Source organism: Methylophilus sp. 5 (assembly GCF_000515275.1).
GTDB lineage: Bacteria > Pseudomonadota > Gammaproteobacteria > Burkholderiales > Methylophilaceae > Methylophilus.
In genome coordinates this window covers 1,262,457-1,320,127 of record NZ_KI911560.1, presented here as the reverse complement: position 1 = coordinate 1,320,127, position 57,671 = coordinate 1,262,457, and the positions used below count along the sequence as shown (strand labels likewise).

The window sequence follows — 57,671 nt, the reverse complement described above, 5'->3', positions numbered from 1 at the left end:
CAGCAGTAGCGGCTGCGCATGCTATGATGACTTTTTAATATTCACTTTTACTCCACTCATTGTTATGACCTATTGTGTCGGTATTTTGCTGGAACAAGGCTTGGTGTTAGCGTCTGACACCCGCACCAATGCAGGTGTTGACCAGGTAGCGATTGCGCCCAAGATGCATGTATTTGAAGTGCCTGGCGAACGCATGATTGTGCTGCTCACGGCGGGCAATCTGGCCATTACGCAGTCTGTGGTCAACCTGTGCCGCGAACAGCTTAAATCGCCTGAGCCACATGCGCACCTGCACAATGTGCAATCGCTGTTTGAAGCCGCCAGCGTGGTGGGAGCCGCCATGCGCGCCGTGCATCAGCGCGATGGCAAAGCGCTCAAAGAACACAACATAGATTTTAGTGCCAGCATTCTGGTCACCGGGCAAATCAAGGGCGAAAAACCCCGCTTGTTTAATGTGTATGCCGCCGGTAATTTTATTGAGGCCACCGCAGATACGCCTTACCTGCAAATTGGCGAGACCAAATACGGCAAGCCAATTATTGATCGTGTCATCAAACATCAAACCAATGTCACAGATGCGGTAAAATGCGTGCTGATTTCATTTGACTCCACCATCCGCAGCAATGTTTCTGTGGCCTTACCGATTGATTTGATGATATACCGCACTGACACCTTTAGCGCCGATTGTCGGCAACGACTGACGGAAGATGACCCGTATTACGCCCATGTCCGCAAGGGCTGGAGCGAAGGGCTGAAATCCGTATTTTCTTCACTGCCTAACCCTGAATGGTGTGCCTCATGAGCCATGGCCATTTATTTGTAATTTCTGCCGCCTCTGGTGCCGGCAAAACCAGCCTGGTACGTGCCATGCTGGCGCAAGACCCGCTATTAAAGTTATCGGTCTCGCATACCACGCGCACGCCGCGCCCGGGTGAAGAAGATGGCATCCACTATCACTTTGTGCCTGAGCCGGAGTTTATGGCTATGTTGAATAGCGGCGGCTTTCTCGAAAGCGCGCATGTACACAGTGCGCGCTATGGCACTGCGCAAAGTGAGGTCGAGAATGCCTTGGCCGCCGGGCGTGATGTCATTCTCGAAATCGACTGGCAAGGGGCACAACAGATTCGTACCCTTTTTCCCAAAGTCACCTCCATTTTTATTTTGCCGCCCTCAATTGACGCATTGGCACACCGCCTGAATAATCGTGGCCAGGACAGCGAAGCGGTCATTACGCAACGGCTGGCCGCCGCGCGTGAGGAGATGCGTCACGTGCATGAGTTTGATTATGTTACAATTAATGATAATTTTGACGTGGCCTTGCAGGATCTGATGGCGATTGTTCGCGCCCAGCGCTTGCAGTTAAACCGCCAGGTAACCTGCCACGCGTCATTGATTCAATCACTTACCTGACCGAGCGGCGCGCATGCGCTGCATGCAGGCTCAAATATTAAGAGGTTTTTATGGCACGTATTACTGTCGATGATTGCTTGGACAACATCTCAAACCGTTTTCAATTGACATTGGTGGCCGCTTATCGCGCCAGACAACTGGCCAACGGCTCAGACCCATTAGTTAGTGGTTACTCGCAAAAAGACAAACCAACCGTGATTGCACTGCGTGAAATTGCCGCCGGCAAGATCGGTGTAGAACTGTTAGAGAAAAAGGGCCAAGCATAAACAGCTATGCCCCACAGCCAAGGCGATTCTGCCCATCGCAAGTCCAGGTCTCCCCTGGAAGAAGTGGACTTGCTCCCGGCTGACCGTGAGGACTCCCCCCTTACCCAGCTGATCCGCAAGTACCTCAACGAAGAAGAAGTGCAACTGGTCTGGCAAGCGTATCGCTATGCCGAGCAGGCGCATGCCGGTCAAACCCGCAAGACCGGCGAACCCTATATCACCCACCCCATCGCAGTGGCCTGTATTTTGGCCCAGTTGCATCTCGACTTGCCTACCCTGCTTGCGGCCTTGCTGCATGACGTGGTCGAAGATACCGAAGTAGACAGTGCGGCGATTGCCGAGCGCTTTGGCAAACAGGTAGCTGACCTGGTCGACGGCCTGACCAAGCTTGATAAGGTTGAGCTGCAAACGGCCACTCAGGCGCAAGCCGAAAATTTCCGCAAAATGCTGCTGGCCATGAGCCAGGATGTGCGCGTGATTCTGGTCAAACTGGCCGACCGGCTGCACAACATGCAAACGCTGGAGGCCATGCGGCCAGAAAAGCAAAAACGCATCGCGCGCGAAACACTGGATATTTACGCGCCGATTGCCAACCGGCTTGGCCTAAACCCGATTTTCCACGAGCTGGAAGACCTTAGCCTCAAATATCTCTACCCTAACCGCCACCGCGTGATTGATAAGGCGATTCGCCTGGCGCGCGGCAACCGTAAAGAAGTCATCAGCAAGATTCTCGAAGCGATTCAGAACCAGCTAAAGCAATACCATATTGAGTATGATGTAGAGGGTCGCGAAAAACACCTTTACAGCATTTACAAGAAAATGGCCGAAAAATCGATGAAATTGTCGCAAATTGGCGACATTTATGGTTTTCGTGTCATCGTTAAAGATACGGCTGCCTGCTATCTGGCACTGGGCGCCTTGCATGCGCTCTATAAACCTATTCCAGGCCGCTTTAAAGACTATATTGCCATCCCTAAAGCAAACGGCTACCAGTCTTTGCACACCACACTGTTTGGCCCGTTTGGCACGCCGATTGAAGTGCAAATCCGTAGCCAGGAAATGCACAACATTGCCGATGCGGGCGTGGCTGCGCATTGGTTGTATAAAACTACCGATGCACACCTGACCAAGCTGCAACAGCAAACGCATCAGTGGCTGCAACGACTGGTCGAGATTCAAACCGAAAGTGACGACAGCCACGAGTTTTTAGAAAACTTTAAAGTTGATCTGTTCCCGGACGAGGTCTATGTGTTTACGCCTAAAGGCAACATCATGGCCTTACCGCGTGGCTCGACTGCGGTCGACTTTGCCTATGCGGTACACTCAGACGTAGGTAATAGCTGCGTCGCCGTTAAAATTAATAATGAGCTGGCACCGCTGCGTACCGAAATGCGCAATGGTGACCATGTAGAAATCATCACGGCGCCACTGGCAAAACCCAACCCGGCCTGGCTCAATTATGTCGTCACTGGCAAAGCGCGTTCGCATATCCGCCATTACCTCAAAACCGTGAAGGTAGAAGAGTCGGCACAGCTGGGCGAACGTATGCTCAATGTCGCCTTGCGGGCGATGCATATAGAACCGGCCGAGATTAGCGACAAGCAGTGGCAAAAAGTCATGAACGACTACGGCAGCAAAACCCGCCAGACTATTTTGACCGACATCGGCCTTGGCAAACGCAACAGCCTGATGGTCGCACATCAGCTATTGGCGCATCCTGCAGATGCTGAAGAAAAATCCGGCAAAGTGCTGGATACCATTACTATCCGCGGCTCAGAAGGCATGGCGGTACAGTTTGCGCCTTGCTGCCGCCCGATTCCTGGCGACCCGATTCTGGGCTTTATCAATAAAGACAAAGGCCTGGTCATCCACACCCACGATTGTCCGGCGATTCGCAAGTTCAGGCTGGACCCGGAAAAATGGCTGGATGTGGAGTGGGATGCCGACCCGAAAAAACTATTCAGCGTCAACTTACGTATTACGGTAGTCGATGAACGCGGCATGCTGGCCAAAATTGCGGCCACCATCTCCAACGCGGACGCCAACATTGACAATGTCAGTGTCGAGGCCAGCGATGGCAGCCAATACTCGAATGTGAACTTTACGGTGCAGGTGCATAACCGCGTGCACCTGGCGACCCTGATCCGCAACCTGCGCAAGATTCAGCAAATCGTGCGCATCAACCGGGTCAAAGGTAACCAGCTGGAACAACGTATCCAGTAATCGCACCTAAGACTGCCATGCGTCCCTTGAGCGAAATCAAAGGCTTTTCGCCTGCCTTGTGCAGCCAGCTGGCGAAGCTTGGCATCCAGTCTGCCCAAGCGCTGTTGCTGCATTTGCCGCTGCGGTATCTTGACGAAACCCGCATCACCGCCATCCGCGATTTACGCCTGGGCGAGCAGACACAAATTGAAGGTGTCGTGGTGCATAACGAAGTCAGTTACAAACCGCGCAAAATGCTCAATGTCAGGCTGCAGGATGATAGCGGTGTCATCAACCTGCGCTTTCTGCACTTTTACCCTAGCCAGGTGGCTGTGATGCAAACCGGCCAGCGTTTGCGTGTGTTTGGCGAGGTGCGAGCCGGTTTTTTCGGCTATGAGATGGTACACCCGACCCAGCGCAAGGTCGGTGAAGACACGCCGATCAACAGCGCACTGACCCCGGTCTACCCGACCACCGCTGGCCTGGGTCAAACCGCGATTCGCAAGGCGGTCAATCTGGTGTTAAAAACAGAACACTTGCAAGAAACCCTGCCCGGCTGGGTATACCAATCCATGCAGTTGCCCGATTTTGCCAGCAGCCTGCAATTACTGCATCAACCCAAGCCAGAAGTTGCACTGGCCTCACTAGAAGACCGCACGCACCCGGCCTGGCAACGCCTGGCCTATGATGAACTGCTGGCACAGCAATTGTCGATGCGACAGCATTATGCCCGCCGCAAGCAATCACGCGCGCCGGCGATCTCCTCATCACAAACCCTGGTGGCCCGGCTGCTGGCCAACCTGCCATTTGCACTCACTGCTGCCCAACAAAAAGTAGTGGCCGAAATTGAGCATGACCTGGCGCAACCACACCCGATGCAACGCCTGCTGCAAGGCGATGTAGGCAGCGGAAAAACCATTGTTGCCTGCCTGGCTGCGTTGCAATTAATTGAACGCGGCTGGCAAGTGGCCATGATGGCCCCCACCGAGATTTTGGCCGAGCAACATTACAAAAAGCTCTGTGACTGGCTGCAACCACTGGGTATCACCGTGGCCTGGCTCACCGGCAGCCAACATAAAAAAATGCGTGAGCAATCACTATCGCTGATTGCTAGCGGTGAAGCCATGCTGGCCGTAGGCACACATGCGCTGTTTCAGGATGACGTACAATTTAAACAGTTAGGCCTGGCGATTGTTGATGAGCAACATCGTTTTGGCGTCGGCCAACGGCTGGCATTACGCAAAAAAGGCCAGAGCAGTCAACTGGAACCACACCAGCTCATGATGTCCGCCACCCCGATTCCGCGCACCTTATCCATGAGCTATTATGCCGACCTCGATGTCTCGGTAATTGACGAGTTGCCACCGGGCCGCACGCCTATTGTGACCAAACTGGTGGCCGACGACAGGCGCGAAGAAATTTTGCAGCGCGTACATGAGGCCTGCGCCCAGGGCCACCAGGCGTATTGGGTGTGCCCGTTAATTGAAGAGTCAGAAGTGTTGCAGTTGCAAACAGCAAACGACACCTTTGCTTACATGCAACAGGCTTTTCCAGAGCTTAAAGTCGGCCTGGTACACGGCCGTATGAAACCCGCCGAAAAACAGGCGGTAATGCAGGCATTTTCTGCCAACGAGATTCACCTGCTGGTGGCAACCACCGTCATTGAAGTCGGCGTTGATGTTCCGAATGCGAGCTTAATGGTGATTGAGCATGCCGAGCGCATGGGTTTAAGCCAATTGCATCAGCTACGTGGCCGCGTTGGCCGCGGTGCGGCCAAAAGCACCTGCATTTTGCTTTATAGCAAACAACAATGTTCGCAGATTGGCAAACAGCGTTTAAAGGTGATTTTTGAAAGCAGTGATGGTTTTCAGATTGCCCAGGCCGATTTACATATTCGTGGCCCGGGTGAGTTACTGGGCACGCGCCAGAGTGGCGTGCCCATGCTTAAAATTGCCGATTTAGAACGAGATGTGGCACTGCTGGAAACCGCCAAAACTACGGCGAATCAACTATTGCAACGCGACCCGGCTGCGGTGTCGGCACATTTGCAGCGCTGGTTAAGCCAGGGCGAAGAGTGGATCAAGGTTTAGCTGAGCCGGCTGCGCAAGGCCTTGCGCGAACGTGTGGTTAACGACACATTAGCGCCGCCTGAGGCTGCTTGCAAACTGGCCTCAAACTCCTGCAACGGCAACGGACGGCTAAACAGGTAACCCTGAAAAGCATGGCAGCCCATGGTTTGCAACATGACCATTTGCTGCTGCATTTCTACCCCTTCAGCAATCACACTGTGGCTCAGGTTTTTAGCCATATTGATGATGGTTTGCACAATAAACGAATCGTAGTTGTTGTGAACAATATCTTTAATAAAGCTACGGTCTATCTTTAACTCGTCTAGCGGTAAACGTTTCAATACCGATAACGAAGACTGGCCGATGCCAAAATCATCCAGCGAAAAAGTAATGCCCAATACTTTTAACGCATTAATTTTTTCAATCACCTCATCAATGTTTTTTACAATCAGGCTTTCGGTCAGCTCTAAACGCAGGCATTTCGCGTCACAGCCACTGGCCAGCACCGTCTCTTTCACCATCTGCACAAACTCTGGCTGACTAAATTGTATGGCGCTCACATTGACCGACAATTTAAGTTTGGCCGTATGCGCAGACTGTGACCAATGTTTGAGTTGCGCACACGCTTGCGCCAGTACCCATTGCCCAATCGACACAATTTCGCCGGTTTCTTCGGCAATCGGAATAAACTGGTCGGGCGGAATCATGCCCAGTGTCGGGTGCTGCCAGCGCAACAACACTTCTGCGCCCGTTGGTTGCTGCAAATGATTCACTTGCACCTGGTAATACAATAAAAACTGCTGGCCCTGCAGGGCAAATGCCAGCTCATTCTCAAGTGTGGCGCGCATTTCAACCGCCGGGTGCACCGCCTCGTCATACATTTGAATACTGTTAAGGTTATCGGACTTTTTGGCCTGATACATGGCAATATCAGCGCGCCGTAACACTTCGTCTTCTTTATACAAATCGCCCACAAACATACAAATACCGATGCTGGGGGCCGTGCGGTATTTACTGTTTTGCAACTCAAAGGGTTGCGAAAATACCGCCATCATTTTTTCAGCGGTGGCTTGCGCGGCAGCAACCGCTTCTGCCTTGTCGGTAGATAACTCATCCAGCACGGCAATAAACTCATCGCCACCCATGCGCGCGATGGTGTCTTTTTTGCGCAAACACTGCTGCAAGCGAAACGCGACTTGCTGCAATAATTCATCGCCCGCCTGATGGCCTTTGCTATCGTTCAAACCTTTAAAATTATTTAAATCCAGGCACAACACGGCACCATAGCTCTGGTGGCGCACGCAGCGTGCAAAGGCCTGGTTGAGGCGGTCTGTGAGCAGGCGGCGATTCGGCAAACCGGTCAAAAAGTCGTAATAAGCCAGTTGATGTACTTTTTTATTATCCAGATTAGAGGCGATGCGCAACGAGATATTTTCGCGCAGGCTGTTTGCCAGGCTGCGGCCAGCCACCGTCACATAAAACACATACACCATAAACAACACGGCGAGTGCCAGCGAGACTGAACTGCCATGAATCAAAAAGCGCGGAATCATGAAGAGCACAATGCCGCCGCTAAACAGGTTAGTACTTAAGGTATCGACTGAATAAATAATGATGCCCGCACCGGACACCCCAACCAAGGCAAAAATCAAAAACGCCTGATGTGCGGTGTCGCTTTCGGGAAACAGTAAAATGCCGCCCAAGCCCCAGGCCAGCCCGCAAAAACAGGTGCTGGCGCGAAACCACTGTAACCACAGGCGGCTGTGCAACTCGCGTTGATGATCTTTTTCGTATTGATAAGTGAGGTAGGCGCGGATACCATAAGCCACCAAAAAAATGCTAGACCACAATGCCAGAATGACGTGGTCGATCAGGTGCCGTTGCACAAGCAAAAGCGCAATCATGACCACGATGGCTGCCATCAGTGATCTGCGATTGTTTGCATACAGCATGCCCACAATTTCTGCGTGCAATGCTGATGATTCCGCCGTGGTATTCAACGCACGTATCCCCTATGTATATGATTGTTAGTCTATTAACAACGGTTATTGCAGGTTGATACTTTAGTTTACATTTGTCATCATGCGCCCAAATTCAGGAAAAAACACCATACAGAGTGTGGTTTTTAATCGAAAATATGCAAAGAAATGTCAGCCATGCAACCAATGCCACACCAGCCTGGTATAGCGTGGCATCACAACGTACACCATCAGTGCGACCACCACAGCCGTCACCACAAAGGTATGCAGCACGCGGCTGTGCGGGAGACCACCCGCATCGAGCAACGGCACCACCAATAGTGGCAGCACACTCACCAACGGAAAAATAGCCGACCACGTCAGTAAAAACTGCTTCCAGCGCACAGGTGGTTTGGCAGGCAACTGCGTGCCTTGCATAAACAGAAAATCGAGGCCGCTATTCACCTGGTAACTATCCTCCCCCACCAGCAAGTGGCTGACCTTGGCGATTAATGTCTTGCGCACTGGCGAGTCTAGCCATTGTTTGAGATGTTGCTCTGTTTGGTAGCGTATCATCACCGAATAAGTGTCGGTGTAACCTGCCACGGGCCGGATAATGTGCCAGTCAAGCACCCCTTCAGAAGACCGACACAGTGGGCCAATTTCGTTTAACCACGCTTCGTACTCGCGTTGAAACACCGGACTGACGCGGTGGGTGATCACCACACTCGCGCCTGATAACGCCGTCGCTGTTGCCACACTTTTCACCATATTGACTCCTTCTTGTTGTAATTGGCTCCTAATCTAAGCAACAAACAGCGGTTTGAGCTCGGTCACTGCCAAATCAATAAATGCGCGCAATTTGGGCGGCATAAAGCGTTGCTTGGGGTAGACCAGATGCACCGCATCTGCTTGCCCGCGCCATGCTGGCAACACCCGTTGCAAGCGCCCCGCCTGTACCGTAGGCTGGCAGATAAAGGTAGGCAACAAGGCAACGCCCTGCCCGTTTTCTGCCATAGCCTGCACCACGCCGATACTATTCACCAGCGTACGCCCATCCAAAGGTACCCGGAGCGACGTCGTCCCTTGTTGCAAATCCCAGTGATGACGCCCCATCGGTGTAAATTGCACCGTTTGCTGCTGGCCAAGATCTGCAGGCGTTGTCACCTGCCCGGCAGACTGCAAATACTGCGGGCTGGCAAACATGGCCCACTGTATGGTGCCCAGTGATTTGGCAATCAAGCTGGAGTCACGCAGCTCGCCAGTGCGAATCGCCACATCCACGCCTTCTGCCACCAGGTCAACATAACGCTCTGTCAGCATCAACTCTAGCGACAAAGCAGGATAGATTTGCTGCGTCTGCGCCACCAGCCCCCCCAGCAAGGCGTCACCCAAATCGGCAGGTGCTGTCACCTTTAATACCCCTTGTGGTTGCTGACGCGCTTCATCCAGCGCGGCTTCAGCCTCCAGCAAATAGCCCAGGCCAGTAGAAGCATGCTCAAAATACAGGGCGCCAGCCTCTGTCAGATTTAAGCGACGTGTCGTACGCTGTAACAAGGTCACCCCCAGCCGTTGCTCTAACCGCGCCACCCGCGTGCTAATGGTAGAGGTTGGCAAACCCAATTGACGGGCCGCTGCACTAAAACTGCCCGCCTGCACTACTTTCACAAACACTGCCGCTTCATTAAAGTCCATGGTGCTATTGTTCATTTAAATGAAAAGTAATTTTATATTTAACCATCTAGTGCTGTAAAAGTCATCTGTTTATAGTGTGAACCATGCAAACACGCACACAGCGCTGAAAGGAAATCATCATGAAAAAACTGGCTTTTATCAAACGTAGCAACGGCAACCATTGGGTGGGTGACGGCTTTCCGGTACAAAGCATTTTTTCTTACCGTGACATTGCCAATGACATTTCACCTTTCCTGTTAATGGATTACGCCGGGCCTGCCAGCTTTGAAGCCACCACACAACGCCGTGGCGTTGGCCAGCACCCGCACCGTGGCTTTGAAACCGTGACCATTGTTTACGATGGCCAGGTCTCACACCACGACTCTACCAACGCCGGTGGCACCATCGGCCCGGGTGAAGTGCAGTGGATGACTGCAGGCAAAGGCATTATTCATGAGGAATATCACGGCGATGACTATGCACGCACGGGTGGCCCGTTTGAAATGATCCAGTTGTGGGTCAACCTGCCGGCCAAGGACAAAATGACCGCACCCGGCTATCAAGGCATTACCCGCGACCAGATTCCTGAGGTCGCATTGCCAGCAGAGGCAGGCAAAGTGCGCGTGATTGCCGGTGAATATGCTGGCCAGAAAGGCCCAGCCAATACCTTCAGCCCGATGAATGTGTGGGATGTACGCCTGAATGCCGGAACACGCACCACCTTCACGCTGCCAGAAGGTCACACCACCGCCATTTTTGTGCTGCATGGCGCGGTAAAAACCGGTGAAGTGCATACCATCCGCCCAGCCGAGCTGGCCGTAATGCAGCGCGAAGGCAATGAGCTGGTATTGCAGGCGCAGCAGGATACCGTGTTACTGTTACTCAACGGTGAACCGCTGAATGAGCCGGTAGTGGGCCATGGCCCGTTTGTCATGAACAGCTGGGAAGAAATTGACCAGGCGATTAATGACTTTAACCAGGGCCTTTTTGCCACTGCATAATGGCTTGCAAAGTAGTCCAACATTTTAAAAAAGGAAACACGGTCGTCAGTATTCACACTTTACGCTGACGGCCGTGATCTCCACCCGACTAAATCCATTGAGAGGATATTCACCATGAACAACAAACCTTATGTACGCCTGGACCGTGACAATGCAGTGGTTTTACTGGTAGACCACCAGGCGGGCTTATTATCGCTGGTGCGTGATATTGAACCAGACCGCTTTAAAAACAACGTGCTGGCATTAGCCGATGCCGCCAAGTTTTTTAACCTGCCGACCATTTTAACCACCAGCTTTGAAAGCGGCCCCAATGGCCCATTGATGCCAGAGTTAAAAGCGCTGTTTCCAGATGCGCCTTATATTGCCCGCCCTGGTCAGATCAATGCCTGGGATAACGAAGACTTCGTCAAAGCGATTAAAGCCACCGGTAAAAAGCAATTGATTATCGCTGGCGTGGTCACTGAAGTCTGCGTGGCTTTCCCTGCCTTGTCTGCGATTGCAGAAGGTTTTGAGGTTTTTGTGGTGGCCGATGCCTCCGGCACCTTTAACGAACTGACGCGAGATGCTGCATGGCGCCGCATGGAGGCCGCCGGAGCGCAAATGATGACCTGGTTTGGCGTGGCCTGCGAGCTACACCGCGACTGGCGTCATGATATTGAAGGCCTGGGCGCATTGTGCGCTAACCATATTCCTGACTATCGCAATTTAATGACGGCATTTAACAGCCAGCAAACAAAGTAATTCATCAGGTTGACCTCAACAAAAAGGCCCGTATCGGGCCTTTTTTATGTGCACAATGGCTTGCACAGGCCACCCCCTCTCACCTCTGACTGATCCCAACACTCGTGCGCGATACCTGCATAACATGGTGTTGCGCAAACATCTTTCTTGTTTTAACAAAAAATAATAATTGGTGCTTGGTGTATCATTATCACGAATGAGAATTATTCTCATCAATTAAAAATCGTGATGGCGATGACTTTATACATCCATCACCCATCCAATTCGTCGAGACAGAAATCATGACCAGCAGTCAGCCGCCTATGGCAAGTAGCCCACTCAGTCCGCAGCAAGAAAAGCGCTTGCTGTTCACACTGGCTGGTATCCAGTTTTCCCACATTCTCGACTTTGTGATCATGATGCCCATTGGCCCGGCGCTGATGTCCGCACTGGATATCAACACCGCACAATTTGCCTGGCTATTGTCTATTTACACTTTAACCGCTGCCGTCAGCGGCCTGGTGGCTGCCACCTTTGTCGACCTGTTTGAACGCAAAAATATCCTGCTGGTGCTATTTAGCTTGTTTGTACTGGCGACGTTGTCATGTGCGCTGGCGCCAGACTACCAGACACTACTGATCACCCGTGGCCTGGCAGGTATATTTGGTGGCGTGCTGGGCGCCATGCTGCAAACACTGGTAGCTGACCTGATCCCGTTTGAGCGGCGCGGTCAAGCCAGCGGCACGGTGATGTCCGGCACAGCGGCCGCCATGGTGCTCGGCGTGCCCACCTCCTTATTTTTAACCAACAGCATCGGCTGGCAAGCACCATTTGTGGTGATCGGCAGCGTCGCAGGCCTGTTTTTGTTATTGGCCATGCGACATATCCCCAGCCTGCCCAAGCCAGCGGCCATGCAACGCCACTGGCGGCAGGCCGCGCGCAATATGCAAGCCGTGCTGGCCAACAGCAATCACCTCACCGGATTACTGTTTATGGCACTGGGCGCATTTTCGACCTTTACCGTGATCCCTTACCTGACCTTGTACTTAACCGGCAATGTGGGCCTGAGCATGACGCAAATGCCATGGGTCTACATGCTGGGTGGCCTGGCCAGCTTTTTAAGCGCTCGCCAGATTGGCCGCCTGGCCGACCGCTGGGGAAAAGTACAGACCTACCGCCTGATCGCAACCCTTTCAATGCTGCCTATCCTGCTGCAAACCCATTTACCTGTGGTGGCGCTTGGCTGGGTGTTGTTGTGCAGCACAGCATTTTTCATGATAGGCACCGGCCGTGCCATTCCTGCTATGGCAATCACTATTTCGGCCATTCATCCCCCGTTACGTGGCACTTTTATGTCGCTCAATGCCGCTATCCAAGAGCTGGCATGTGGCGCAGCGGCACTGGTTGGTGGCCTCATCATTACACAATTGCCAGATGGCAGCCTCAGCGGCTATGGCCATGCTGGCTGGCTGGCAGTGGGCCTGACCTCGGTCACGATCATGCTGGCGGGGCGCATTCAAATGCTCTCCGGCCCCAAGCCTGCCCCCGGCAATCACAAACCATCTGCAGCCTAAAACGTAATTTTCATCTAACTCACATGAGGATAGCCATATGAATGATATTTTCAGAGGACTGGTAGGCGACCCGCAAGCAGAAAAACTGTTGCTACGCTATCGCCAGGACACGCCGTTTTTCTTTACCACGCCAGAACAAACCATGATGGCCGAAGGATGCTATGCCACTATTCCGGCAACCAGCAATATGGCCGAACTGAATACAGCAGTGAACACTGCCCTACAGCAGGCACAGAAAAATGGCCATCCTGATCCGATTGTGGTCGGTGCCATTCCGTTTGATACCCATCAAGCAGCCTGCCTGTTTATTCCAAAACAAATTGTGCATGCTGGCCCACTGGCCAGAGAAGGCTACTTGCCTCCACCGCGCGCAACCGATGGCCAGGTCACACCGACCCCGGCACCTGAAAAATACGCAGATGGTGTAGCGGCCGCCGTCAGCCAAATCCGCGATAAGCATCTGAGCAAAGTAGTGCTGGCGCGGACGCTGGAACTGACCACACAGCAACCTGTAGATATGCAGGCATTATTACAGCGTCTGGCATGGAGCAATGCGCTAGGCTATACCTTTGCCGTTAACCTCGGGGCAAACGGTCAAGGCACACTGATAGGCGCCAGCCCCGAATTATTACTGAGTCGCCAGGGAAAATATGTACGCTCCAACCCTTTAGCTGGCTCGATTCCACGAGTGAAAGATAACCGCGCAGACCTCAAACGCAGCCTGGGCTTGCTGCAATCAGACAAAGACTTGCACGAGCACAAAGTAGTGGCAGATACCGTGGCAAAAGCCCTCAGACCCTATTGCAAAATGCTATCGGTGCCTGCGCGGCCCTCTGCGATTCACACCGAAACCATGTGGCATTTATCCAGCGACATCCATGGTGAGTTATCTACCCCAGCAGCCAGCGCCCTAGCGTTAGCCGCCAGCTTACACCCGACACCCGCAGTGTGCGGCTACCCATTCACCCAGGCACGTGAACTCATCGCCAAGCTGGAAGGCTTTGACCGTGGTTTTTATTCCGGCATGGTCGGCTGGTGCGATGCCGCCGGTAACGGTGAGTGGATCGTCACCTTGCGCTGCGCCAAGGTCAATGGCCAGCATGTGCGCCTGTTTGCCGGTGCCGGAGTCGTTGCCGACTCAGAGCCACAGCACGAACTGGCCGAAACCACGGCTAAATTCAAAACCATGCTGAATGCGCTGGGCATGGTGCAAGAAGGAGCTTACTGATGCTGACCCATTGCACGCCATGGCCGCCAGAAACCGCGGCCCACTACCGAGCGCAAGGCTATTGGCGCGGTGAGACATTCTCTGAAATGCTGGCAACACGCGTCGCAAAATATGGCGACAAACTGGCAGTGGTCAGTGACACCCGGCGCTGGAGCTATAGCGCACTGGGGGCCGAAGTCATGCGCCTCGCACATGGCTTTCACAACCTGGGCATTGGCCATGGTGACCGCGTGGTGGTGCAACTACCCAATTGTGCAGAATTTATCGCCACTATTTTTGCACTGTTCCGCTTGGGTGCCGTGCCCGTGTTTGCATTACCGGCACATCGTCAGCTAGAAATCAGCTACTTTTGCCAACATGCCGAGGCCGTGGCCTATATCATTGCCGACCGCGCCGAGCACTTTGACTATCGCCCACTGGCACGCGAGGTACAAGCCAATAGCCCAAGCCTCAAGCATATTATTGTGCTGGGTGAGGCCCAAGAGTTTCATACTTTAACGGACTTACCCACGCAACCAGGCGAACTGCCGGCAGGCCCAGGTGCCGAAGAAATTGCATTTTTACAACTGTCTGGCGGCAGTACGGGCACGCCCAAGCTGATCCCGCGCACCCATGACGACTATCTGTACAGTGTGCGTGCCAGTGCAGACATTTGCCAGTTAACGCCAGACAGCGTCTACCTGAGCGTGATCCCGGCCGGACATAATTTTGCACTCAGTTCACCCGGCTCACTCGGCACTTTGTATGCAGGCGGTTGTGTCGTGATGTGTGCCCACCCCAGCCCGGATATTGCACTGGCATGGATGACGCGCCAACAAGTCAGCATTGTCGCCCTGGTACCGCCACTGGTGCCGGTCTGGCTCGATGCCATCAAACGCAGCCAGCCTGATCTGCGCCATTTAAAACTGCTGCAGGTGGGCGGTGCGCGGTTCAACAGTGCCATGGCACAACGTGTCATCGGCGAGCTGGGGGTAACCTTACAACAGGTGTTTGGCATGGCTGAAGGCTTGGTCAACTACACCCGGCTGGATGACCCATTAGAGGTGTTGCTGCATAGCCAGGGCAGACCCATTTCAGCCGATGATGAAATCCGCATCGTCGACGATGAAGATCAGCCGGTCGCCGCTGGCGACATTGGTCATCTGCTCACGCGCGGCCCTTATACCATTCGCGGTTATTACAAGGCCCCCGAACATAATGCACGCGCATTCACCGCCGATGGCTTCTATCGTACTGGCGATATGGTGCGCATGACCGCAGAAGGCAATCTCGTGGTGGAGGGCCGGAATAAGGATCAAATCAACCGTGGTGGCGAAAAAATTTCTGCCGAAGAAGTAGAGCATCAATTGCTGATCCACCACTTGGTGGTGGATTGCGCGATTGTCGCCATGCCAGATGCTTATATGGGCGAAAAGAGCTGTGCCTTTGTCGTGGCACGGGATAAGAGTTTGCGCCAGATTGATTGCGTACGGTTTCTGCGTGCACGTGGCCTGGCGGGTTATAAAATTCCTGACCGCATTGAATTCATCAACGAATTACCTAAAACCGGTGTCGGCAAGATCAATAAAAAAGCATTACGCCAGCAAGTCACTCACCAACTAACGGCTAATACATCCGCTTTACTGAACACACACGAAAGTTTTTCTTATGGCAATTCCTAAAATCGCTTCTTATGTCATGCCCGCGCTCACTATTGATAATCGCGTCAACTGGGAAACGGATGCACTGCGTGCTGTGCTGCTGGTACATGATATGCAGGATTACTTCCTGGATTTTTATGACCGTACCCAGACGCCTGTGCCTCAATTACTGGCCAATATCAGACGTCTGATTGATCAGGCACATGCACTGGATATTCCAGTGATCTACACGGCCCAACTACCACAACAAACACCACAAGAACGTGGGCTATTGCAAGACATGTGGGGGCCGGGACTCACCGCGCAACCACACGGCAAGCAGATTGTGGCCGAGCTGGCACCGCAGGCACAAGATCTGGTGCTGGATAAATGGCGTTACAGTGCTTTTCAGAAGTCAACCTTGCAGGAAATGATGTTTGACCAAGGGCGTGACCAGCTCATTATTTGTGGTGTGTATGCGCACATAGGCTGCATGATGACCGCCTGTGATGCCTTTATGCGCGATATTCAACCCTTTTTTGTTGCAGATGCGTTGGCAGACTTTTCAGCCGCAGAGCATGCCATGGCACTGCAATATGTGGCCCAACGTTGCGGCGTGACCATCAGCACTGGCAATCTGCTCGACCACTTGCGTACCCTGCTGCCTGCCTCGCTGCCTGCCCTCAAGGCCAGCATCGCCAACTTGCTACAGATAGAAGCCAGCCAATTACAGGACGACGACAACCTGCTCGACTGGGGGCTGGATTCGATACGTATTATGTCGTTGGTGGAGCGCTGGCGCCAGGCAGGTGTAGACCTGAATTTTATGGCGCTGGCTGAAAATCCGACCCTTGCCGACTGGTGGGCGCGCCTCAACCAACAGGAGATGGCCTATGCTTAAGCATGCTTTTTTACGCACGCGCACAAGCAACGTTGCGGTGTTACGCTTTAGCCTGTTCGCGATGTTAGGCTGGCTGCTGCACCTCTCCCTGGCCCAGGCAGACACACTGCCGCTTCCCACGCACTGGGCACCCACACAACTATCAAACAGCCTGAGTTTTGACCTGACCTCCAGCTATACCGGCCAGCAATACCGCATTGTGCTCGACTTGCCGCACAAAGCGCCGCCTGCCGGTGGCTATCCGGTGCTGTGGGCACTCGATGGCCTGGCCAGTGTGCCGATGATGGAAGTGGCCCGCCCCAGGCCGCCCTATGCCAACGAAAGTGCGCAATGGCGCAAAAAAGTAGGGGAAGAACCGGCAGGGCTGATCGTAGGCATCGGCTATGCCAGTGGTGTTCCGTTTGATATCAACGCACGGGCGCAGGACTATACTCCGGCCACCAGCGCAAAAACCGGTGACTCTTTTTCTACCAAGCATGGCGGTGCCGATGCCTTTTTGAAGTTTTTAACGTTGGAGCTACGCCCACTGCTCGCACAGCATTTTGAGCTTAATCCAGAAAAAAATACCTTGTTTGGGTTTTCGTATGGTGGCTTGTTCACGCTGTATACACTGAGCACACAGCCACAACATTTTCAGCGTTACTGGGCCGCCAGCCCATCGCTGTGGTTTGGCGAGCACCAGACCATCAAGCAGTTACCAGACCACTTAACAGCACTGCAACAGGTACACACCATCAACCGCGTCATGATTACCGTCGGCACAGACGAGCAATTTCCAGCCAGCTTTGCCTCTGCTGAACAACAAGCAAAATTGCAGAGCCGTACCATGGTCGACAATGCTGAGCGCTTTGCCACCTTGTTGCAACAAACTGGCTTGCCTGCTAGCAAAGTGCAGTTTCAGCGCCTGCAAGACCATGACCACGAGGACATGCTGATGCATGGCGCCAGAGCTGTGCCAGCATTCGCGTTTGCGCCTTAGGTTCATCGCCCACACTTTCCCTGATCCATCGGGATGGCACGCGCCATCCCCAATATTCTGCGCCGCCCGCCGGGCAGCGCCTATGCCGAGGATGCTTCCATGAATACAACATCAAGCCGTTTACCCACCAGCGCTGCCCAATATGGCATCTGGATGGGGCAGCAAATGGTGCCAGACAGTCCCAGCTACCTCACCGCAGAAGCCATAGAACTGCATGGCGTACTCAATGTTGAAGCACTGCGCCTGAGTGTCACCGAAGTGCTAAACAACTGCCAAACCCTGCATATGCGCTTTGAAATGAATGACGAAGGCTTGTGGCAATGGCCACAACCTGCTGCAACGGTGCTGGAGATACACGACTTTCGTACAGCACCTGACTCTGAAACTGCAGCGTGGCAATGGGCCAAGCAATCGCTGGCCACCGTGTGCCGCCCGACCCAGGACGCGCTGTATCGCACCGCGCTGCTGCAACTAGCTGACGACCGCTGGCAATGGTATTTGCAGGTACACCATATTGCGCTGGATGGTTACGGTTACGGCATGGTGTGCCAGGCAGTTGCCGCACGCTACAGTGCCCATGTCAGCGGCCAGGCCTTGCCACCGCTGCCTGACTGGTCGCTGCATAAGGTATTAGAGGCCGAACGCCAGTACAACACCGATGGCAGGTTTGAGCGCGATAAAGCCTTTTGGACACAGCATTTGCAACATGCGCCCGCCTCTGCGGTGGTCGCCCCCGCCCAGGAGTTCTCAGATGAGGTGCTACGCCACGGTGTGCGCCTGAACAAAGAACATGTTGCCAGGCTGGAACACGCCGCCCAGCAATGCGGCCAAGATTGGGGCAGCTGGATGCTGGCCGCCATCGGGGTGTGGCTAGCCAAACAATCTGGCCAGCAGCAACTCACTTTTGGCCTGCCGGTCATGAACCGCTTGGGCACTCCGGCGCTGGGCATCCCCTGCATGGCGATGAATATTGTACCGATGAGTGTTTACGTTGACCCGGCGCAGGACATGTGCGCCATGAGTCAGCAGCTCGCCAACAGCCTGCGTACCATCCGGCCACATTTGTATTACCGTTACAGTTGGATACGCGGCGACCTCGGCTTGCTCGAGGTACAAAAGCATTTGTTTAACCAGGCGGTGAATATCATGCCATTTGACCGCCACGCGCCGTTTGCTGGCTTGCAAAGCACCATACACCCGATCAGCGCGGGCCCGGTCAAAGACCTGAATATCAGCGTATTTGTGCTCAATGGCGAATGGCAGTTATTACTCGAAGCTAACCCGAATGCTTACGACAGCGAGCGCCTGGCAGAGTTACATGCAGACTTGTCACACTGGCTAAACCAGTTAGCGGCACATGCGCCGCAAGCCGCCCTCGCCCCATTGCTACAAGACTTGCCACCATTGTCATTGTTACGCGGAGAGGCGTTGCAACAGCCAGCGCAACCGATGCTGCAACGTTTATATAAAACGGCGTTTAGCCGCCCCAACCACCCGGCCCTAGAATGGCAAGATGACACAAGTAGTCATCACTCACTCAGCTACCAGGCCTTGCTACACCAGGTGATTGAAATGGCTGCGCAATTGCAGGCGAATGGTTTGCAGCCACAAGACCGTGTCATTATCCTGCTGCCACGCAGCCCAGAAGCAATTATCGCGATTTTAGCTACCTTGTGGGCAGGCGGCTGCTATGTACCACTGGACCCGCTCGGCCCAGCTGGCCGACTGGACATGGTGTTGACCGATGCGGCGCCGCAACAAGTGATTACGCGGACAGAATGGGCACACAACGCGGGCAACTTGCCAGTGGTGTACATGGCGACATGCGCACATGAACAAGCGGCAGCCGATGTGTCGGCTATTTTCAACAATCATCCTCTCGCCCGGCCGCTGCCGGTAAGCCCCGAAGACCCGGCCTACCTGCTGTATACCTCAGGCTCTACGGGCACACCCAATGGCGTGCTAATGAGCCATGCTGCATTGGCGCACTTCGTGGCCAGCGCCGGTCAGCTCTATCAAGTGCAGGCCAATGACCGTGTACTGCAATTTGCACCATTACATTTTGATGCCAGCATAGAAGAAATTTTCCTCTCGCTATGCCATGGTGCCACACTGATATTACGTACCGACGCCATGCTGGACGCTATCTCGAGCTTTACCGGGTTTATCCAGCAGGCACAGATTAGCGTGCTCGACCTGCCAACGGCATACTGGCATGAACTGGCCTATGCGCTGACCCCAGCCCTGGCTCGCGACCTGCACAGCGTCAGGCTAACCATCATCGGCGGCGAAGCCGCCTTGGCCGAGCGCGCACGGCGCTGGCAACAGTTGCTGCCTGACAATGTGCTGCTCAACAGCTACGGCCCCACTGAAGCATCAGTCATTGCCACTACTGCCATATTAAACGGGCCACAAGCCGTGTGGGATGGCAGTGACCAGGTGCCGATTGGCTTGCCACGCCCGGGCGTACAGGCGCTGGTGGTCGATGAACGCTTGTACCCGGTGGCGGCAGGCAAACCTGGTGAGTTACTACTGTGCGGCGATGCGCTGGCCATGCATTACCACCGCAATAGCGCGCTGACAACACAACGCTTTATTACCCCACGCATCATTTCGCCTGCGTATCAGGACTTTGCCGTGCGCGCGTATCGCACCGGTGACCTGGTGCGTTTGCAACAAGGCCAACTACAGTTTTTAGGCAGATTGGATAATGAAGTCAAAATCAGCGGACTGCGCATTGACCCGGCCGAAATCGAGAACGCATTACTCAGCCACCCGAGTGTGCGTGAAGCCGCCGTGGTGACTCTGCCGCGCCAACCCACTGGCGTGATATTGGCTGCCTTTGTCGTGTGTGCCGATACACCGGCAACGATGGATCATGCCAGCGCATTGCGGACAGCACTGGCAGACCTGTTGCCTGCCGCCGCGGTACCTGACCATTGGCGTGTTGTATCCGAATTGCCGCGCAACCTGAATGGAAAAATCGACCGCAAACAGTTAGCAGACAGGCTGGCCTCACAACAGCCAGCCAACGTGCCGCAAGCGAGCCCGCTTGAGCAGCAGATCATGCAGGTTTGGTATGAGGTGCTGGGCGTGATGCCCGAGCATGTACACGCCAATTTCTTTGACCTGGGTGGCAAATCACTGCAAGCGATTCAGGTATCGAGCAAGCTGGGGCAATTGCTGCAACGTGAAATTGCCATCTCGGCCCTGTTTAACCATGCCACCGTGCAGGCGCTAGCCAAAGCACTCAGCGCACCGGTGGCGCATCGCCCACCGCCTAGCCAGTCGGCACAAGCGTTCGCCCCCATGTTAGCCATCCAGCAAGGCGCGCATCCTGCACTGTTTTGCCTGCATCCAGCAGAAGGGTTGTCATGGTGCTATCTGGCACTGGCACGGCATTTACCGGGCATTGCCATTTATGGTTTGCAGGCAACGGCAGACAGCGCCTTGCCTGACAGCTTTGCCGCCATGGTAGAAACCTATGCCGCGCGTATCCGCCAGCAGCAAGCACAGGGGCCTTATCGTTTGCTAGGCTGGTCGCTGGGTGGTGCACTGGCACACGCCATCGCCAGCCACCTGACGCAGTTGGGTGAGCAGGTCGAATTGGTCGCGCTGATGGACAGCTACCCGGCACCCGCTTTTGCCGACTGGCGTGCCCCAAGCCTGCACGATGCCTTAATTACCTTGTTGAGTGTGACCGGCGAACTTGAAGCTGAAACGCCTGAAGCCATTTACCAGCGCTTGCTACGTCCCGGCAGCCCGCTTGCCTCGCTAGGGCGAGAAGCACTCGAGCGCCTGGGCGAAACAGCACTGCATGGCATGCAGCTGTTTCGTGCCAGCCAAACACCGCATTACCAGGGCGACCTGTTGCTGTTTCAGGCCGCCGAGCGCGCACCAGATACCCCGCAGCCAGCCTCCTGGCTACCTTATCTGCAAGGGCGGCTCGATTGTGTGGTGATCAACTGCAACCATTTTGGCATGAGCGACCCGGCGCCCATGGCCGCCATTGGCCAGGCACTGGCTGAGCGGCTACTGATCAAACCCGCGCCTGAATTAGCCATCGCGCAGGAAGTGAGTCTGGTATGAAAGGCCAGCTCGCCATTGTGACCGGTGCCGCACAAGGCATAGGCGCAGCCGTGGTGGCCGCACTGGTTGAACAAGGCGCGCGCGTGGCCGCGCTGGATATCCAGGCCGAGACCTTACAACGCGCCATGCAACCCTATGGCGATCGCGTGACTACCTATACGGTAGATTTGAGCCGCAGCCAAGAGGTCAGCGCTGTGGTTGAGCGTATCGCCGCTGATTTGGGTGAAATCGACATGCTGGCCAATGTAGCGGGCATACTGCGCATGGGCAGCATTTGTGAATGCAGCGACCAAGACTGGGAGCGTATTTTTGCCGTCAACACCCATGGTCTGTTTTACCTGTCACGCGCCGTGGCTAGGCACATGATGGCGCACAAACGCGGCCGCATCGTCACCGTAGGCTCCAATGCGGCGGCCATTCCACGCATGCAGATGGCGGCTTATGCAGCATCCAAAGCGGCGGCTTGTCACTTTGCAAAATGCTTGGGGCTAGAACTGGCGCCTTACGGCATCCGCTGCAATATTGTCTCGCCCGGCTCTACTGATACCGAGATGCAGCGTCAGCTATGGCAATCTGGCAGCGATGCCAGCACCGTCATTGCCGGTTCTCTGCCGCATTACCGTACCGGTATCCCGCTTGGCCGCATTGCCGATGCGCAGGATATTGCCAACACAGTGCTGTTTTTGCTCAGTGATGCTGCCCGCCATATCACCATGCACGACTTGCGGGTAGACGGCGGGGCGACGCTAGATGCTTAGTCGTTGTTGGATGTCATGATGACAACGCTTAGCCAAATGCATGTGCAACACGAAAAAACCTTGTCCGGCACGGCCATACACGGCCTTCAAGCGTTGCCATTTGTGCGCCACGTCATGCTCTTGCCAACTGCGCATTTACCGGCCGGGGTGCAGGTCTGGCAGTTGATGCTTGCTAGAGATGCGGCAGCAAGCCTGGTCACCGAGCAACAATATCAGCAGCTACTCACCTTGCTGGCGGTTGATGAGCGTGCGCGCTGCAAACGCTATCACCGCCTGGCTGACCGTATACGCTATGCCGTGATGCGCGCTGCGCTGCGCCATTTGATTGCACATCACTTGCAGCAACCCGCACACTGTATTCAATTGGGATTAAGCGCTTTTGGCAAGCCCTGCCTGCGCGCACCGGCGGCACCGTTACAATTCAACCTGTCACATAGCCAGCAGTTAGGCCTGATTGCCTTATCAGCACAGCGGCCAGTGGGTATAGACATAGAAGCATTGGCGAGCACACAGCAGCAGCGTGCTCTGCTCAGCGTATTCAGCCCACGTGAACAGGCTTATTGCCTGCAACACCCGCATGCAACTGACTGGACACAAATCTGGACCGGCAAAGAAGCCGTCTTAAAAGCCTTGGGCACAGGCCTGACAGCAGAGTTAACGACGCTATCGGTGTTACCGATGGCAACACACCTTGAGGTGTCACTGGCAGAGACAAAGACTATGCAAATACAAGCCTGGCCATTGGCCGTGGCCTATGGGTATCAAGCAGCCCTGGCTTTGCTATAAGCGGGTTTGCGACCAGTTAGCCCTGGTTACGGTAGTGTTTGGGCAAGGTGCCAAAATGGCGGTGAAACGCGGTTGAAAAATTAGCCTGGCTGCTATAACCGGCAATTTCCGCCGCCTGCGTCACACTGACGCCATCATCTCTCAACGCATGGGCAGCGCGCTCCAGACGGCATTGGCGCATATAGTCAAAAATGGTTTGGCCGTGAATCTGCCGGAACTGCTGTTGTAACGTATTTGCATTACACCCTATGTATTTGGCAATCGCGCGCATGTCGAGCTGGTCTGCCTCGCCACTGTCTATCAATGCTTGCAGGCGCAGCACGCGTTGGTAGGCCGTGGTTGACATCTCTACCGGCGCCACAGGTTCTGCGGGCAATGTCTGCGACAGTGCATGCACAATCAACTCCAGCGCACGGCACTCCTGATGCAGCATTTGTAACGGCCCTTCACTGCCCACCGGATGTATCAACTGCTCGGCAATGGCAATATCACGCGCGGTCGGGTTCCAGTTGTGAATCGCCAGGCCATCCTGAAACAGGCTGGGCTCAAAACCAGCCGCCGCCAGCCAGACCGGGGTTAAGGTTAACACCACCATGCGCTGACGGCTGCCAGCGTGCGAGTGCCGCTCAAAATTAACCGGATCATGAATACTGACCACTACGCCTTGCGGCACGGCGTCCGACCCTTCGCCGACGTCCAGTTGCAGCGTTTGCTGCCCCATCACCACCTGTGCATTGCCTTCAATCTTTAACATGATCTTGATGCAGGGCTCGTGAATCACAAACTGCGTACGCATGTCATGCAAATGCACAATGTCGGTGCAGTGCAAGGTCATGCCCTCACGCACGCGTGTAAAAGAAAAGTCGCCCTGCATCAATGGGGCGGCCTTGCCAATATCCGGCGACAGCAAGCGATGCTCCTGCCCGAACTTGGCATGCAGGTTTGCTATATCAATATCATGGTCTGCCGACAGTCTGCGCCCAGACGACAATTTGCCTGCCTGACGCTTACTGGAGCTTGGGATTGGTGTGCGCACAAACATCTTTCTTGCTTAAGCAAACAAAACTGACCTGCCCGCCAAAAGGACAGATGTTAAAATTATAAATGATAATCATTCTTATTATAACAACTCATCGTGCTTCTTGAAACAGTGTGCGGAAATAGCAACCCTACGGAAAAAATATGCCTTTAATCACTCATCATCACCCTTCTTCATTTAAATTAAAAACGCTGTCAGCCATGGTAATCATGGCCTGCGCGACACAAGCCTCTTTTGCCGCAGACGCAGTCACCAGCAACATACAAACACTCGAAGAAATAACCGTTTCTTCTGCCCAGGAAGAGCTCAAACAAGCCCCTGGCGTGTCTGTCATCACGGCTGAAGATATTGCAAAACGCCCGCCTACCAATGATTTGTCTGAAATCATCCGCACCATGCCCGGCGTTAACTTGACCGGCAACTCGACCAGCGGCCAGCGCGGCAACAACCGCCAGATTGATATCCGCGGTATGGGCCCGGAAAACACACTCATTCTGATTGATGGCCGCCCGGTGAGCAGCCGTAACTCGGTGCGCTATGGCTGGCGCGGTGAGCGTGATACCCGAGGGGACACCAACTGGGTGCCACCAGAGCAGGTTGAGCGCATTGAAATTATCCGCGGCCCAGCGGCCGCGCGTTATGGCAACGGTGCCGCCGGTGGTGTGGTCAACATCATCACCAAGGCTGCTGCCAAAGAGACGCATGGTTCCGTCACCGCTTATACCAGCGTCCCGGAAGACTCGGTTGATGGCGCGACCCGCAGACTCAACTTTGGCTTGAGCGGCCCAATTACCGACACGTTGTCTTACCGCATTTACGGCAACATGAATAAAACAGACGCCGATGATGTTGACATTAATGAAGGCCATGCGACGCTACGCACCGGCATTTATAGCAACTCTTTTCCAACAGGCCGCGAAGGGGTGCGCAATCGTGACTTGAATGGTCGTTTAAGCTGGCAGGTGAGTGACAATCATCGCCTGGACCTGGACGCCACGTTTAGTCGGCAAGGCAACATTTATGGTGGCGATGCCCAAAACACCAATAACTTCACGACCACAGCCCCAGGCGGAACGACACCCAGTCCGACGACAGACCAAATCAACGCGTATTTAGGACGCGAAACGAATATTATGTACCGTGAAAACTATGCGCTGACCCATCATGGCAAGTATGACTTCGGTACTTCGATGGCTTATTTGCAGTATGAACATACGCGCAATAATCGCCTGAAGGAGGGGCTTGCCGGAGGGACGGAAGGCTTGTTTTCATCGACCGATCCCGGATTTCAAACCTCGGAGCTAAAAAACTATACTGGTCACGCCGAAACAACCCTCCCTGGCAAAGTTGGCGGCTTAAGCCAGATGCTGACCGTGGGCACAGAATGGGTACGCCAAACACTGGACGACCCTAACTCAATGACACAGACCCTGTTGGGCGGCAATGTGCCAGGACTAACCGACACTGGCCGCAATACGTTCAGTGCGGCTAATATTTTTTCGGTGTTTGTCGAAAGCAATATTGCATTGACCGACAGCACACTGTTAACGCCAGGCCTGCGCTTCGACCAGCATAGCAAAGTCGGTGATAACTGGAGCCCGTCGATTAACCTGTCACATAGCATGACAGAAAACTGGACGGTTAAAACCGGCATTGCACGCGCTTACAAAGCACCTAACTTATACCAGATTAATACCGACTACCTGCTATTCAGTAGAGGCGCTGGTTGTTATGGCGGTGCGGCCTGTTACTTGCAAGGCAATGATGACCTCAATGCAGAGCACAGCATCAATAAAGAAATCGGGCTTGAATACAAAGCAGGTGCCGTGTTGGCAGGTTTAACGTTCTTCCGTAACGATTACAAAGACAAGATTGATGCCGGTCTTACCCCGACAAGCCGCGCCACCACGGGTAGCCAGGCCAATATTTTCCAGTGGTCGAATATCCCGGACGCGCTGGTACAAGGCTTTGAAGGCACGCTCAAGTTCCCCCTACATGACAGTGTGATGTGGACCAACAACTTCACCTACATGACAGACTCCATCAATAAAAAAACGCGTGATGTCTTATCTATCATCCCCCAATATACCGTCAACTCAGTACTTGACTGGAAAGTGAATGACCAACTTGGCTTGCAAACCACCATGTCTTTATTTGGCAAACAAAAACCAAAGAAATTTGACTACCATGGCGACCGTGTGAGTGGCGACGCTGCCAACGAACTAGATAGCTATGCATTATTTGGGATCAATGCCAGTTACAAGTTTTCCAATCACTGGCGCATGACCACCGGCATCAGCAACCTGTTTGATAAACGCCTCTACCGTCGCGGGAACGCCTCTGGGATTAACAATGGTTTCGGCATTATTTCTGGGGCCGGGGCCGAAACTTACAACGAACCGGGACGCGCATTTTACGTGTTACTGAATACCTCGTTCTAAGACGGACCCAACACAGAATACGCCATTATTCTGCGCGCTCAACCAGCCAACACCTGGTTGAGCGCTGCTTTTTGTTTAAGCAACCACAATGTAGCTATTAAAAAATATCAGGAGAGAGATACATGCACCACTTGAAAGGCCATTTGCCGACCCACGAACCCAGCCGCTACCTAGTCGGCCTCTGTAGCCACTTTCGGCGAAAAATCGAGGTTGAATATACCGATACACAAGGCCTGGCAAGGTTTCCCTGGGGTAATTGCGTACTCAGGGTACAAGACGGCGTACTCGAGTTTGAGTGCCATGCCATGTCGGATGAAAACCTCAAACAATTACAATATGTGCTTAACGAGCACATTGCCCTGTTCTCACGCAAAGCCCCCATGACAGTAAATTGGCAAATACCTGAAGAATAACGGAACTTATTTTAAATCTACTGAGTCTAAATATGTGCATGGCATTTTTCCGTGCAACACCCATATAGCATTTCCTACACAACAATAGGAAATCTGCTGATTAAGTATTCAGGTCAATGAGCGTAATCTGCACTTGTCGCGTTTGAAATGAAGTGTCGAATGCATTTCGAGTTTCATTCATAACAAGACAAATACGGCAGCCTTCACGGCTGCCGTTTGTACTCAACGAATGAAGGAGTATGCATATGCCTAGAGTATCCAATCTCAAGCGCGCACAAGAATACAAAACGCTCAAGCACACATTCAAAAAAGACCACCGCGACTCTGGGCGTGAAGAAGAAGTTGCCGCCAGCATTGCCAATCAACACCTTCAGCAAGCGGGTGAACCCAAAGATAACTCATCTTGAATAGTGTTTTTACCAAGCATCAACACATAGTCAATTTTCAATCAAAATCTATGCAGGTTTGCGGGGTGGCTGATTTGTAACACCCATGGCTTACCTGCTAAAAAATGGGGATTGTTATGCAACAAACTGCTGATATTGGAATTTCACCCCTCAACTATCAACCCGCTTACGAGGTGCTGGCGGAGAGCGAAACAAAAAGCCGGGAAAACCTGCAATATACCCTGCGAAAAATCTCGGAAATCACTGCCGCACATGCGAACTATAGCGCCCGCAGTGTGCATGTGAAAAGCCACGGCCTGATCTCTGCTGAAATGGAGATTTACGATAAGCTCCCCGCGCCACTGGCCCAAGGCATGTTTGCCAAAGCACAAACGTTACCATTGGTAATGCGTTTTTCTACCGTACCTGGCGATATTTTGCATGACAAAACCTGTACCCCACGCAGCCTGGCGATCAAGGTGCTCGGCGTAAATGGTGACAGGCTGCCAGGTAGCGAAGAAGCCATCACCCAGGATTTTTTATTGGTGAATGGTGCCAGCTTTCTATCCTCCAGCGTGCAAGTGTTTCTGTCTAACCTGAAACACATTGCCACTACACCAGACACCAGCACTGAATTCAGGCATTTTTTATCGCAAATATTCCGCTCTACCGCCAAGCTGGTCGAATCGCTCAAACATGGCCAGCAAACCCTGATTAGAAATCTGCACCAGTCGCAAGAAACGAATATTTTAGGGGAAACCTACTTTAGTCAGGACCCGATTTTATACGGCAATTACATGGCCAAAATGGCTTTTGTGCCCGTTGCGCCAGACCTGCTCACCCTCACCAACAAACCGATTGATACCCTCGCCTCAGATGGCCTCAGAAAATCCATTGTCGACTACTTTATTGCCCATACTGCCGTGTGGGAGCTGCGTGCGCAACTGTGCACCGATATCAAGCAAATGCCGATTGAAGACTCAACCGTGATCTGGTCAGAAGATGTGTCGCCTTACATCCCCATTGCGCGCATCACCGCCAAGCCACAAATTGCCTGGAGTCCCTATCGTTCGCACGTCGTCGACGAGTGCATGATGTTCTCGCCCTGGCACGGCATTCAATCGCACCGGCCATTAGGCTCGGTGATGCGGCTGAGAAAAATGAGCTATGAAATGTCTAAAAACCTGAGTGTCGCCCCAACAAGCACACAGATTTGTGAGCCGACGAGCCTGGACGACTTGTGCTAATACAAACACACGCCAAAGCCATCGGCCATGATCAAGCAGTGTGCCGATCACGCAAACGATAGGCCAGCAGATCCGGCAAATAGGTTGCGATGATCATCAATGCTGCCAGGCTTAAAAATATCCACTTAACCGAATAGCTGGTGACAAATTTAGCGGCGGGCGTTTGCGATTGCACAAACGTATAAAATGCCGGTTGGTCGATGCCTTCGATATATTGGCCTTTGATCTCGGTGGCCATTTCTTTTAGATGATCGACATCCTGGCTGGATAAATAACGATCAAACTCAGCATAGGCCACCGGTGGGTCAGGATCATCTTTGCTGGCGTCGCTGTAATTGACACCACCACCCGCGCTTTCGGCCGCTGCGTCGGTGCCCCAATAGCCGACAAAACGATTATTCGCGTTAAAGCGCTTAATTGGCGAAGGCTCTTTGCCGCCCACACCAACAAAAATAATATTCTTGCCGATGCGCACATCGCTAATATCCAGCTTGTTGATACCATTGGCTTTGGGCGCTTCATCACCATCGGTAAAAAACAGCATTTGCGCCGGAATATTCAGGTAATCAAACGTCGCCTCAGCCGCTTTTACGCCAAACGTCATCCGACTATTGCCGCTCCAGGCCATGCGCCATTCCAGGTGATTAATGCTGTCGGTGATAATGTCAAAGTTAGCACACACTTCTAATGGCATAAACAGTAGCGCAACATTCTCCGCCGCAAATACGCCCACACTCACATAAGTGCCGCAGGGCGAGGTTTTCACCACCTGCTTCATTAAGTGCTGGGTATAGGCCAAGCGTGTGGCAGGCTTACTATCCACCTTCATGTCTTCCGCATTCATGCTTTGCGAAATATCGGCCAGCAATAAATAGTTATGCACCTCTTGCTTGAGCTGAATCTCTGGCTTCACCAGCGCCAGCAGCAAAAAAAGCATGGCACCCAGCAGCAGGCTGGTTTCGTAATGGGCTTTCAGCAGCGAAAAAAGACGGTTCATGGCAAGCCCTGTGGCAAGTTGCTGATTTCCATGCCGGAAGGGTCCTGCGGCACGGTTTTAATATGTTTGGGGATCACGCCATGCAATAAACTCAAATTGAATTTGGCCGCCTGATTATTGGGGTCCAGTTTAAGTGATTGTTCATACGCCGCCCGCGCCTGCAAATAATCAAATTTGGCTTGCTCCTGAATCGCACCATCCGCCTCAACCAGGCGCTGCAAACCAGAGTGAAACAGGTGGTTGCCAATATTAAAATGAATCTGCGATTTTAGTTGTTCGTTAGGCATGAACACCGCCTCATCATGTTGTTTAGGCGCCTCTAACAATTGGCCAAAATTCTGTATCGCGTGCTTGTAATGGCCAGCGTTGCCTTGCTGATAAGCATCGGCAAACTTTTGATGAAACGGATACAGGTCACCCTCGAGCACGGCACCACGTTGCAACGCCGCATTAGCATGGGCGATTTTACGCACTTGATAACCCTCGTAGGCACTGCCTAGCACGCCCACGATGAGGGCAACGCACAGCACCTGGTTTTTGCGCATTAAATGATTTTTCATTCGTATACCCTCACATTTTTAATCACCAGAATCAGCAACACCAGCACCAGCGCGCTCATCATAAATACCCTGGAATAATCGTCGCCAGCAATGGTTTCGCGATATTGAATGGCTTTTTTCTCGCGTGAGTCGATGTCATTAATGGCAGACTGCAAGGTTTCCGGGTCGTCTGCTTCATAAGCTTTGTATTTAAGCCCCAGCGATTGAAAGTATTTATGCAGCACAATGGAGTTTGGCGTGCGGTCTTCGTCATATTCGTTTTTGGAGAAAATGCTCGGCTCGCCTGGCTCGCGCAGCATGATCCAGTAAATACTCAGCTTGCGGCTTTTTAGGCGCTCGCTGAGCAAAAACTTCACGCGCGGGCTCAGCTTGCCTGCACCGTCTGACAATAAAATCACCGCGCGTGAACCAGAGCTCTGAATGTTATCGAATAACCCCACCGCTTCGGTCAGCCCTGCGCCAATATTGGTCTGGTTGAGCGACGGGCTGGTGGCGGCCACAATCGCGGCATGAATCGCATCGCGATTAGTGGTAATTTTGATGCCATATAGCGCCGAGTTGGTGAAACCAACCACGCCCATCATGTCGTTCGGGCGCGAGTCAATAAACTGCGTAATAATGCGGCGGGCGGCGGCAGACTTGATTTCTGCCACATGGCCGGACGCATCACCGGCAAACGGGTGGTCCATACTCACACTACGGTCTATCACCATCACCGTTTGGGCGCCTTTGCCCACCCGCGGTATTTGCTTATCGGAGCCTCTGGGCGCAGCCAGTGCAATCACAATGCTCAACAACAGCAACGACATAATCACTTTAACAGCCAGATTCAGCCGGTCCGAAAACAGGTCTTCAGGCATCATCTCAAGCCAGCTGTAATGCTGTCCTTGATGGCCTTTTAACCAAAACGGCAGCAGCGCAATTGGCAATAGTGCCAATGCCCATGGATTTAACAGAGTCATGACACGCCCCGCTCACAATCGCGTAACCGCTTGCTGAGCTGCACCAGTTGCGTAATCACCTGGCCACTATCACGGCCACGCACGCCATACAGCGACTGATTAGACGCCGCAAAAAACTGCGTAATCTCGGGCTGCATACCTTTAAAGCCAGGGCGCAAGCGCACAAACTCGTCCACATCCCGCGCAAAAATATTGGCGCCATAGTGCTGGTTAAATGCCTGATGCAAATAAACCAATGCCTTTTTTTCTTCAACCGCTGTTTTTGGCTTGGACGACTTGGCCAAACGCTTGAGCTGCCGGTGCGCGCGGGCAAACGCCCCACCCATCAATGGCAGCCATTGACCATCAGCATTCATGTATAGCAAAGCCAGCAAGCTCGCTATCGCCAGGGTTAAAAATAAGCCCAGACGCTGTTGATCGGCCGCACTGTTAATCAGTGGTGTCTTTACTTCTGGCAGCATATTTCTCTTGGCGGTGAGCGAGCCACCGGTCACCAACGGCGAAAACCAGAATCCCCACGCCGGAATAGCCAACCGCGTACTACCCGCTGCTGCACTATTTGGGTCATTTTTTCGGATTAATGTTAATTTTTCAGCAGGCAAATGCATCACGCTGGGCGTCGGGCTGACGGCAAACACCTGGTAACGCAATTGCACGCGATATTCAATGTGCTCGGCTTGCTTGTCGGTTTGCAGCGCCACATGCACCAGCTCTATACCCGCATGCTTGCTGCCTTTTTTGGGCAAGGCATTGTCTGGCAATGTGTATGCCGCAGGCGCCAATACCGTCACCGTTCTCGTCAGCACATCGCCCACATGCACCCCATTGCTGGCCTGAGGGTTAGCCACCTTGAATGTGGGCGCCTCGTCTGCCAGGCAAAGAGTTGCCGTGAATAGCATGCTGGCGATCGCGATCAGCCGCTGCACACCCTTGGCGATGCTTATATTTGAAATCCGTGTTTGCATACTTGTCTCACCATCACATTGCTTGTTCAAAATAATGCGTCATCAACTCGGGCCGGTAATCACCGTGCATAAACAAGGCCGGGCTATCAAATCGCATAAACAGGTTTTCCAGCGCATGCCTGCGCGCATTAAACGCAGCCACAAACTTGGCTTTGACTTCGCTCCTGAAAAACAGCGTACGGTTACGCCCGGTCTCGAGGTCTATCATGGTGCCAAAGCCAAACTTGGGCAGTTTTTTGTATTCTTCATCGTCCCACAGCACGATGGGGATCACTTTGTGTGCAGACATTGCCAGCAGGGTTTTCTCAATCTGCGCCAACGGCATGTGGAAATCCGAAATCCAGAACACCAATGCCCGTGTTTGCCCTAAAAAATCAGGCATCTCCGTCACGCCGTCTACCCCTATGCGCAAATGCTGATAATCATGCAGTAAAGCAATGGTTTGCTTGCTCTGGTGAAAATTGCGGCTGAGCGGCAAGGTGTAGTCCTCTAACACCTGCTGGTTGTAGCCAATAAAGCCAAACAAATCGCCTGCCTGCTGTGCCGAGTTGGCCACCGCCGTGGCAACTTCGATCGCAGTATCCAGCTTGCGCTGGCGCCCACGAAACTGCATAGAGCCGGACACATCGCACACGGCATAAATCGGCGTCGTACTGTCCTGGTTAAACTGCCGCACTTTCACCTGCTCAAACGGATCGCGAATGGTCTGCCGCAAATCCATGCGCCGCGCATCCGGATAATCCACCAGGTTGATGGTGCCGCGATAATCAGAGCCAATACCGCGCTGGGTGCCCATATGATCGCCGAGCTGAATGCTGTCTGACTTCCAGCCAATCACATATTCAAACGGGCGCGCATAACAGGCGTCATCGTTGTGCCCGCGCGCCTTGTCTGCCGCTTTTTTTCCAGCATTTTTTATCAATGAACGCATGTGCCGATTCTTTTTACGCGGCTTTGCTAAACGTCAGGCTAGGCACCGCCACCGTGCGGATAATATTGTCCGTCAGCTCTCTCGCCAGTGCCGTGCGGCGGTTTTCATAGGCGGCGTTAAACACCAGGCGGTGTGAAATCACCTCGTGAAACACGGCATGAATATCTTCCGGGTACAAGCTATCGCGATTATTTAACCAGGCATTCACACGCGCTGCCTTCATCAGCATGCCCATACCGCGCGGACTAGCGCCGGTCTGGATCACACGGCTGATATCAACGCTATCCATGGTCACACCAAATTTTTCCGGGTGCTGGGTCGCGTCCCATAAATCCATGGTGTATTCCTCCAGCACATCGCTAGACTGGATATGGTCTTGCAGGCGGTCAGAAAACGCATTCAACTGGTCAAACTTTAAAATGCTGCTGTCCACCTGTTGCGTCAGTTTTTCGGCATGCTGAAACTTGGTGTTAAACACCAGCGATTTTTTCAACTCGCGATCCGCCGGAATCTCAATCGGGATTTCCATCATAAAGCGGTCACGCGCGGCGGAGGGGATTTCAAACGTCTCGTTTTTTTCTACCTGGTTACGGTCAGCAAACACAATCATGTGCGGCATGCGATATTCTTTTTTAAACGCACTGATATGACGCTCGGCCATCACGCGCAACATCAAGGCATGTACCTGTGGCCGTGCACGGTTGATCTCGTTAAAAAAGAATACCGATAAATCTTCACCGGCGCGCAGCAACGGACCTTCATCAATTTGCGGGCGACCATCTGGCCCCAAAAAGGTGTGGTAAATGAGGTCATTCGGCATCAGGTCAACCGTGCCTTCAATCCGCTCATAGGCACCACCAATGCCACGCGCAATCGATTGCAGCAAAGTGGTTTTACCCACGCCGACGCCACCATCCAGCAACACATGGCCACGGGCAAAAATCGCAATATTCATCAAGCGGACCGCTTTGCTCTGCCCGACAATCACCTGGTTTACCTGCTTTTCAAGCTCCAGCGCATGATGACGCCAATCTGTCAGTTGGATATCTAATGGAGGTGACATGATGCTTCCTTTACTAACCGTGGTTAAAAATGCGCACTGAGTCATGTTTACACCCAGGCGATTGATCTGTTTTAAGATGTTTCAGAAATGTAACAGAGTGACACTAGTCCACAATCCTCCAGTTTTTAGAACTTTACTGGTCCAGTTAATTGCGAGATATATTGCTGGTTTGATAATCCAGATTTACAATAAAAGAAAGGGAATTTTTCCCGCGATCAAGTGCTTGTGGTCGCGCTAATGGAGAGTGACATGCTACGTTCGTGGAGTCTTAAATTAACCATTACCGACACCTCGGGCTTGCCCGTCTATCTGCAAATTGCCCAGCAGATCATGGAGGAAATCCAGCGTGGCCGCTTAGCCCCCTCTACCGCCATGCCAGGCACGCGCGAGCTGGCAGAAAAACTCAAGGTCAACCGTAAAACGGTGATTTTGGCCTATGACGAATTAATCGCCCAGGGCTGGCTGGTCTCGGAGCAACGCAGAGGCTCGTTTGTCTCGGCCAACCTGCCTAACTTTAATACGCAGCCGCAAGCCTCAAAAAGTAGTAAACAACCCGCCAATGTGGTCGAAGGCCCCACGCACCCGCTGCTCAATTATCAATCGCCGGTCGATGGCGTGATTGATTTTAACGATGGCATCCCCGATGCACGTCTGATTCCGTTTAATATCCTGTCGCGCGCATTTAGACATGCTTTAATCGGCTCCAGCAAGGGCAAAAGTTTAGGTTATGGTGACCCGCGCGGCACGCTGGCTTTGAGGCAATCCATCGCCACCATGCTCAATATGGAAAGAGGCTTGAGTGTAGATATAGACCAGATTTGTATTGCGCGCGGTAGCCAAATGGGTATTTTTTTGGCCGCGCGCGTATTGACGCGGCCAGGCGACAATATTGTGGTTGAGCAACTGAGCTACCCTGCGGCCAAAGAAGCATTTAGATCCTGCGGCGCCAATATCTTAACTGTCGGCCAAGATAAAAAAGGCATTGATGTGGTCGCGCTGGAAAAACTCTGCAAGCAGCAGCCTATCCGCGCGATTTATGTCACGCCGCACCACCAGTTTCCTACCACAGTGATCATGACTGCCGAGCGGCGGTTAAAACTGCTACTGCTGGCCGAGCAATACGATTTCACCATTGTCGAAGACGACTACGACCACGAGTTTCACTTTTCGCATCACCCGGTGTTTCCACTCGCCAGCACCAACCACGGCGGCCGCGTCATCTATGTCGGCTCATTATCAAAAGTGCTCGCGCCCGGTTTGCGCGTAGGCTACCTGGTGGCCACACCCAGCCTGATAGACCGCTGCGCACAAGAAGTGATGCTTATAGACCGGCAAGGCAACTCAGTCACTGAGTTAGCCGTGGCCGAACTCATGCACTCCGGTGAAATCAAACGCCATATCCGCCGCACGTTTAAGGTGTATAACGAACGCAGAAACTTACTGATTACGCTGATTAAAAAAGAGCTCAAAGAATATGTTACCTTTGATGCCCCCGATGGCGGACTCGCCATCTGGTTGCGTTTAAAAGAAGGCTACGATGTAGAAAAAATTGCGACAGCAGCATTAACCCATAAAGTGCGTATTTTGCCCGGCACTTTGTTCTCAGAATCACAGCAAAGCGTGCATGCCATTCGGCTGGGGTTTGGCAGCTTAACCACGGTTGAGCTAGAGAAAGGCGTGTTGGCGCTAAAACAAGCTTTTGCGGGCAGTTAACGATTGCCCTCAATAAAATACATTGATGACCAACATATTGATATTTAAGAAAATTTAAATATGACCGAAAACAGTGTATTAGCGCCGGCTTAACTTATTGTGGGAAGATGCAGATAAATCAATATTAGAAATATTCGTTCATTTTATGAAAAATATTAAAAATCAAAATATTGAGAGTAATCAATATATTCAGACACTTATTGATAACTTTCCATTTATGGTCTGGCTTAAGGATGCGAATAGCCGGATATTGGTGGCGAATACGGCCTATGCCAACATGGTGGGCGTCACCTCCAGTGCTGAGCTGATTGGTAAAACAGACTTTGATTTTTTTCCGCCTGCTCTCGCGCAAGAGTATGTCGATGGCGATCAATGGGCCATGCAGAATACCGCACCGAGTGCAGTGACTGTGCCGATTAAAAACGCTGAAGGTGAATATTACTGGATAGAATCTTACAAATCCTCTGTGATTGTCGATGGCGAAGTGGTCGGTTCCCTCGGTTACGCCAGGGATGTCACCGAGAATATCCTGAGAGAAAACGAATACAAATCCATCGTAGAAAACTCTTCTAACTGCATCGCCAAATACAACCGCGCCTGCCAGCGCATCTTTCTCAACAATGCCAATTCACTGTTTTACGAAGTGGACGCCAGCAGCCTGATCGGCAAAACACCGTCACAATATCCCGGCGGCGCATCAGCCATCGCGCTTGAGCATAGTATTCAAGAGGTGTTTCAAAGCGGCGAGAATCAACATGTCGCTTTTAAACTGACCACAAAAAATGGCAAGCAAAAAATCATGCACACGGTGTTAACGCCAGAATTTAATGCCATCCACGAAGTGCAAACCGTCATCGCCATTGGCCAAGATATGACGCAGTCTTATGAAAACCTGGACCGCATCCATCATCTGGCCTATGTTGACTCAATCACCAAACTGCCCAATCGTATTTCATTACTTGACGTATTGGATGCATGCATCAAGAAAACACGGCCGTCAGACGCTGCATTTGCGTTTTTAATGCTTGATTTAGATGGTTTTAAAGCCGTCAATGACTTACTCGGCCACGCAGAAGGTGACTTGCTGCTCTACGAAATGGCCAGGCGCATTGAGCGGTCTGTGCGGCCCACAGATACCGTTGCCCGCTTGGGCGGCGACGAGTTTGCCATCGTGCTGTCGGAGGTCAAAGACTCTAAAAATGCGGGGATAGTCGCCAAAAAAGTGCTCGACTCTATCAGGCAACCCATTTTGATTCAGGGCACAGAGCTTTTTATATCGGCCAGCATAGGAATCGTCATTTGCCCTGACCACAGCAGCGATGTGAGCGATATTGTGAAGTATTCAGATATCGCCATGTATAAGGCCAAAAAACAAGGCCGAAATAACTACCAGTTTTACTCAGCTGATTTATCGCAAACCACCATCGAACGCATAGACATTGAACAATCATTACGTAGAGCCCTGCAAAACGATGAGTTTTTACTGCACTATCAGCCGCAAGTGAATTTAGAAACTCATCATATTGTTGGCGTAGAAGCGCTGATAAGATGGCATCGCAATCACTGCGAAATGATTCCGCCCGATAAATTTATCGGCATTGCCGAAGACTCAGGACTCATTATTGAGATTGGGGAATGGGTCATGCTCACCGCATTTAAAGATGCCGTTAGATGGAATGCCGACCGGGCAGACCCCATCACCGTGGCCATCAATTTATCGAGCCGGCAATTTATCCATAACAACCTCTTAAACTCCATCAACCATTTACTCAAAAAAACCAAATGTAACCCGGCATGGATCACACTAGAAATTACCGAAAGCCTGCTGTTAAGTGACAGCATCCACATCACCAAAACCCTAAAATCCCTCGATAAAATGGGCTTTAGAATCTCCCTCGATGACTTTGGCACTGGCTATTCCGCGCTCAGCTATTTAAATAAATTTCCGGTGAGTGAAATTAAAATTGATCAATCATTTGTTCAAGGTATTGCCGACGATAACGACCACCGGCTGATTGTGCAGGCGATTATTTCAATGGCGAAAAGTTTGAAAAAAGAACTTGTGGCAGAAGGGGTGGAAACAGCGGAACAAGCCAAGTATTTACTCGATTGCGACTGCAACGTGGTGCAGGGCTATTTGTTTAGTAAACCCAAACCATTTGATGAGATTGATATGCAAGCTTCGTGGAAAGCTGCTGTTTAAAACAGTAATTCTATTTGGACGCTTAGTCAGCTGCAATCAACGCTAGCCCAGACCTCAACTCAGCCGCGTCAATCTCCCTCACCAAGCGCTTAAGCTCAACGCCATCTTTTATCAAAATCAGCGTAGGCCATAGTTTCACGTGGAACGACCGCCCCAGCCTGCGGCCTTTGCCATCTTCAATTTTAATGTGGCGGATATGTGGAAAATGGCTGAGCTCAGAAGTAATCGTTTCTTGCGCAGCCTTACAGTAGCCGCACCAACTAGCACCAAATTCCAGCACGGTGGCGCCTTTGAGGGCATTTACTTCTTCGCGCGTAGGCTCCAGGTTTTCCATAGCTTATTTCTAATTCTTTCTCCCTTTGAACTGTCAAGAATTCCTTGACAGTTACCTAAGGCACTGAGACAACCGCACAATCTTTTGATGATATCTAGATGAGTGGAAGTTAGTGATTCTTGTGACTAAAACTTCCATCCTGACGACAAAGCTTCCGCTTGCTGTAACACCGTTTGCACAGCAGCATCTTGCAAATCAGGTGGATAACCATACTTACGCAAAATACGCTTTACCAGTACACGCATCCGGGCCCGAGCAGAATCCCGATGTGCCCAGTCCACAGTGACATTTTCGCGAAGGCTTACTAACAACTCGTGTGCGATCAGTTTTAGTTTATCGTCACCCATCACCTCTAAAGCACTGTTGTTTTCTGCCAGTGCATCATAGAAGGCAATTTCTTCATCAGATAGTCCAGACTCTTCGCCACGCTGACGTGCTGACCGAATATCCTGAGCTAGTTGGATTAATTCTTGTATCACCTCGGCAGTCGTAATCGCATTGGCGTGATAGCGTGCCACGGCATCTTCCAAGCGTTCCGAAAATGCCTTGGTTTGCACCACGTTAGCTTTGCTACGAGATCGAATGCCGTCATTAATTAACTTACGCAAGGCTTCCAGTGCAAGGTTCTTACGCTCCATCTGCTGCACTTCAGCAAGAAACTCATCAGAAAGAATCGAGATGTCCGGGCTCTTAATACCAGCGGCGGCAAGAATATCCACAATCTCAGTCGAAACTACGGCACGACTGACAATCTGCTGAATTGCCAGTTCGCGCTCCTGCTGTGTGACTCCAGAGCCTGTACTGCTCTTCACCAACGCGGCTCGAATCGCCTGAAAGAAGCCAACGTCCTCTCGGATATCACGCGCATCATCAGAGGCAGATGCCAAAGCAAACGCCTTGGACAACGCTAGTACTGCATCCTGGTATCGACGATGAGCATTTTTTTTGCCTTCATTAGTTTTCTCTTTCGCGGCCAGCTTCTGCTGCAGGTCGAGAATCCACTCAATCGCCCCGGCCATCATCACCAGACGTTCTTGTGGTGTGGCATTCATTGCAGAAGCATAGTTGTAGCCGTGGTACATATCCCTCACAACTTCATACTTCTCCAGCATCACTGCAATGGCTTCAGCTTCATCAATGCCAGTGGTTTCCTGATCATTTTTAGAATACTGTTGTAGGGCAGACTTCAAGTTTTGCGCAATGCCGATGTAGTCCACAATCAGACCGGCTGGCTTGTCTCGAAACACGCGGTTCACGCGCGCTATCGCCTGCATCAGGCCGTGACCTTGCATCGGTTTATCCACGTACATCGTATGCATGCAAGGTGCGTCAAAACCGGTGAGCCACATATCCCGCACGATCACAAGCTTGAGTGGGTCTTGCGGATCGCGTGCACGCTTGGCCAATAAATCACGTCTAGCCTTATTGCCAATATGCTGTTGCCATTCCTTAGGATCGCTCGCCACCCCTGTCATTACAATCTTGATTGCGCCTGCATTGTCATCATCGCTATGCCAATCGGGGCGTAGTTTCATAATTTCTTCGTACAACCTCACGCAAATGCGGCGGCTCATACACACCACCATGGCCTTACCATCTAACGCAGCTACCCGATCTTCAAAGTGGGCAACCATGTCTTTGGCGACCAATGCCAGTCTTTTATCGCTGCCAACCAGGGCTTCAATCGTAGACCCCTTTTTCTTTAAGCGCTCTTGGTCGGCCTCGGAATCTTCTTCGGTGAGATACTTCACCTCAGCATCTATTTTTGGCTTCTCTTCCTCATCGAGCTCAATCCGCGCCAGCCGGGATTCGTAGTAGATCGGCACTGTGGCACCGTCTTCCACCGCACGGCTAATGTCGTAAACATCGATGTAATTACCGAATACTAATGGTGTGTTCACATCGTCCGCTTCAATCGGCGTGCCAGTAAAACCGATAAATGATGCATTTGGCAAGGCGTCGCGCATGTACTTGGCAAAGCCGTACGAAATTTCGCCGGTCTTGGCGTCCACCTTGGCTTTAAAGCCATACTGACTTCGGTGCGCTTCATCCGCGATGACGACCACGTTGCGTCTTGTGGTGAGCGGCTCTGTCACCTCGCCAAACTTCTGCAACGTCGTAAAAATAACACCGCCAGAGGCCCGGTTTAACACCTTCTGCAAATCGTCACGGCTTTCGGCCTGTATCGGCGTCTGCCGGATCAGGTCACGGCACATCGAAAAAGTGGCAAATAGCTGGTCATCAAGATCATTGCGGTCAGTCAGTACTACCAGTGTCGGATTTGCCATGGCCGGATGCCGCACCAATTGCCCTGCATAAAACGCCATCAAGAAGCTTTTGCCCGACCCTTGCGTATGCCAGATAACCCCCGCACGTTTGTCACCTTGGCGCTGTGTCTTCACACTCGGCAAACCATAATCCGCTGGATCTTGCGCTGCGCCTTGTATAGAAGCTGAAGCTCGAATTGTTGAAGCAACCGCATGCCGTACTGCATGAAATTGATGGTAGCCTGCAATGATTTTGAGCAAGCCAGACCCCGTTTCACCAAACACGGTGAAATCGCGTAGCAAAGCCAGCAAGCGGCGCTGCTCGAATACGCCTTCAATCAATGTCGAAAGTTCTGGCGCACCTTTAGGCGCAACATCCGTACCGTCGGTGGTGCGCCAAGGCATAAAGCGCTCAAGGTCTGCTGATAGTGACCCAACCCGTGCCGCAATACCATCTGAGGTCACCAGCAGTGCATTGGTATTAAACAACGCGGGGATCTGTTGCTTGTAGGTCTGCAGCTGGTTGAATGCACCCAATAGATGCGCCCCTGCACTTCCCGGCGCCTTGAGTTCTATTACGCCTAACGGCAAGCCATTTACGAATATCACCACATCTGGCCGACGATTGCTTTGGCCGTTAATCACTACAAACTGGCTCACCACTAGCCAATCGTTATGCTCTGGGTGCTCAAAGTCAATCAGTGTGACTTTACCCGCCGTCAGCGTGCCATCATTTGCGTAGTACTCAACGTCTACACCTTCCGTGAGCAGCTTGTGAATGCGGCGGTTTTCTTCAAGCAGCGATGGCAATTCAGATTGCATCACTCGCCGCAAAGCATCTTGTTGCGCCTCGGCTGGCAAACTCGGGTTCAGTCTTGATACAGCATCCTCAAACAGCTGTTTGAGAATCACCTCATTGTGACTTTCTCGCTCCGGCTGCTTGCCGTCTGGGCCAATGTCTTCTTCACATGCAATGTTGTAACCCAGTGCCTGCAGTTGATCCAGTAGTGCTTGCTCCACTAGGGCTTCGGATAAAAATGCCATTAGCGCTCCCCCTCAGTGAGCAATCGCACCAGTGGTGTATTAATAAAATACATATGCTTGCCTTGCGCAAACTCCTGCACGATGCCCTTGGCCGCGAGCTGCTTCAAATATTTAGCCGCTGTCTGGCGAGTAATGCCGAGGTCACGCTGTACAAACTCAATGCGCGTATAAGGGTGCCGAAACAAGTTGTTAAGCAAATCCTGAGAATAGAGTTTGGGCAACTCCTGCCGTAAACGCTGCTTGGTTTCCGCCATCAACTCACGCATTCCCTCAACCAGCACCACGGTAGTCTGTGCCGTTTCAGCCACGGCCTGCAACATAAACAATAGCCATGCTTGCCAATCACCTTGATCACGCACAGCCTGCAGCAGACGGTAATAATCCGTCTTATGCTGATTGATAAAGCGCGAAAGATAAAGTACAGGCGCCTCTAGCAGTCCCGTTTTACTCAGATAAAGTACACTCACTATCCGCCCAATACGCCCGTTGCCATCGCTAAATGGGTGAATGCTCTCAAACTGATGATGAATCACTGCCATCTTCAACAAATCATCCAGCCCATCCTCAGCCGTATTGATAAAGTGCTCCAGCGCATGCATATGCTGCAAAATCTCCGCCGCGTCTTGCGGTGGTACAAACACCGTCTTACCCGTTTTGTCGTTTTTAAGTACCGTACCCGGGGTTTGACGAAACTCCTCTGCGCTATTTTTCAGCATCTGAAACAAGCTAATTAGCAAACCATTGGTCAACAACCCCTGTTGTTCACGCATCTGCTCGTAGCCCAACATCAAGGCTTCACGGTAACGCGAAACTTCTTTAGCTGCTATTGATATCCCTGCTGCCAACTGCAAATCCGCCTGAAACAGTTCATCCTGCGTAGTGACATAGCTTTCAATTTCCGAGCTGGCCTTAGCCTCTTGCAAAGTCAACGTGCTGACCAGGATGCCTTGATTGGGGATACTCTTGGCGCAACCCTTCAATTCCGCCAAATGGCGATGAGCCAATGCCAATGCTTTCAGCAACACTGGCGCATCAAAATCCACATCTACAGGCGGCAAAGGGGGGATGATATAGCTCGGCGTTAACATGACTCGCTCATCGTGTTAATAAAATTAGATATTTTTAACATGATAACTGTAATATGTTCAAAAAAAGAAGTTTTTTAACATTTGTGGATCACCTGATTACCGCCACCATGGCATCAGCCTTCTGCCTGCTCTACAATAAACTCAAGAATTGATATTCCGCCGCCATCACCATCTTCGCTCCATTCAATCGGAACTTCTGGCGGTATATTGAAATTATCACCCTCACTATCCTCAGTGTCGGCAACCAACAAGTAATCGGCTTGATTTGCGAATTTGCAGAAGAATACTCCACTACCCCGCGTAGATTTTGCTTTGCTTCCAACAGCACGCTCCATGAAAATGGTTTTTGCCTTGGCCGTCTCGTTTAGCAAATCATAGATAACCTGATTCCAGCCTCTTGTTCTTGGCTTTGGGGTATCAAAGACTTTGCCCGCATTACCCACCAGAAACTCCACAAGCTCATCAGCAAAGGTTTTATAACGACTGATTTCCGGTTTTGTTGGTTGTGCTGTGTAATGTATAAAAACTTCTGGCCAATGCGCGATCAAATAGAGTGGCCAATCCCGCCAATACATGTAGGGACCATTGAGTAATGTGTGCTCTGATCCTATCAGAAGATATTTTGCAGCATCATACATATCCGGCGCTTTGATACACCGCGATTTTCCAGTTAAGCTGCCCGACCTAGATGCATATGTAAATCGTGGCCATCGCTCATAGAGATGCCATTGATTCTGATTGTCAGGTGTTACTGGAATGCGATCTGCTTTTTTTGCCTGTAGAAGCAAGGCCCGCCTTTCTTCAACCTTTCCACTCACAACTAAAGTTCGGATTAGTAAAAGGTCGCCAATTTCGACTGACTTAGGGGATGGCTTAGGAAACGAACTACAAGTAACGAAAGGTCGTGCATGAACGAAAACACCACCCGCTTTTATTTTTGTTGTTCCGGAAAGGCGGATTGCATTGAGGTGCTTAGGAAATTCGGAAACCAGATTGGCAATGAGTTGGGGCTCTGAAAGCTTTAAATTAGCAAAGGCATCATATAAAGCATCAGCAGTTGCATTGGCAAGCCGCATTTTTTCTTCGAATGAAAAGTGACTTTTCATGCTAAATCTTCCAAGCTACGCTCAACATCCGATACTCGCAATTCTCCAGAGATTAACTTAGGTAGCAGGCTGTCACGTAGATTAATCAAACCAAGGTTCTCATTGCTTGACATCTTTTCTAGCAATGGCTGAACTTGCGCTGTGAACACACCCAACAATGCTGCTGATGGTATGGTAACCATTTCAGACTCGAGAAAGCGTGTAGTCTGAAAGTTTGCAATTCCGGTACTTTGGTTTTGATATTCCCAAGTCCCGCCTGCAGCGTAGAGGTCCTGTAAATGCATGAAGGCAAGCACGCCTAGCTCTGCGCTCTTTGGATGAAATCTTCTGCAAAAGCTGGCGCATACAACGGCATTACTAAATCGCTCAAGGGTTGCTTCTGAAATAAAGATGGCACGGCCTGTTGGCTGTGTTGGACTGCCTCCAGAAATTTCCAAAACGATATCACCAGCATGCAATCGACGAGGGGCAAGCTTTTTTGCAGTTGTGTATCGAGTCGGTACATTTCCAATACCACCTGATGACACATCAGGAAAGTCGGTTCCTCGAATTATGGAAATAACTTCAGTGTGGTCATCATCTGGAGCATCCTTTCCCCAGTCTCCACCAATTGTACTGTCCAGCAATGACCCAAACGGGAGGCATTCCCACCCCTCCGGAATTTTCCCCAACTCTGATTCAACAAACCGTTCGGGGAAGAGGTCGTAAAGTTGAGCGGGCAAGCCAGGCAGAGATTGGCCTCGCTGCCAGCGGCCGTCAATTTTGGCCCGCACCGGTTCAAAGTCCACAAACCACGCCTTAAACAAGGTGTTGGCAATCGCGCCCAGCGTTTCGTTCTGCTTGCGATTGAGTTCGATTTTGTCATCCAGTGTGCCAAGGATGTGAGCGATAGCGCGTTGTTCGTCAATGAGCGGAGCCTTAATATCCAAGGTCTCGATCATCGTCTTGGTAAGTGCATTTCTTGTCGCGCCAGCGGAAGCAAGAGCCAGTAAATGGTCTTGCATGGAAGGACTAACGAGAACATACCGCAGAAAACGCGAATCCAGCACGTCAGACTGCGTACGGATTATTGCAACATGCTGGTTTACGCGTGCAGGCAAAAAATCTGGATTAACCTGACAACAACGAGCCACTGAGTCGCCAGTAATATTTAGGAGCACATCATTTTTCTCAACTATGACGTTACGCAACTCATGCGCTTGGGAATCGTCGATGTAAGCCAAACCTTCTGGTGTAAAACGGTCGTTATAAATGTTTTGGCTACGTATTAGAGCTGTTTCGCCGCCTCTATAAGCATCCTTACCACCACGGGGAGTCGCTCCACTGCCAATCTTTAGGCAAACTTTTCCGAGTTGAAACTCCTGCCACTCATTCGCCATATCCAAGCCTCTTCAGGTTGGCATCAATCAACCCTTCTATCTTGGCTGCTTTGGCGCGCTGCTCACGCCACAACGTTGAAAGGCGCAGCATTTTTTCCTCGAAGGGCTCGCCATCGTCGGCTTGCTCAGCGGCACCCACATAGCGGCCTGGTGTTAGCACATGGCCGTGTTTGCGAATCTCATCCAGCGTAGCAGATTTGCAGAAGCCCGCTACATCCGCATATTCCCCTGCATCTTTCTCACCCCGCCAGGCGTGGTAAGTGTTGGCGATCTTTTGCACTTCTTCATCAGTGAGTTCACGCCGGGTACGATCTACCAGCACACCTAGTTTACGGGCGTCAATAAATAGCACCTGCCCGCGACGGTCACGCAGATGTGCTTTACCAGAATGGCCATTGGATTTGTCGCGTGCCAGAAACCACAAACAGGCAGGGATTTGCGTTGAATAGAAAAGCTGACCTGGGAGGGCAACCATACAATCCACCACGTCTTTTTCTATCATTTCGCGGCGGATATCACCCTCACCAGAGGTGTTGGAACTCATGGAGCCATTAGCCAGGACAACGCCTGCTGTGCCAAACGGCGCGAGGTGGTGATAAATATGCTGCAGCCAAGCGTAGTTAGCATTACCCACGGGCGGTGCGCCGAATTTCCAGCGCACATCTTCACGCAGGCGGTCGCCACCCCAGTCTGAGATATTGAATGGCGGATTGGCAAGAATGTAATCAGCTTTCATCGGCGCGCCGTCGCTACCGCGATGGGCTGCAAACTCGTCTTTGTGAAAGCTGCCTTCATTGTTCCAAAAAATCTTGGAGTCAATACCGCGCACGGCCAAGTTCATCTTAGCCAGTCGCCAGGTAGTGTAGTTTGACTCCTGCCCGTAAATCGCGATATCGCCAATGCGGCCGCCGTGCTCTTGCACAAACTTTTCCGACTGCACAAACATCCCGCCCGAGCCACAACAGGGGTCATATACACGGCCGGAATATGGTTCGAGCATCTCGACCAGTACTCGCACCACCGAGCGTGGAGTATAGAACTCGCCGCCCCGTTTACCCTCAGCGCCAGCGAATTGCCCAAGGAAATACTCATACACCCGACCAAGGACGTCTTTAGAACGGTCGCCTTCTTCATTGAGCGCAATACCAGAGATCAAGTCGATCAGCTCGCCTAGCATCACTTTATTAAGTGCAGGGCGTGCATAGTCTTTGGAGAGCACTCCTTTGAGCGACTCGTTGTCCTTCTCTATGGCGCGCATTGCATCATCAATGAGAGTTCCGATGCTAGGTTGCTTAGCGTTAGCCTGCAAGTGCGACCAGCGCGCTTCTTTAGGCACCCAAAACACATTGTCTGCCAAGTATTCGTCTTTATCTTCCGCGGCCAGCGCATCCTCAGCTAACAAAGCGTTGTACTTAGCCTCAAAGGCATCGGAGATATACTTAAGGAAGATCAACCCAAGCGCAACGTGCTTGTAATCAGAAGGCTCCATATTGCCGCGCAGCTTGTCAGCTGTTCTGAAAAGATCAGCCTCAAAACCTAAGTGATCACCCTTGATATTTTTGTTATCTTCTTTTGCCATTTTCTATTTCTTAACCCATCGCTGAGGATTCAGCACACATACTACTTAATAAAAGCTTAAACTCGTTTCAGCCAAGATATTAACTTATTGGCATCAAACAAACACCCTCTGCAATTTGGATGTTGTACTCAATTCGCCAGCAAATTAAATAGAGACTGCTATTTTTGCCCTGCTTGCTCATTTTTGGCCGAGGTTTGAAGCAAACGGCACTCACTAAACAACTCCGCCACCCACTCAATAAACGCCCTTACCTTAGATGATAAATGCCTGTTTTGCGGATACAACGCATTAATCGGCAAACTCCCTGCGCCATAATCACCCAGCACTTTTTCTAACTTACCCTCGGTTAAATAACCTTGCACCATAAAGCTGGGCAGTTGGCAGATGCCTATGCCTGCCAGCGCGGCGGCGACAATGGCATCGCCATTATTAATAGCTAGTTTGCGTATGGTGGGAATTTCTTGCTCGGCGCCTTCGTGCTCGAGGATGAAGTTGCGCACTTTGCCGGTTTTGGATGAAAAGAAGTGCACGGCCTGGTGGCGTTGCAAGTCGTCTGGGGTTTGTGGTGTGCCGTAGGTTTTTAAATAGTCTGGCGAGGCGACCAGCATAAATTGCATGGTGCCTACGCGGCGCGCGACCAGGCTGCTATCTAACAAGTTGCCGATGCGGATGACGCAATCGACGCCCTCCTCTAACAAATCAATCGGCCTGTCGTCGCAGCCGATTTCGAGTTGTATGTCGGGGTAGCGTTTAAAAAAGTCTGGCAGTGAGGGAATAATCACCAAGCGCCCTAGCGGCGTGGGCACATCTACCCGCAAGCGCCCTTTGGCACTGGCGGTGGCCTGGTTGAGGGCGGCTTCGGTTTCTTCTAGTTCGTTTAATAAGCGAATGGCACGCTCGTAATAGGCGGCGCCATCAGTGGTGACGCTGATGCGCCTGGTGGTGCGGTGCAACAACCTCACACGTAAACGTTTTTCCAGTGCCAGCACCTGGGCCGAGACGGTGGTTTTGGGCAGGTTGAGTGATAGTGCGGCTTTGGTAAAGCTCTCCAGCTCTACCACGCGCGTGAATGCCAGCATGGTGTCGAATCTATCCATAAGCCCCTCTAACCTCTCTTGATTGTGCAATAAATTAGCACAGTGATTACATATTTAGGTGATTTATCTGTATTTTTTATTTATTTATAGTGGTCAGCAGTTTCAAACAACCTTTCACTTTTTAAATATTAGGAGATTTTTATGAGCAAGAAACTTGAAGGTAAAGTCGCAGTCGTCACGGGTGCATCTAAAGGCATAGGCGCTGAAATTGCTAAACGTTTTGCGCGTGATGGCGCAGCGGTGGTGGTGAATTATTTGTCGAGCAAAGCGGGTGCAGAAAAAGTGGTAGCAGAGATTACTGCCGCTGGTGGCAAAGCGATTGCGGTTGGCGGTAATGTGAGTGAAGCAGCTGATGCGCAGGCGATTATCGAAGCGGCCATTAGCCACTATGGCAAGCTGGATATTTTGGTCAACAACTCCGGCATTTATGAATTCGGCACCATTGATGAAATTACCCCTGAACACTTTCACAAACAATTCAACATTAACGTGCTTGGCTTGTTGCTCACTAGCCAAGCTGCAGCCAAACATTTGCCTGAGGGCGGCAGCATTATCAATATTGGCTCTGTGGTGAGCCGTTTAACGCCACCTGGCAGCGCGGTATACACAGGCACCAAAGGCGCGGTGGATGCTATTACTGGCGTGCTTTCTAAAGAGTTGGGCCCACGCAAAATTCGCGTCAATGCCTTAAACCCTGGCCTGGTAGAAACCGAAGGCACACATACGGCAGGTGTGATTGGCTCTGAGATGGAGAGTGGCTATGTGGCACAAACACCATTGGGCCGTAGCGGCCAGCCAAATGATATTGCGTCGGTAGCCGCGTTTTTGGCCTCTGATGATTCTTACTGGCTGACTGGCGAGCAATTGCTGGTGGGCGGCGGCTTACGTTAATTTTTTAAAGGCAACAAGAATGATCAACTTATACACATGGGCTACACCCAATGGTCGAAAAATTTCAATCATGCTGGAGGAGTTGGGACTCGATTATGCGGTGAGCCCGGTTGATCTGGGCAAGCGCGAGCAGTTTTCGGCGCACTTTAATGCGATTTCGCCCAATAACAAGATCCCGGCCATTGTGGATTCAGGCCCTGATGGCGACCCAGTGGTGATTTTTGAGAGCGGTGCCATTTTGACCTACCTGGCCGAAAAATACGGCCAGTTTTTAGCCCCGCAAGGCCAGGCACGTTATAGCGCTTTTGAGTGGCTGCATTGGCAAACCAGCGGTTTGGGGCCGATGCTGGGCCAGCTCGGATTTTTTGCCGTGCGCAGTGAAGAAAAAGCGCCGTTGGCGATTGCACGCTTTACCGAAGAGGCAGACAGATTACTCACGGTGATGGAGCAGCAGTTAAGTAACCAGGCTTATTTGGCCGGGGAGGATTATTCGATTGCTGATATTGCCTGCTACCCGTGGGCACTGGCCGCAACATCGTATCTTAAAGACGTGCTTAAAGCGTCATTAGCAACCAAGCCTTCGTTACAACGCTGGTTAACATTAGTTGGTGAGCGGCCAGCGGTAAAGCGCGGCATGGCAATCCCAAAACTGTAAACGATGTGGACAACCAGTTTTAAAACCACTGTTACCGCTGAGCCAATTACGCTGCAGGTATTTGGCAAGCAGGTGCCAAAAAACAAACAACCCGTTGTGCTGTATTTTCATGGCGGGTTGTTTAACAGCGGCAATATTGAGGATGCTTATCCACTGGCGACAGCGCTGGCTGAGCAGATGATTGTGGTTTGCGTGGATTATCCACTAGCGCCCAGCGTGCAGTTTCCGGCCACCATTGAAGTGGCGTTTGCGGCGCTACGATGGGTGGCTGACAATGCACAGCGCATAGGCGCCAATAGCAAAAAAATATTTGTGGCGGGTGAACATGCGGGCGGCAATTTGGCGGCAGTGGTCGCCATGCTGGCCCGTGACCGGGCCATGCATTGCAAACAGCAGTCGCAGTTATCAGGCCAAATACTCATTAACCCGATGCTAGATGCATTGCAAACCTCTAAATCGATGGGCGCAACAGATAATCTGCCCTGCCGCCGCGCCTGGGCAGACTATGTCACCGCCGCCAGCGATGCCATGCACCCGTATGTGTCGCCTGTGAACTCTTGTCGCTTGGCCGGGCTGGCGCCGGCGCTGATCATGACCAGTCATGCGCATCCGCTACGCGATGAGGCCGAGGCTTATGCGTCTAAACTGCTGCTAGCAGGTGTGCCGGTGCAAGTGCGCAGGCTAGATGACAGCGCCCAGCCTTTAACTGCCCCTGGGCAGCCGGCGCTCAATCACGTATGTCAGCGCATCAGGCAATTTATATTGGCATAAAAAAGTGAACGCGCCAGGCAAACGGGCTGTCTGTATTCATCGTGTACGCTTGGGCTTAAACAAGCCAGCGACTGCAGCCGCATAATACGGCCACTGCATTTTTATCACACACCCTCTTTTAAACTAGATCCATTAAACAAACCGATTGCAGTGGATCACGTTTCGGAAACCTTAAAGCCAACTTATGCTCCACATTTATAGCGTTGTCGCCTCTCTTTATGTGCTGTGGCGATTTGTATTACCTTTAACACTGAACCGTTTTTTCAAGCTAAGCGCAGCAGTTTTATTGTTTCTGATTGCAAATCATCATTTATTTAGCAGCCTGTTTTTTGGCAAGGTTTTTTCGCCTGAAATCCCGCGCCTGATCGCCGCATTATTAGGCGTAGGCTTTTTCACCTTTGTGCTTATTTTGTTCTGGTCACTGGTGAGCGACCTGCTCAGAGTACTGGCATGGCTGGTGTTAAGGTACAAAATACCCCCCCTGCAATCCCCCACGCTTGCCGCGTTTATCACCTTGTTTTTTATTGGCACCTCTGCCTTGGGCGTGTGGAACGCAACCAGAGTGCCTGCGGTGAAATATGTTGAGCTAAAAATCAAACAGCTGCCGCCCGGCTTTGATGGATTCACCTTTGTGCAAATCACCGATACCCACATCAGTAAATTGTTTGGGCGTGACTGGGTACAGCAAGTGGTGCAAAAAACCAATCACTTAAACCCGGCCCTGATCGTGATCACTGGTGACTTTATTGATGGCAGCACCCAAGCACGGCAACCCGATATTGCGCCACTCAGGCAACTACATGCGCAATATGGCGTGTATGGTATTTTGGGCAACCATGAGTATTACTTTGATGCCCAAGCCTGGATACCTGCATTGCAGCAATTGGGCATTAAGCTATTGTTAAACCAGCATGTGAGGTTGCATGCCGGTGACGACACACTGGTGCTGGCTGGGGTAACAGAGCCGACCGCCATTAAATATGGCATGACAGCACCCGATGTGCGTGCTGCATTGCAAGGCGTGCAGCCAGACGAACCTGTTATTCTGCTTAACCACAGGCCAGACAATACTGCGTTGAGTGCGCAGTTGGGGGTAGATGTGCAGTTATCTGGCCACACCCATGGCGGCATGGTGCCGGTGCTCAGTTTAATTACCCAATACGCCAACCATGGCTTTGTCTCGGGGCTATACAACGTCAACGGCATGCAACTGTATGTGAGCAATGGCACGGCTTTATGGAGTGGCTTTCCGGTCAGGCTGGGCGTACCGCCCGAAATTACCCACTTTACCCTGGTGCGTGATGAAGAAAAATAAACAAACTAGCCATTAAAACCATAGGCTAATCATTCAACACAGCAACGCCTCTTTAAAAAACACTGATGAAATTATTTGTTATCCTCCTGGCCGGCTTAGCCATGTTAGGCCCATTCACAACGGACACCTACTTCCCGTTTTTTCCTGACATGCAAGCGCACTTTGGCATTTCGCAGGCTTTGGTCCAGCAAAGTTTAAGCGTATATCTGCTCACTTTCACGGTCATGATGTTGTTCCATGGTGCATTGTCGGATAGCTTTGGCAGACGGCCGATTGTGCTGGTCTCGCTCATCGGATTTATAGCAACTTCAATTGGCTGCGCGCTCACTGACAACTATTGTTGGTTATTGGTTTTAAGAGGTGGTCAGGGCCTTTTTGTGGGTGCGGGCACCGTGGTTGGCCAGGCAATCATTCGTGACCGCTTTAATGGCATTCAGGCGCAAAAACTGATTTCACAAGTCACCATGTTGTTTGGGCTCGCACCTGCTATTGCGCCGTTATTAGGCGGCTGGTTACACCAATACTTTGCCTGGCAATCGACATTTGCTTTTTTAGCTTTGCTGGGGGCTGTATGGCTATTGTTATGCTATTTAAAACTCCCCGAAAGCTTACCCGTTTCGGCACGGCAATCCTTTCACCCGGCGCTGCTAGTCAAAAACTATGTGGCCGTGATTAGCCACGTGCCATTTATAGCGCTAGTCAGCAGCATTGGGTTTGGTTTCGGCGGTTTTTTAGTCTATGTGGCAGGCGCACCAGACTTTGTATTTAAGGTGTTGCACTTGAGCGAAGTGCAATTTGGCTGGCTGTTTATCCCGATTGTAATCGGACTAATCACCGGCTCAGCCATTGCCTCCAAATTGGCTGGTTTGGTCGCTACACACACCATGATTAAGGCGAGCTACCTGCTCATGGGCTTGGCCGCGATTGCAAACCTCACTTATTGCACCCTCACCGTGCCTGCTGTGCCGTGGGCAGTATTGCCTATTTTGTTTTATACCTTGGGCCTGACGCTATTATTACCAGGTGCCATGACACTGGCGCTGGATATCTTCCCGGAAAAACGCGGCATGGCCGCTTCTATCCAGGGCTTTATGCAATCCATCATTTTTACCGTTATCTCAGCTTTGCTTATTCCGCTGATATTAGGCAACGCCTTGGGTTATGCCTTGGCCATGTTGCTGATGTATGGTTTAAACCTGTTGGCCTGGTGCTTGTATCAACATTTAAACGCTCACAACTCGTGAATAAACGCATTTGCATAAAACCATACGTCAGCCTAGCTTGTAGTGGTCACACCCTGACGCACTTAAAACAACCACAACGCACCTCTAGCGCACAAACAGCTCATCACTCAACACAGGGGTGGTGTTTTAACAAACATGCAGCCTGAGTGCGCTTAAAAGACAAATTAGCAACTTTACGCGTGCCGTTTCTATCGCAGATTGTCATTTAAGCCTATATTCATAATAAAAAAGCGCCCTGGAGGCGCTTTTTTATTTAAGACAACAAACTAGTTAAACATGCCGACTAGTTAAACATCCAGCGAACTGACGCTAAGCGCATTGCTTTCAATAAATGCACGGCGCGGTTCAACATTGTCGCCCATCAAGGTGGTGAAAATTTCATCAGCACCAATCGCATCTTCAATTTGCACTTTGAGCAGGCGGCGCACGGTTGGGTCCATGGTCGTTTCCCACAATTGCTCCGGGTTCATTTCGCCCAGGCCTTTGTAGCGCTGAATGTTGAGGTTATGTTTAGCTTCGCCCAGCAACCAGTCTAACGCCTGCTTAAAGGTCGCCACTTTTTGCTCTTTTTCGCCGCGTTTTATCAAAGCGCCTTCACCCAACAGGTTATTAACCATATGTGAAGTGCGATTGATTTGACGGTAATCACCGCTGCTCAGAAACTCGGCATCAATGACGCAGCTTTGCAAGTTGCCGTGTACGTATTTGTTCACTTCCAAACGATAGGCACTGGTTTCGGTATCTTGCGCAACAATGACCTCTGAACCTGCCGCACCCAAAATAGGGCGTAGTTTTTCAGCAGCAGCATTGGCAGCCGCTTCTGTGCTTAATTCCAGGTCACCCAAATCTTGAATAGCGCGCAATACGCTGTCATCGTAGAGGTTGGCAATACGGCGGATCACTGCTTCTGTCAGCACCATTTGTTTGGCAATGCCCGTCAGGGCGTCATCTTTAATGATTTCACCATTTTCTTTAGTCAACAAAACAGCGTCGCGTAAAGCTGAGTTGAGCAAGTATTCATCCAGCTCATGCTCGTCTTTTAAATAGCGTTCGTCACGGCCTTGTTTAACTTTATAGAGCGGTGGTTGCGCAATGTAGATATGGCCGTTTTCAACCAGCTCTGGCATTTGGCGGTAGAAGAACGTCAGCAACAAGGTGCGGATGTGCGCACCGTCGACGTCGGCATCGGTCATGATGATGATGCGGTGATAACGTAGTTTTTCCAGGTTAAAGTCGTCTTTGCCAATGCCGGTGCCCATGGCAGTAATCAGCGTTGCAATTTCCTGTGAGCCCAGCAATTTGTCAAAACGCGCTTTTTCCACGTTAAGAATCTTACCCTTAAGCGGCAAAATGGCCTGAAACTTACGATCACGGCCTTGTTTGGCTGAACCACCCGCAGAGTCGCCCTCCACCAGGTAGAGCTCAGACAAAGCTGGATTTTTTTCCTGACAATCGGCCAGCTTGCCTGGCAAGCCCATGGTGTCCATCACGCCTTTACGGCGGGTGATTTCACGCGCTTTGCGCGCAGCCTCGCGGGCACGCGCTGCTTCTACAATCTTGCCACAGACAATTTTGGCATCGACCGGGTTTTCTTCTAAAAACTCAGCCAGTTTGGCTGACACAATTTCTGACACCACCGGCTGCACTTCGCTAGAAACCAGTTTGTCTTTGGTTTGCGATGAAAACTTAGGGTCCGGCACTTTAACTGACAACACGCAGGTAATGCCTTCACGCATGTCGTCACCAGTGGTTTCAACTTTGGCTTTTTTAGCGAATTCGTTTTGTTCGATATATTGATTCAGCGTACGCGTCATCGCCGTACGCAAGCCAGTCAAATGGGTGCCACCATCACGTTGCGGAATGTTATTGGTAAAGCATTGCACGCTCTCAGAGTAGCTATCGTTCCATTGCATCGCCACTTCGACGGTCATATTGTCTTTTTCACTAATGGCATAAAACACTTTTGGGTGCAGTACCGTTTTTGTGCGGTTCATGTACTCAACAAAGCCTTTAATACCACCACTAAAAGCAAAGTTTTCAGACTTGCCTGTGCGTTGATCAACCAACTCGATTTTGACGCCATTGTTCAAAAAAGATAATTCGCGGATACGTTTGGCTAGAATTTCAAAGTGATATTCAACCAGCACAAATGTCTCAACTGACGCCAGAAAATGGACTTCTGTGCCTTTTTTATCTGTGGTGCCAGTGATCGCCAACGGCGCTTGCGGCACCCCACGATGGAATTCCATCTGGTGCACTTGGCCTTTGCGGTAAATTTTCAATCTGAGCCAGTCAGACAGTGCATTCACCACCGAAACGCCCACGCCATGCAAACCACCTGACACTTTGTATGAGTTTTGGTCAAACTTGCCGCCAGCATGCAACTCGGTCATGACAATTTCAGCAGCAGAACGCTTAGGATCGTGTTTGTCGTCGTCTTTAATGTCGGTAGGAATACCACGGCCGTTATCAGAGATACTGATGGAATTATCCGGGTGGATAATGACTTTAATATCGTCACAGTGGCCAGCTAGCGCTTCGTCAATCGCATTATCGAGCACTTCGAATACCATATGGTGCAAACCAGAACCATCTGACGTGTCACCAATGTACATGCCTGGGCGTTTACGTACTGCGTCCAAACCTTCCAAAATCTTGATACTGTCTGAGTTATATTCTTGTGGCTGTGCCATAACAAAAGTTTCTTTAATTGAGATTTAAAAGACGATTAATAATCCATCCCACCGTGTTTCACGTGAAACACGGTGCGTGCATTATATGCGCATTGGCATCACAACGTATTTATAGTTGGTATCGCTGGCAGCAGTAATCAGGCAACTGCTATTGGCATCGGCAAAGGCAAACTCAATTTGCTCATCGCTCAGGTTGTTGAGTACGTCTATCAGATAAGTGACATTAAAACCGATATCCAGTGCAACCTGGTTGTAATCAATCTCAAGCTCTTCTTCTGCTTCTTCTTGCTCGGTGTTGGTACTAATCAACTTGAGCAAGCCTTGCGTGATCACCATGCGAATACTACGGTATTTTTCGTTAGACAAAATTGAAGCACGTTGCAACGCGCTCAAAATCGCCACACGATTTACCATAAACGTATTTTGGTGACCAGTTGGAATCACACGGTTGTAATCAGGAAACTTGCCATCAATCACTTTGCTAATCAGCTGAATATCACCAAATTCAAAACTGACCTGACCATTGAGCAAATCGATCACCACCGGCGCGTCTGATTGCTCATCCAGTAACTTGGTCAGTTCCAGCACGGTTTTACGTGGCAGGATCACTTCGGTTTTTTCAAAAGATTGATCCAGCGTCGTGTTGGTATAACTCAATCGGTGGCCATCAGTGCCCACAACATGCAACTGGTCGCCATTGACTTCCAGCAACAGGCCATTGAGGTAATAACGGATATCTTGTTGGGCCATAGCGAACTCAACCTGCTTCAGCAAGCGTTTAAGTTCTGACTGCGCCAGATTCAAAGTAATGTTCTGGCCGCTGGCTTTACTCATCAACGGATAATCAGCCGCAGGCAAGGTTTGCAGGTTGAATCTACTCTTGCCTGCTTTCAGCGTGATGCGGTTATCCTGGTTATTCATTTCAATAGATGCACTGTCTGGTAATGAACGACAGATATCCAGCAATTTTTTAGCAGAGATAGTCGTACTTAACTCGCCCTCTATGCCGCCGTGTACTTTCAGCGAAATTTGCATTTCCAGATCAGTGGCCGTCAGATGCATTTCTTGCTGCTTGATGTTTACCAGCAGATTAGAAAGGATAGGCAGAGTATGTCTGCGCTCTACGATGCCAGTGACACTATTGAGGGGTTTAAGCAATACCTCACGATTGATTTTGATTTGCATGGCCTGACCTGATTAATAACTTTATTTCAATATATAAAAGATAAGACTAATAGTAATGTGCAACTTTTTTGTGGGTAACTCTAAAAAATAATTAAATTCATAGACTTACAACTATTTTAGCTTGTGCATAAATTGCGTTTTAAATATGCATTATTTGTGGCTGATATTGTAAACCGATTTTATCTTGTCTATACGCAATATTTAAACACACTTCATTCTCAACTTATCCACAGCTTTTGTTTGGTTAATGATTGCTTTAATCACGAATCACTTGCGTTAGTAAACCAATATCACGCGCCAGCGTTTGGTCATTTAATCGCAATTGTTCAATTTCTTCACAGGCATGCATCACGGTGGTGTGATGTCGCCCGCCAAATGCTTCACCGATTTCTGGAAAGCTATGATTGGTTAATTCACGTGCCAGTGACATGGCTACCTGGCGTGGTCTTGCCACATTACGTGAACGCTTTTTGCTAAACATGTCACTGACTTTAATCTTATAGTAGTCAGCCACTGTTTTCTGGATGTTTTCAATGGTGATCTGGCGCCCACGCACCGCTATCAGGTCGCGCAAGGCATCTTTGGCTAAATGGACGTCAATGGCATGGCCTGTAAAGTTAGCCATGGCAATAATACGGTTTAAGGCGCCTTCAAGCTCACGTACGCTAGAGCGTATCTGCTTGGCCACAAAGAAAGCTACATCTTCATGCAGATTGATTTTCAGGTTTTCGGCCTTTTTACGCAAAATGGCCACCCGCATTTCGAGCTCAGGTGGTTCAACTGCTACCGTCAGCCCCCAGCTAAAACGCGTACGCAGACGCTCATCCATATCAACGATCTCTTTAGGATAAGTATCGCAGGTGATGACG

The 57,671-nt window shown here is 51.3% G+C and carries 47 protein-coding genes (2 of these 47 cut by a window edge); 27 read left to right on the top strand and 20 right to left on the bottom strand.

Annotated elements, in window-relative coordinates; genetic code table 11:
• The 6 genes in view from METH5_RS0106220 to recG are tightly spaced (at most 55 nt apart) and all read left to right on the top strand, a layout consistent with a single transcriptional unit that may run on beyond the window.
• Positions 1-9 carry the final stretch of a transglutaminase family protein gene (locus tag METH5_RS0106220; protein ID WP_029147692.1) on the top strand. It extends 831 nt beyond the left edge of the window, so 9 of the gene's 840 nt are visible here — the last part of the coding sequence; its start codon lies beyond the left edge, outside the window; it ends in the stop codon at positions 7-9.
• A 55-nt stretch (positions 10-64) separates the two neighbouring features.
• Positions 65-802, top strand: coding sequence for a proteasome-type protease (locus tag METH5_RS0106215; protein ID WP_029147691.1), 738 nt, complete (start codon positions 65-67; stop codon positions 800-802).
• On the top strand, positions 799-1,410 hold the full coding sequence (gene gmk / locus METH5_RS0106210; RefSeq protein ID WP_029147690.1) for a guanylate kinase: 612 nt from the start codon (positions 799-801) through the stop codon (positions 1,408-1,410). The genes METH5_RS0106215 and gmk overlap by 4 nt, the downstream gene beginning before the upstream one ends.
• A 50-nt stretch (positions 1,411-1,460) precedes the next feature.
• Positions 1,461-1,676, top strand: a complete 216-nt coding sequence (gene rpoZ, locus METH5_RS0106205; RefSeq protein ID WP_029147689.1) for a DNA-directed RNA polymerase subunit omega — start codon at positions 1,461-1,463, stop codon at positions 1,674-1,676.
• A gap of 6 nt (positions 1,677-1,682) precedes the next feature.
• Positions 1,683-3,899 (top strand): bifunctional (p)ppGpp synthetase/guanosine-3',5'-bis(diphosphate) 3'-pyrophosphohydrolase, encoded by a 2,217-nt coding sequence (locus METH5_RS0106200; protein WP_029147688.1) that lies wholly within the window; start codon positions 1,683-1,685, stop codon positions 3,897-3,899.
• Positions 3,900-3,916: 17 nt separating this feature from the next.
• Positions 3,917-5,968 carry an ATP-dependent DNA helicase RecG gene (gene recG, locus METH5_RS0106195; protein ID WP_029147687.1) on the top strand — a complete coding sequence of 684 codons (2,052 nt, stop codon included), beginning with the start codon at positions 3,917-3,919 and terminating at the stop codon, positions 5,966-5,968.
• Here recG and METH5_RS0106190 read toward each other — a convergent pair.
• The 3 genes from METH5_RS0106190 to METH5_RS0106180 form a co-directional block, all read right to left on the bottom strand.
• Entirely contained in the window at positions 5,965-7,869 is a 1,905-nt protein-coding gene (locus METH5_RS0106190; protein WP_029147686.1) for a bifunctional diguanylate cyclase/phosphodiesterase, read from the bottom strand. The genes recG and METH5_RS0106190 overlap by 4 nt on opposite strands.
• A gap of 228 nt (positions 7,870-8,097) precedes the next feature.
• A complete protein-coding gene (locus METH5_RS0106185; protein WP_036307663.1) occupies positions 8,098-8,676 on the bottom strand; it encodes an antibiotic biosynthesis monooxygenase in 579 nt (192 codons plus the stop codon).
• A gap of 33 nt (positions 8,677-8,709) precedes the next feature.
• Positions 8,710-9,600: a LysR family transcriptional regulator gene (locus METH5_RS0106180; RefSeq protein ID WP_029147684.1), complete on the bottom strand. Its 891-nt coding sequence runs from the start codon at positions 9,598-9,600 to the stop codon at positions 8,710-8,712.
• 119 nt (positions 9,601-9,719) lie between these two features.
• Here METH5_RS0106180 and METH5_RS0106175 point away from each other — a divergent pair, with 119 nt between their 5' ends.
• From METH5_RS0106175 to METH5_RS15195, 10 genes are all read left to right on the top strand, one after another.
• Positions 9,720-10,580, top strand: coding sequence for a pirin family protein (locus METH5_RS0106175; protein ID WP_029147683.1), 861 nt, complete (start codon positions 9,720-9,722; stop codon positions 10,578-10,580).
• A 114-nt stretch (positions 10,581-10,694) separates the two neighbouring features.
• Positions 10,695-11,321 carry an isochorismate family cysteine hydrolase YcaC gene (ycaC, locus tag METH5_RS0106170; RefSeq protein ID WP_029147682.1) on the top strand — a complete coding sequence of 209 codons (627 nt, stop codon included), beginning with the start codon at positions 10,695-10,697 and terminating at the stop codon, positions 11,319-11,321.
• A gap of 281 nt (positions 11,322-11,602) precedes the next feature.
• Entirely contained in the window at positions 11,603-12,874 is a 1,272-nt protein-coding gene (locus METH5_RS0106165; RefSeq protein WP_232410958.1) for an MFS transporter, read from the top strand.
• A 37-nt stretch (positions 12,875-12,911) separates the two neighbouring features.
• The gene (gene dhbC, locus METH5_RS0106160; RefSeq protein ID WP_036307659.1) at positions 12,912-14,102 is read left to right on the top strand and encodes an isochorismate synthase DhbC; all 1,191 of its coding nucleotides are present in this window, start codon (positions 12,912-12,914) and stop codon (positions 14,100-14,102) included.
• Complete coding sequence (locus METH5_RS14805; protein ID WP_051412876.1) at positions 14,102-15,763, top strand: (2,3-dihydroxybenzoyl)adenylate synthase; 1,662 nt, start codon at positions 14,102-14,104, stop codon at positions 15,761-15,763. The genes dhbC and METH5_RS14805 overlap by 1 nt, the downstream gene beginning before the upstream one ends.
• Positions 15,750-16,622, top strand: a complete 873-nt coding sequence (locus METH5_RS0106150; protein WP_029147679.1) for an isochorismatase family protein — start codon at positions 15,750-15,752, stop codon at positions 16,620-16,622. Before METH5_RS14805 ends, METH5_RS0106150 begins: the two co-directional genes overlap by 14 nt.
• Positions 16,615-17,601 (top strand): alpha/beta hydrolase, encoded by a 987-nt coding sequence (locus tag METH5_RS14800; protein ID WP_051412874.1) that lies wholly within the window; start codon positions 16,615-16,617, stop codon positions 17,599-17,601. The genes METH5_RS0106150 and METH5_RS14800 overlap by 8 nt, the downstream gene beginning before the upstream one ends.
• A gap of 33 nt (positions 17,602-17,634) precedes the next feature.
• Positions 17,635-21,690, top strand: a complete 4,056-nt coding sequence (locus METH5_RS14795; RefSeq protein WP_198290685.1) for a non-ribosomal peptide synthetase — start codon at positions 17,635-17,637, stop codon at positions 21,688-21,690.
• A complete protein-coding gene (locus METH5_RS0106135; RefSeq protein WP_029147678.1) occupies positions 21,687-22,448 on the top strand; it encodes a 2,3-dihydro-2,3-dihydroxybenzoate dehydrogenase in 762 nt (253 codons plus the stop codon). Before METH5_RS14795 ends, METH5_RS0106135 begins: the two co-directional genes overlap by 4 nt.
• Positions 22,449-22,463: 15 nt before the next feature.
• A complete protein-coding gene (locus METH5_RS15195) occupies positions 22,464-23,234 on the top strand; it encodes a 4'-phosphopantetheinyl transferase superfamily protein (protein ID WP_081726712.1) in 771 nt (256 codons plus the stop codon).
• A 16-nt stretch (positions 23,235-23,250) separates the two neighbouring features.
• Here the strand turns inward: METH5_RS15195 and METH5_RS14785 are convergent, their stop codons facing one another.
• Positions 23,251-24,270, bottom strand: coding sequence for an AraC family transcriptional regulator (locus METH5_RS14785; protein ID WP_157381503.1), 1,020 nt, complete (start codon positions 24,268-24,270; stop codon positions 23,251-23,253).
• A gap of 146 nt (positions 24,271-24,416) precedes the next feature.
• Here METH5_RS14785 and METH5_RS0106120 point away from each other — a divergent pair, with 146 nt between their 5' ends.
• The 4 genes from METH5_RS0106120 to METH5_RS0106105 all read left to right on the top strand — a co-directional run bounded on the left by METH5_RS0106120 (position 24,417) and on the right by METH5_RS0106105 (position 28,760).
• Positions 24,417-26,714: a TonB-dependent siderophore receptor gene (locus METH5_RS0106120; RefSeq protein WP_036307656.1), complete on the top strand. Its 2,298-nt coding sequence runs from the start codon at positions 24,417-24,419 to the stop codon at positions 26,712-26,714.
• A 122-nt stretch (positions 26,715-26,836) separates the two neighbouring features.
• Complete coding sequence (locus tag METH5_RS0106115; RefSeq protein WP_029147676.1) at positions 26,837-27,127, top strand: DUF2218 domain-containing protein; 291 nt, start codon at positions 26,837-26,839, stop codon at positions 27,125-27,127.
• A gap of 245 nt (positions 27,128-27,372) precedes the next feature.
• Complete coding sequence (locus tag METH5_RS15745) at positions 27,373-27,534, top strand: hypothetical protein (RefSeq protein WP_198290684.1); 162 nt, start codon at positions 27,373-27,375, stop codon at positions 27,532-27,534.
• 116 nt (positions 27,535-27,650) lie between these two features.
• A complete protein-coding gene (locus METH5_RS0106105) occupies positions 27,651-28,760 on the top strand; it encodes a catalase family protein (protein ID WP_029147675.1) in 1,110 nt (369 codons plus the stop codon).
• A gap of 31 nt (positions 28,761-28,791) precedes the next feature.
• Here the strand turns inward: METH5_RS0106105 and METH5_RS0106100 are convergent, their stop codons facing one another.
• From METH5_RS0106100 to METH5_RS0106075, 6 genes are read right to left on the bottom strand one after another with little or no spacing between them, the layout of a single operon-like run.
• On the bottom strand, positions 28,792-29,757 hold the full coding sequence (locus METH5_RS0106100) for a vWA domain-containing protein (protein ID WP_029147674.1): 966 nt from the start codon (positions 29,755-29,757) through the stop codon (positions 28,792-28,794).
• Positions 29,754-30,317, bottom strand: coding sequence for a hypothetical protein (locus METH5_RS0106095; RefSeq protein ID WP_029147673.1), 564 nt, complete (start codon positions 30,315-30,317; stop codon positions 29,754-29,756). Before METH5_RS0106095 ends, METH5_RS0106100 begins: the two co-directional genes overlap by 4 nt.
• Positions 30,314-31,279: a VWA domain-containing protein gene (locus METH5_RS0106090; protein WP_029147672.1), complete on the bottom strand. Its 966-nt coding sequence runs from the start codon at positions 31,277-31,279 to the stop codon at positions 30,314-30,316. The genes METH5_RS0106095 and METH5_RS0106090 overlap by 4 nt, the downstream gene beginning before the upstream one ends.
• Positions 31,276-32,244 carry a hypothetical protein gene (locus METH5_RS0106085; RefSeq protein WP_029147671.1) on the bottom strand — a complete coding sequence of 323 codons (969 nt, stop codon included), beginning with the start codon at positions 32,242-32,244 and terminating at the stop codon, positions 31,276-31,278. Before METH5_RS0106085 ends, METH5_RS0106090 begins: the two co-directional genes overlap by 4 nt.
• A 13-nt stretch (positions 32,245-32,257) precedes the next feature.
• A complete protein-coding gene (locus METH5_RS0106080) occupies positions 32,258-33,175 on the bottom strand; it encodes a DUF58 domain-containing protein (protein ID WP_081726711.1) in 918 nt (305 codons plus the stop codon).
• 13 nt (positions 33,176-33,188) lie between these two features.
• Complete coding sequence (locus tag METH5_RS0106075) at positions 33,189-34,238, bottom strand: MoxR family ATPase (protein WP_029147669.1); 1,050 nt, start codon at positions 34,236-34,238, stop codon at positions 33,189-33,191.
• 249 nt (positions 34,239-34,487) lie between these two features.
• Here METH5_RS0106075 and METH5_RS0106070 point away from each other — a divergent pair, with 249 nt between their 5' ends.
• Positions 34,488-35,951, top strand: coding sequence for a PLP-dependent aminotransferase family protein (locus tag METH5_RS0106070; protein ID WP_029147668.1), 1,464 nt, complete (start codon positions 34,488-34,490; stop codon positions 35,949-35,951).
• Between the two features lie 145 nt (positions 35,952-36,096).
• Positions 36,097-38,154: a GGDEF and EAL domain-containing protein gene (locus METH5_RS14780; RefSeq protein ID WP_051412869.1), complete on the top strand. Its 2,058-nt coding sequence runs from the start codon at positions 36,097-36,099 to the stop codon at positions 38,152-38,154.
• 22 nt (positions 38,155-38,176) lie between these two features.
• Here METH5_RS14780 and METH5_RS0106060 read toward each other — a convergent pair whose 3' ends face one another.
• From METH5_RS0106060 to METH5_RS0106030, 7 genes are all read right to left on the bottom strand, one after another.
• A complete protein-coding gene (locus METH5_RS0106060) occupies positions 38,177-38,488 on the bottom strand; it encodes a thioredoxin family protein (protein ID WP_029147667.1) in 312 nt (103 codons plus the stop codon).
• Between the two features lie 125 nt (positions 38,489-38,613).
• Positions 38,614-41,799 carry a type I restriction endonuclease subunit R gene (locus METH5_RS0106055; RefSeq protein ID WP_029147666.1) on the bottom strand — a complete coding sequence of 1,062 codons (3,186 nt, stop codon included), beginning with the start codon at positions 41,797-41,799 and terminating at the stop codon, positions 38,614-38,616.
• Positions 41,799-42,887 carry a Fic family protein gene (locus METH5_RS0106050; protein WP_029147665.1) on the bottom strand — a complete coding sequence of 363 codons (1,089 nt, stop codon included), beginning with the start codon at positions 42,885-42,887 and terminating at the stop codon, positions 41,799-41,801. The genes METH5_RS0106055 and METH5_RS0106050 overlap by 1 nt, the downstream gene beginning before the upstream one ends.
• A gap of 113 nt (positions 42,888-43,000) precedes the next feature.
• Positions 43,001-43,993 carry a hypothetical protein gene (locus METH5_RS0106045; RefSeq protein ID WP_029147664.1) on the bottom strand — a complete coding sequence of 331 codons (993 nt, stop codon included), beginning with the start codon at positions 43,991-43,993 and terminating at the stop codon, positions 43,001-43,003.
• The gene (locus tag METH5_RS15190) at positions 43,990-45,372 is read right to left on the bottom strand and encodes a restriction endonuclease subunit S (RefSeq protein WP_051412867.1); all 1,383 of its coding nucleotides are present in this window, start codon (positions 45,370-45,372) and stop codon (positions 43,990-43,992) included. Before METH5_RS15190 ends, METH5_RS0106045 begins: the two co-directional genes overlap by 4 nt.
• A complete protein-coding gene (locus METH5_RS0106035; RefSeq protein WP_029147663.1) occupies positions 45,362-46,951 on the bottom strand; it encodes a class I SAM-dependent DNA methyltransferase in 1,590 nt (529 codons plus the stop codon). Before METH5_RS0106035 ends, METH5_RS15190 begins: the two co-directional genes overlap by 11 nt.
• Positions 46,952-47,109: 158 nt before the next feature.
• Entirely contained in the window at positions 47,110-48,048 is a 939-nt protein-coding gene (locus METH5_RS0106030) for a LysR family transcriptional regulator (RefSeq protein ID WP_029147662.1), read from the bottom strand.
• Positions 48,049-48,189: 141 nt separating this feature from the next.
• Here METH5_RS0106030 and METH5_RS0106025 point away from each other — a divergent pair, with 141 nt between their 5' ends.
• The 5 genes from METH5_RS0106025 to METH5_RS0106005 all read left to right on the top strand — a co-directional run bounded on the left by METH5_RS0106025 (position 48,190) and on the right by METH5_RS0106005 (position 52,924).
• The gene (locus METH5_RS0106025) at positions 48,190-48,939 is read left to right on the top strand and encodes a glucose 1-dehydrogenase (RefSeq protein ID WP_029147661.1); all 750 of its coding nucleotides are present in this window, start codon (positions 48,190-48,192) and stop codon (positions 48,937-48,939) included.
• A 19-nt stretch (positions 48,940-48,958) separates the two neighbouring features.
• Positions 48,959-49,594 carry a glutathione S-transferase N-terminal domain-containing protein gene (locus tag METH5_RS0106020; RefSeq protein WP_029147660.1) on the top strand — a complete coding sequence of 212 codons (636 nt, stop codon included), beginning with the start codon at positions 48,959-48,961 and terminating at the stop codon, positions 49,592-49,594.
• Between the two features lie 3 nt (positions 49,595-49,597).
• On the top strand, positions 49,598-50,365 hold the full coding sequence (locus METH5_RS0106015) for an alpha/beta hydrolase (protein WP_029147659.1): 768 nt from the start codon (positions 49,598-49,600) through the stop codon (positions 50,363-50,365).
• Between the two features lie 286 nt (positions 50,366-50,651).
• Positions 50,652-51,680 carry a metallophosphoesterase gene (locus METH5_RS0106010; RefSeq protein ID WP_198290683.1) on the top strand — a complete coding sequence of 343 codons (1,029 nt, stop codon included), beginning with the start codon at positions 50,652-50,654 and terminating at the stop codon, positions 51,678-51,680.
• A gap of 65 nt (positions 51,681-51,745) precedes the next feature.
• On the top strand, positions 51,746-52,924 hold the full coding sequence (locus METH5_RS0106005) for a multidrug effflux MFS transporter (protein ID WP_036307652.1): 1,179 nt from the start codon (positions 51,746-51,748) through the stop codon (positions 52,922-52,924).
• Positions 52,925-53,211: 287 nt separating this feature from the next.
• On the opposite strand, the gene gyrB is transcribed toward METH5_RS0106005, so the two are convergent.
• The 3 genes from gyrB to dnaA all read right to left on the bottom strand — a co-directional run.
• Positions 53,212-55,617, bottom strand: a complete 2,406-nt coding sequence (gyrB, locus tag METH5_RS0106000) for a DNA topoisomerase (ATP-hydrolyzing) subunit B (protein ID WP_029147656.1) — start codon at positions 55,615-55,617, stop codon at positions 53,212-53,214.
• Positions 55,618-55,698: 81 nt separating this feature from the next.
• Positions 55,699-56,802, bottom strand: a complete 1,104-nt coding sequence (dnaN, locus tag METH5_RS0105995) for a DNA polymerase III subunit beta (protein WP_029147655.1) — start codon at positions 56,800-56,802, stop codon at positions 55,699-55,701.
• 256 nt (positions 56,803-57,058) lie between these two features.
• A protein-coding gene (dnaA, locus tag METH5_RS0105990; RefSeq protein ID WP_029147654.1) for a chromosomal replication initiator protein DnaA crosses the window boundary here: on the bottom strand, positions 57,059-57,671 show its end. Its footprint extends 827 nt past the window's final position; the window shows 613 of its 1,440 coding nt (coding positions 828-1,440); the start codon falls outside the window, past its right edge — the gene reads right to left on this strand; the stop codon is at positions 57,059-57,061.

Excerpts from the sequence above, each read along its gene's own strand:
- METH5_RS0106215 (WP_029147691.1), top strand. The coding sequence starts at position 65 with ATGACCTATTGTGTCGGTATTTTGCTGGAACAAGGCTTGGTGTTAGCG.
- gmk (WP_029147690.1), top strand. The coding sequence starts at position 799 with ATGAGCCATGGCCATTTATTTGTAATTTCTGCCGCCTCTGGTGCCGGC.
- rpoZ (WP_029147689.1), top strand. The coding sequence starts at position 1,461 with ATGGCACGTATTACTGTCGATGATTGCTTGGACAACATCTCAAACCGT.
- METH5_RS0106200 (WP_029147688.1), top strand. The coding sequence starts at position 1,683 with ATGCCCCACAGCCAAGGCGATTCTGCCCATCGCAAGTCCAGGTCTCCC.
- recG (WP_029147687.1), top strand. The coding sequence starts at position 3,917 with ATGCGTCCCTTGAGCGAAATCAAAGGCTTTTCGCCTGCCTTGTGCAGC.
- METH5_RS0106190 (WP_029147686.1), bottom strand. The coding sequence starts at position 7,869 with ATGGCAGCCATCGTGGTCATGATTGCGCTTTTGCTTGTGCAACGGCAC.
- METH5_RS0106185 (WP_036307663.1), bottom strand. The coding sequence starts at position 8,676 with ATGGTGAAAAGTGTGGCAACAGCGACGGCGTTATCAGGCGCGAGTGTG.
- METH5_RS0106180 (WP_029147684.1), bottom strand. The coding sequence starts at position 9,600 with ATGGACTTTAATGAAGCGGCAGTGTTTGTGAAAGTAGTGCAGGCGGGC.
- METH5_RS0106175 (WP_029147683.1), top strand. The coding sequence starts at position 9,720 with ATGAAAAAACTGGCTTTTATCAAACGTAGCAACGGCAACCATTGGGTG.
- ycaC (WP_029147682.1), top strand. The coding sequence starts at position 10,695 with ATGAACAACAAACCTTATGTACGCCTGGACCGTGACAATGCAGTGGTT.
- METH5_RS0106165 (WP_232410958.1), top strand. The coding sequence starts at position 11,603 with ATGACCAGCAGTCAGCCGCCTATGGCAAGTAGCCCACTCAGTCCGCAG.
- dhbC (WP_036307659.1), top strand. The coding sequence starts at position 12,912 with ATGAATGATATTTTCAGAGGACTGGTAGGCGACCCGCAAGCAGAAAAA.
- METH5_RS14805 (WP_051412876.1), top strand. The coding sequence starts at position 14,102 with ATGCTGACCCATTGCACGCCATGGCCGCCAGAAACCGCGGCCCACTAC.
- METH5_RS0106150 (WP_029147679.1), top strand. The coding sequence starts at position 15,750 with ATGGCAATTCCTAAAATCGCTTCTTATGTCATGCCCGCGCTCACTATT.
- METH5_RS14800 (WP_051412874.1), top strand. The coding sequence starts at position 16,615 with ATGCTTAAGCATGCTTTTTTACGCACGCGCACAAGCAACGTTGCGGTG.
- METH5_RS14795 (WP_198290685.1), top strand. The coding sequence starts at position 17,635 with ATGGCACGCGCCATCCCCAATATTCTGCGCCGCCCGCCGGGCAGCGCC.
- METH5_RS0106135 (WP_029147678.1), top strand. The coding sequence starts at position 21,687 with ATGAAAGGCCAGCTCGCCATTGTGACCGGTGCCGCACAAGGCATAGGC.
- METH5_RS15195 (WP_081726712.1), top strand. The coding sequence starts at position 22,464 with ATGATGACAACGCTTAGCCAAATGCATGTGCAACACGAAAAAACCTTG.
- METH5_RS0106120 (WP_036307656.1), top strand. The coding sequence starts at position 24,417 with ATGCCTTTAATCACTCATCATCACCCTTCTTCATTTAAATTAAAAACG.
- METH5_RS0106115 (WP_029147676.1), top strand. The coding sequence starts at position 26,837 with ATGCACCACTTGAAAGGCCATTTGCCGACCCACGAACCCAGCCGCTAC.
- METH5_RS15745 (WP_198290684.1), top strand. The coding sequence starts at position 27,373 with ATGCCTAGAGTATCCAATCTCAAGCGCGCACAAGAATACAAAACGCTC.
- METH5_RS0106105 (WP_029147675.1), top strand. The coding sequence starts at position 27,651 with ATGCAACAAACTGCTGATATTGGAATTTCACCCCTCAACTATCAACCC.
- METH5_RS0106100 (WP_029147674.1), bottom strand. The coding sequence starts at position 29,757 with ATGAACCGTCTTTTTTCGCTGCTGAAAGCCCATTACGAAACCAGCCTG.
- METH5_RS0106095 (WP_029147673.1), bottom strand. The coding sequence starts at position 30,317 with ATGAAAAATCATTTAATGCGCAAAAACCAGGTGCTGTGCGTTGCCCTC.
- METH5_RS0106090 (WP_029147672.1), bottom strand. The coding sequence starts at position 31,279 with ATGACTCTGTTAAATCCATGGGCATTGGCACTATTGCCAATTGCGCTG.
- METH5_RS0106085 (WP_029147671.1), bottom strand. The coding sequence starts at position 32,244 with ATGCAAACACGGATTTCAAATATAAGCATCGCCAAGGGTGTGCAGCGG.
- METH5_RS0106080 (WP_081726711.1), bottom strand. The coding sequence starts at position 33,175 with ATGCGTTCATTGATAAAAAATGCTGGAAAAAAAGCGGCAGACAAGGCG.
- METH5_RS0106075 (WP_029147669.1), bottom strand. The coding sequence starts at position 34,238 with ATGTCACCTCCATTAGATATCCAACTGACAGATTGGCGTCATCATGCG.
- METH5_RS0106070 (WP_029147668.1), top strand. The coding sequence starts at position 34,488 with ATGCTACGTTCGTGGAGTCTTAAATTAACCATTACCGACACCTCGGGC.
- METH5_RS14780 (WP_051412869.1), top strand. The coding sequence starts at position 36,097 with ATGAAAAATATTAAAAATCAAAATATTGAGAGTAATCAATATATTCAG.
- METH5_RS0106060 (WP_029147667.1), bottom strand. The coding sequence starts at position 38,488 with ATGGAAAACCTGGAGCCTACGCGCGAAGAAGTAAATGCCCTCAAAGGC.
- METH5_RS0106055 (WP_029147666.1), bottom strand. The coding sequence starts at position 41,799 with ATGGCATTTTTATCCGAAGCCCTAGTGGAGCAAGCACTACTGGATCAA.
- METH5_RS0106050 (WP_029147665.1), bottom strand. The coding sequence starts at position 42,887 with ATGTTAACGCCGAGCTATATCATCCCCCCTTTGCCGCCTGTAGATGTG.
- METH5_RS0106045 (WP_029147664.1), bottom strand. The coding sequence starts at position 43,993 with ATGAAAAGTCACTTTTCATTCGAAGAAAAAATGCGGCTTGCCAATGCA.
- METH5_RS15190 (WP_051412867.1), bottom strand. The coding sequence starts at position 45,372 with ATGGCGAATGAGTGGCAGGAGTTTCAACTCGGAAAAGTTTGCCTAAAG.
- METH5_RS0106035 (WP_029147663.1), bottom strand. The coding sequence starts at position 46,951 with ATGGCAAAAGAAGATAACAAAAATATCAAGGGTGATCACTTAGGTTTT.
- METH5_RS0106030 (WP_029147662.1), bottom strand. The coding sequence starts at position 48,048 with ATGGATAGATTCGACACCATGCTGGCATTCACGCGCGTGGTAGAGCTG.
- METH5_RS0106025 (WP_029147661.1), top strand. The coding sequence starts at position 48,190 with ATGAGCAAGAAACTTGAAGGTAAAGTCGCAGTCGTCACGGGTGCATCT.
- METH5_RS0106020 (WP_029147660.1), top strand. The coding sequence starts at position 48,959 with ATGATCAACTTATACACATGGGCTACACCCAATGGTCGAAAAATTTCA.
- METH5_RS0106015 (WP_029147659.1), top strand. The coding sequence starts at position 49,598 with ATGTGGACAACCAGTTTTAAAACCACTGTTACCGCTGAGCCAATTACG.
- METH5_RS0106005 (WP_036307652.1), top strand. The coding sequence starts at position 51,746 with ATGAAATTATTTGTTATCCTCCTGGCCGGCTTAGCCATGTTAGGCCCA.
- gyrB (WP_029147656.1), bottom strand. The coding sequence starts at position 55,617 with ATGGCACAGCCACAAGAATATAACTCAGACAGTATCAAGATTTTGGAA.
- dnaN (WP_029147655.1), bottom strand. The coding sequence starts at position 56,802 with ATGCAAATCAAAATCAATCGTGAGGTATTGCTTAAACCCCTCAATAGT.